The 57,671-nt window shown below is 43.9% G+C and carries 56 protein-coding genes (1 of these 56 only partly in view); 49 read left to right on the top strand and 7 right to left on the bottom strand.

What is annotated here, in order from left to right:
* Window positions 1–105 precede the first annotated feature (105 nt).
* Together CRO04_RS15120 and CRO04_RS15125 are read left to right on the top strand one after the other, a co-directional pair.
* On the top strand, window positions 106–768 hold the full coding sequence (locus CRO04_RS15120) for an AAA family ATPase (protein ID WP_097005097.1): 663 nt from the start codon (window positions 106–108) through the stop codon (window positions 766–768).
* A complete protein-coding gene (locus CRO04_RS15125; RefSeq protein WP_097005098.1) occupies window positions 765–1,634 on the top strand; it encodes an aminotransferase class IV in 870 nt (289 codons plus the stop codon). Before CRO04_RS15120 ends, CRO04_RS15125 begins: the two co-directional genes overlap by 4 nt.
* 34 nt (window positions 1,635–1,668) lie before the next feature.
* On the opposite strand, the gene CRO04_RS15130 is transcribed toward CRO04_RS15125, so the two are convergent.
* Window positions 1,669–2,874, bottom strand: a complete 1,206-nt coding sequence (locus CRO04_RS15130) for an FprA family A-type flavoprotein (RefSeq protein ID WP_097005099.1) — start codon at window positions 2,872–2,874, stop codon at window positions 1,669–1,671.
* Between the two features lie 188 nt (window positions 2,875–3,062).
* Here CRO04_RS15130 and CRO04_RS15135 point away from each other — a divergent pair, with 188 nt between their 5' ends.
* From CRO04_RS15135 to CRO04_RS15230, 20 genes are all read left to right on the top strand, one after another.
* Window positions 3,063–3,461 carry a helix-turn-helix domain-containing protein gene (locus CRO04_RS15135; protein WP_097005100.1) on the top strand — a complete coding sequence of 133 codons (399 nt, stop codon included), beginning with the start codon at window positions 3,063–3,065 and terminating at the stop codon, window positions 3,459–3,461.
* Window positions 3,458–4,048, top strand: coding sequence for an ATP-dependent Clp protease proteolytic subunit (locus CRO04_RS15140; RefSeq protein WP_097005101.1), 591 nt, complete (start codon window positions 3,458–3,460; stop codon window positions 4,046–4,048). The genes CRO04_RS15135 and CRO04_RS15140 overlap by 4 nt, the downstream gene beginning before the upstream one ends.
* Window positions 4,049–4,137: 89 nt before the next feature.
* The gene (locus CRO04_RS15145; RefSeq protein ID WP_097005102.1) at window positions 4,138–4,596 is read left to right on the top strand and encodes a DUF523 domain-containing protein; all 459 of its coding nucleotides are present in this window, start codon (window positions 4,138–4,140) and stop codon (window positions 4,594–4,596) included.
* A gap of 23 nt (window positions 4,597–4,619) precedes the next feature.
* Complete coding sequence (locus CRO04_RS15150; protein ID WP_097005103.1) at window positions 4,620–5,213, top strand: HD domain-containing protein; 594 nt, start codon at window positions 4,620–4,622, stop codon at window positions 5,211–5,213.
* A 209-nt stretch (window positions 5,214–5,422) separates the two neighbouring features.
* Complete coding sequence (locus tag CRO04_RS15155; protein WP_166432582.1) at window positions 5,423–5,965, top strand: arginase family protein; 543 nt, start codon at window positions 5,423–5,425, stop codon at window positions 5,963–5,965.
* Between the two features lie 111 nt (window positions 5,966–6,076).
* Window positions 6,077–7,396, top strand: a complete 1,320-nt coding sequence (locus CRO04_RS15160; protein WP_097005105.1) for an aspartate kinase — start codon at window positions 6,077–6,079, stop codon at window positions 7,394–7,396.
* A 147-nt stretch (window positions 7,397–7,543) separates the two neighbouring features.
* Window positions 7,544–8,665 (top strand): aldo/keto reductase, encoded by a 1,122-nt coding sequence (locus CRO04_RS15165; protein ID WP_097005106.1) that lies wholly within the window; start codon window positions 7,544–7,546, stop codon window positions 8,663–8,665.
* A 26-nt stretch (window positions 8,666–8,691) separates the two neighbouring features.
* A complete protein-coding gene (gene pap / locus CRO04_RS15170) occupies window positions 8,692–10,191 on the top strand; it encodes a polyphosphate:AMP phosphotransferase (RefSeq protein ID WP_097005107.1) in 1,500 nt (499 codons plus the stop codon).
* Window positions 10,192–10,257: 66 nt separating this feature from the next.
* Window positions 10,258–11,511: an NAD(P)/FAD-dependent oxidoreductase gene (locus tag CRO04_RS15175; RefSeq protein ID WP_097005108.1), complete on the top strand. Its 1,254-nt coding sequence runs from the start codon at window positions 10,258–10,260 to the stop codon at window positions 11,509–11,511.
* Window positions 11,511–12,194, top strand: coding sequence for a (d)CMP kinase (cmk, locus tag CRO04_RS15180; protein WP_097005200.1), 684 nt, complete (start codon window positions 11,511–11,513; stop codon window positions 12,192–12,194). Before CRO04_RS15175 ends, cmk begins: the two co-directional genes overlap by 1 nt.
* A 3-nt stretch (window positions 12,195–12,197) precedes the next feature.
* A complete protein-coding gene (gene ispH / locus CRO04_RS15185; protein ID WP_097005109.1) occupies window positions 12,198–13,049 on the top strand; it encodes a 4-hydroxy-3-methylbut-2-enyl diphosphate reductase in 852 nt (283 codons plus the stop codon).
* On the top strand, window positions 13,030–14,130 hold the full coding sequence (gene rpsA / locus CRO04_RS15190; protein ID WP_097005110.1) for a 30S ribosomal protein S1: 1,101 nt from the start codon (window positions 13,030–13,032) through the stop codon (window positions 14,128–14,130). Before ispH ends, rpsA begins: the two co-directional genes overlap by 20 nt.
* A gap of 89 nt (window positions 14,131–14,219) precedes the next feature.
* Window positions 14,220–16,277 (top strand): M13 family metallopeptidase, encoded by a 2,058-nt coding sequence (locus CRO04_RS15195; RefSeq protein WP_097005111.1) that lies wholly within the window; start codon window positions 14,220–14,222, stop codon window positions 16,275–16,277.
* Window positions 16,278–16,439: 162 nt separating this feature from the next.
* Complete coding sequence (locus CRO04_RS15200; protein ID WP_097005112.1) at window positions 16,440–16,655, top strand: FeoA family protein; 216 nt, start codon at window positions 16,440–16,442, stop codon at window positions 16,653–16,655.
* A gap of 16 nt (window positions 16,656–16,671) precedes the next feature.
* On the top strand, window positions 16,672–16,890 hold the full coding sequence (locus tag CRO04_RS15205) for a FeoA family protein (RefSeq protein WP_097005113.1): 219 nt from the start codon (window positions 16,672–16,674) through the stop codon (window positions 16,888–16,890).
* A 73-nt stretch (window positions 16,891–16,963) separates the two neighbouring features.
* Window positions 16,964–19,156 carry a ferrous iron transport protein B gene (gene feoB / locus CRO04_RS15210; RefSeq protein ID WP_097005114.1) on the top strand — a complete coding sequence of 731 codons (2,193 nt, stop codon included), beginning with the start codon at window positions 16,964–16,966 and terminating at the stop codon, window positions 19,154–19,156.
* A 52-nt stretch (window positions 19,157–19,208) separates the two neighbouring features.
* Window positions 19,209–19,346 carry a FeoB-associated Cys-rich membrane protein gene (locus CRO04_RS15215; RefSeq protein ID WP_097005115.1) on the top strand — a complete coding sequence of 46 codons (138 nt, stop codon included), beginning with the start codon at window positions 19,209–19,211 and terminating at the stop codon, window positions 19,344–19,346.
* A gap of 54 nt (window positions 19,347–19,400) precedes the next feature.
* A complete protein-coding gene (locus CRO04_RS15220; protein ID WP_097005116.1) occupies window positions 19,401–19,892 on the top strand; it encodes a transcriptional repressor in 492 nt (163 codons plus the stop codon).
* Window positions 19,893–19,937: 45 nt separating this feature from the next.
* Window positions 19,938–20,552 (top strand): HD-GYP domain-containing protein, encoded by a 615-nt coding sequence (locus CRO04_RS15225; protein ID WP_097005117.1) that lies wholly within the window; start codon window positions 19,938–19,940, stop codon window positions 20,550–20,552.
* Between the two features lie 115 nt (window positions 20,553–20,667).
* Entirely contained in the window at window positions 20,668–22,077 is a 1,410-nt protein-coding gene (locus CRO04_RS15230) for a L,D-transpeptidase family protein (protein ID WP_097005118.1), read from the top strand.
* A 62-nt stretch (window positions 22,078–22,139) separates the two neighbouring features.
* On the opposite strand, the gene CRO04_RS15235 is transcribed toward CRO04_RS15230, so the two are convergent.
* Window positions 22,140–22,640 carry a hypothetical protein gene (locus CRO04_RS15235; protein ID WP_097005119.1) on the bottom strand — a complete coding sequence of 167 codons (501 nt, stop codon included), beginning with the start codon at window positions 22,638–22,640 and terminating at the stop codon, window positions 22,140–22,142.
* A 191-nt stretch (window positions 22,641–22,831) separates the two neighbouring features.
* Between CRO04_RS15235 and CRO04_RS15240 the strand changes: the two genes are divergently transcribed.
* From CRO04_RS15240 to bioB, 18 genes are all read left to right on the top strand, one after another.
* On the top strand, window positions 22,832–24,583 hold the full coding sequence (locus CRO04_RS15240; RefSeq protein ID WP_097005120.1) for a L,D-transpeptidase family protein: 1,752 nt from the start codon (window positions 22,832–22,834) through the stop codon (window positions 24,581–24,583).
* 12 nt (window positions 24,584–24,595) lie between these two features.
* Window positions 24,596–24,871, top strand: coding sequence for a GNAT family acetyltransferase (locus tag CRO04_RS15245; protein ID WP_097005121.1), 276 nt, complete (start codon window positions 24,596–24,598; stop codon window positions 24,869–24,871).
* A gap of 110 nt (window positions 24,872–24,981) precedes the next feature.
* Entirely contained in the window at window positions 24,982–25,740 is a 759-nt protein-coding gene (locus CRO04_RS15250; protein ID WP_097005201.1) for a nucleoside phosphorylase, read from the top strand.
* A 1-nt stretch (window position 25,741) separates the two neighbouring features.
* Window positions 25,742–26,344, top strand: coding sequence for an ECF transporter S component (locus CRO04_RS15255; RefSeq protein WP_097005202.1), 603 nt, complete (start codon window positions 25,742–25,744; stop codon window positions 26,342–26,344).
* 16 nt (window positions 26,345–26,360) lie between these two features.
* A complete protein-coding gene (locus tag CRO04_RS15260; RefSeq protein ID WP_097005122.1) occupies window positions 26,361–27,137 on the top strand; it encodes an energy-coupling factor transporter transmembrane component T family protein in 777 nt (258 codons plus the stop codon).
* Window positions 27,124–28,803: an ABC transporter ATP-binding protein gene (locus tag CRO04_RS15265; protein WP_097005123.1), complete on the top strand. Its 1,680-nt coding sequence runs from the start codon at window positions 27,124–27,126 to the stop codon at window positions 28,801–28,803. Before CRO04_RS15260 ends, CRO04_RS15265 begins: the two co-directional genes overlap by 14 nt.
* A gap of 17 nt (window positions 28,804–28,820) precedes the next feature.
* Window positions 28,821–29,339, top strand: a complete 519-nt coding sequence (locus CRO04_RS15270) for a transcription repressor NadR (RefSeq protein ID WP_278321373.1) — start codon at window positions 28,821–28,823, stop codon at window positions 29,337–29,339.
* 84 nt (window positions 29,340–29,423) lie between these two features.
* Entirely contained in the window at window positions 29,424–31,097 is a 1,674-nt protein-coding gene (locus tag CRO04_RS15275; RefSeq protein ID WP_097005125.1) for a glutamine--tRNA ligase/YqeY domain fusion protein, read from the top strand.
* 83 nt (window positions 31,098–31,180) lie between these two features.
* A complete protein-coding gene (locus CRO04_RS15280) occupies window positions 31,181–32,623 on the top strand; it encodes a PLP-dependent aminotransferase family protein (RefSeq protein WP_097005126.1) in 1,443 nt (480 codons plus the stop codon).
* Window positions 32,620–33,483, top strand: a complete 864-nt coding sequence (locus tag CRO04_RS15285; RefSeq protein WP_097005127.1) for a hypothetical protein — start codon at window positions 32,620–32,622, stop codon at window positions 33,481–33,483. The genes CRO04_RS15280 and CRO04_RS15285 overlap by 4 nt, the downstream gene beginning before the upstream one ends.
* Window positions 33,480–34,469, top strand: coding sequence for an AraC family transcriptional regulator (locus tag CRO04_RS15290; RefSeq protein WP_097005128.1), 990 nt, complete (start codon window positions 33,480–33,482; stop codon window positions 34,467–34,469). Before CRO04_RS15285 ends, CRO04_RS15290 begins: the two co-directional genes overlap by 4 nt.
* Before the next feature lie 178 nt (window positions 34,470–34,647).
* Complete coding sequence (locus CRO04_RS15295; RefSeq protein WP_097005129.1) at window positions 34,648–34,881, top strand: hypothetical protein; 234 nt, start codon at window positions 34,648–34,650, stop codon at window positions 34,879–34,881.
* Window positions 34,882–35,816: 935 nt separating this feature from the next.
* Window positions 35,817–37,247 carry a rhamnulokinase gene (rhaB, locus tag CRO04_RS15300; protein ID WP_097005130.1) on the top strand — a complete coding sequence of 477 codons (1,431 nt, stop codon included), beginning with the start codon at window positions 35,817–35,819 and terminating at the stop codon, window positions 37,245–37,247.
* Between the two features lie 26 nt (window positions 37,248–37,273).
* Window positions 37,274–37,588 carry an L-rhamnose mutarotase gene (gene rhaM, locus CRO04_RS15305; RefSeq protein WP_097005131.1) on the top strand — a complete coding sequence of 105 codons (315 nt, stop codon included), beginning with the start codon at window positions 37,274–37,276 and terminating at the stop codon, window positions 37,586–37,588.
* 22 nt (window positions 37,589–37,610) lie between these two features.
* The gene (locus tag CRO04_RS15310; protein WP_097005132.1) at window positions 37,611–38,861 is read left to right on the top strand and encodes an L-rhamnose isomerase; all 1,251 of its coding nucleotides are present in this window, start codon (window positions 37,611–37,613) and stop codon (window positions 38,859–38,861) included.
* 12 nt (window positions 38,862–38,873) lie between these two features.
* Complete coding sequence (gene rhaD / locus CRO04_RS15315; RefSeq protein WP_097005133.1) at window positions 38,874–39,701, top strand: rhamnulose-1-phosphate aldolase; 828 nt, start codon at window positions 38,874–38,876, stop codon at window positions 39,699–39,701.
* 114 nt (window positions 39,702–39,815) lie between these two features.
* Window positions 39,816–40,358 (top strand): biotin transporter BioY, encoded by a 543-nt coding sequence (locus tag CRO04_RS15320; protein ID WP_097005134.1) that lies wholly within the window; start codon window positions 39,816–39,818, stop codon window positions 40,356–40,358.
* A gap of 24 nt (window positions 40,359–40,382) precedes the next feature.
* Entirely contained in the window at window positions 40,383–41,339 is a 957-nt protein-coding gene (bioB, locus tag CRO04_RS15325) for a biotin synthase BioB (RefSeq protein ID WP_242974512.1), read from the top strand.
* 72 nt (window positions 41,340–41,411) lie between these two features.
* Here the strand turns inward: bioB and CRO04_RS15330 are convergent, their stop codons facing one another.
* Window positions 41,412–41,948 carry a hypothetical protein gene (locus CRO04_RS15330; protein WP_242974514.1) on the bottom strand — a complete coding sequence of 179 codons (537 nt, stop codon included), beginning with the start codon at window positions 41,946–41,948 and terminating at the stop codon, window positions 41,412–41,414.
* A 265-nt stretch (window positions 41,949–42,213) separates the two neighbouring features.
* Here CRO04_RS15330 and CRO04_RS15335 point away from each other — a divergent pair, with 265 nt between their 5' ends.
* From CRO04_RS15335 to guaB, 7 genes are all read left to right on the top strand, one after another.
* Window positions 42,214–42,504 (top strand): co-chaperone GroES, encoded by a 291-nt coding sequence (locus CRO04_RS15335; RefSeq protein ID WP_097005136.1) that lies wholly within the window; start codon window positions 42,214–42,216, stop codon window positions 42,502–42,504.
* A gap of 86 nt (window positions 42,505–42,590) precedes the next feature.
* Complete coding sequence (gene groL, locus CRO04_RS15340; RefSeq protein ID WP_097005137.1) at window positions 42,591–44,210, top strand: chaperonin GroEL; 1,620 nt, start codon at window positions 42,591–42,593, stop codon at window positions 44,208–44,210.
* A gap of 51 nt (window positions 44,211–44,261) precedes the next feature.
* Entirely contained in the window at window positions 44,262–44,771 is a 510-nt protein-coding gene (locus CRO04_RS15345) for a DUF6106 family protein (RefSeq protein WP_097005138.1), read from the top strand.
* A 312-nt stretch (window positions 44,772–45,083) separates the two neighbouring features.
* Window positions 45,084–45,797 carry a trehalose operon repressor gene (gene treR, locus CRO04_RS15350; protein ID WP_097005139.1) on the top strand — a complete coding sequence of 238 codons (714 nt, stop codon included), beginning with the start codon at window positions 45,084–45,086 and terminating at the stop codon, window positions 45,795–45,797.
* Window positions 45,798–45,935: 138 nt separating this feature from the next.
* A complete protein-coding gene (treP, locus tag CRO04_RS15355; RefSeq protein ID WP_097005140.1) occupies window positions 45,936–47,345 on the top strand; it encodes a PTS system trehalose-specific EIIBC component in 1,410 nt (469 codons plus the stop codon).
* On the top strand, window positions 47,346–48,998 hold the full coding sequence (treC, locus tag CRO04_RS15360) for an alpha,alpha-phosphotrehalase (protein WP_097005141.1): 1,653 nt from the start codon (window positions 47,346–47,348) through the stop codon (window positions 48,996–48,998).
* 385 nt (window positions 48,999–49,383) lie between these two features.
* The gene (guaB, locus tag CRO04_RS15365; protein WP_097005142.1) at window positions 49,384–50,838 is read left to right on the top strand and encodes an IMP dehydrogenase; all 1,455 of its coding nucleotides are present in this window, start codon (window positions 49,384–49,386) and stop codon (window positions 50,836–50,838) included.
* Window positions 50,839–50,879: 41 nt separating this feature from the next.
* Here guaB and CRO04_RS15370 read toward each other — a convergent pair whose 3' ends face one another.
* Window positions 50,880–52,289 carry a spore germination protein gene (locus CRO04_RS15370; RefSeq protein ID WP_097005143.1) on the bottom strand — a complete coding sequence of 470 codons (1,410 nt, stop codon included), beginning with the start codon at window positions 52,287–52,289 and terminating at the stop codon, window positions 50,880–50,882.
* A 421-nt stretch (window positions 52,290–52,710) separates the two neighbouring features.
* Between CRO04_RS15370 and CRO04_RS15375 the strand changes: the two genes are divergently transcribed.
* Window positions 52,711–53,583, top strand: coding sequence for a YitT family protein (locus tag CRO04_RS15375; protein WP_097005144.1), 873 nt, complete (start codon window positions 52,711–52,713; stop codon window positions 53,581–53,583).
* A gap of 3 nt (window positions 53,584–53,586) precedes the next feature.
* On the opposite strand, the gene CRO04_RS15380 is transcribed toward CRO04_RS15375, so the two are convergent.
* The 3 genes from CRO04_RS15380 to CRO04_RS15390 form a co-directional block, all read right to left on the bottom strand.
* On the bottom strand, window positions 53,587–54,504 hold the full coding sequence (locus CRO04_RS15380; RefSeq protein ID WP_097005145.1) for a calcium/sodium antiporter: 918 nt from the start codon (window positions 54,502–54,504) through the stop codon (window positions 53,587–53,589).
* A 361-nt stretch (window positions 54,505–54,865) separates the two neighbouring features.
* Window positions 54,866–56,248, bottom strand: a complete 1,383-nt coding sequence (locus CRO04_RS15385; protein WP_097005146.1) for an MATE family efflux transporter — start codon at window positions 56,246–56,248, stop codon at window positions 54,866–54,868.
* A 75-nt stretch (window positions 56,249–56,323) separates the two neighbouring features.
* A complete protein-coding gene (locus tag CRO04_RS15390; protein WP_097005147.1) occupies window positions 56,324–56,764 on the bottom strand; it encodes a hypothetical protein in 441 nt (146 codons plus the stop codon).
* A 138-nt stretch (window positions 56,765–56,902) separates the two neighbouring features.
* Between CRO04_RS15390 and addB the strand changes: the two genes are divergently transcribed.
* Window positions 56,903–57,671 carry the 5' end (the start) of a helicase-exonuclease AddAB subunit AddB gene (gene addB / locus CRO04_RS15395; RefSeq protein ID WP_097005148.1) on the top strand. 2,699 nt of this gene lie beyond the right edge of the window, so only the first 769 of its 3,468 coding nucleotides appear in the window; the start codon lies at window positions 56,903–56,905; its stop codon lies beyond the right edge, outside the window.

Consider the following 57,671-nt stretch of genomic DNA (forward strand, 5'->3'; position numbering starts at 1 on the left):
CAATATATCAAATGAGAGAACGATGGAGTCTCAACTGCGCAGAAGGCGGTTGCGGCTCCTTTTGCATTCTCTGGCAGATGAAACAAGAGACAAGGAGGAAGATATATGAATGATAAAAGTAAATTTTTTGCAATTGCCATAACCCGTACCTGCGGAAGCGGCGGCGGAAGCTATATAGGAAAAAAGCTGGCGAAAGATTATGGAATTGATTATTACGATAAAAAAATTCTCAAGCTGGCCACAGAGGATGGGGGAGTGAACAGAACCATATTTGAGGAAACAGATGAAAAAATGAAAAAGACAGTGTTGTATCAGGCCTTTAAAAAGGTATATAATGGAGAGATCATCCCTGCAGAGAGCGGAAATTTCTTATTAGACCAGAGTTTATTCAATTATCAGGCAAAGGTGTTAAAAGAGCTGCTTACCCGGGAATCGTATGTATGTGTGGGAAGAGCGGCTGATTTTGTATTAAAGGAGGAACCCAATGTAGTGTCTGTTTATCTGGATGCTTCCTATGAGTTCAGGGTAAAGCATGAAATGGAGAGACAGGGGATTTCGGATGTGGAAGCAAAGCATTACATTGACCAGCTGGACCGGTACCGCAATGCCTATTATCTGTATCATACCGGAAAACAGTGGAAAAACCCCCGGAATTTTGACCTGTGCCTGAATACGGAACGTCTGGGATTTAATAACTGCACAGATCTGATTGAAGAATATATCAGGATGAAATTTGGCATTCGCCCGGAAAAAAAGGAGAGGTTATGAAAGAGCTTGCTTATTATGACGGAACAATAGCAGCGCCGGAGGAACTGATGGTTCCTTTTAATGACAGAGTGCATTTTTTTGGCGACGGAGTTTATGATGCAACGGTGGGAGGCAATCACCGCATTTATTTGCTGGAAGACCATTTAGACCGTTTTTACTCCAGTGCAAACGCTCTGGACATACGGATTCCAATGGAAAAGAAGGAGCTTGGAGATCTTTTGACGGATCTTCTTAATCAGGTGGAAGGGGAGACTCATTTTGTCTATTGGCAGATCACAAGAGGTGCAGCGCCCAGAAACCATGTATATGACAGTCAGATGACCGGAAAACTCTGGGTTATGATCCGCCCCAGCAAACTGCGGGACCCGGATGTACCCATCCGTCTGATTACGGCAGAGGATACCCGGTTTCTTCACTGCAACATCAAAACCTTAAATCTTCTGCCATCCGTCATGGCTTCCCAGAAGGCTGATAAGCTGGGTGCCCAGGAAACGGTATTTCACAGGGGGGAGATAGTGACAGAGTGCGCCCACAGCAATGTATCCATACTAAAGGACGGAACCTTCTATTCCCACCCAAACGACCAGTATATTCTGCGTGGAATTTCCAAGACACATATGATTAAAGCCTGTTATCGCCTGGGAATCCAGGTTATAGAGCGCCCATTTACTCTTGAAGAGCTTAAGACAGCTGATGAGGTTCTGGTGACGTCCTCCTCTAATTTCTGTCTGCATGCAAATGAAATTGACGGGGTGCCTGTTGGAGGAAAAGATCCGCTGCGGTTAAAGCAGATACAGAATGAGGTGGTAGAAGAGTATTTAAGATATACAGGGAAGAAAAGCATGTTTGATAATATAGGAAGTTAAAAGTAAATCCCCCGGAGAACCGGGGGATTCTTGTTTATTCTGACATGGAATCTGCGATGGTATCAGCCAAAGCTGCGATTTCTGACAACTGATCCTCTTTCACAGAAGATTTTACAGTAATGGTCTGATCCAGAATTGTCATATTTTTCATGCCGGAGATGATTTCGGTCATCTTCTTGCCTGCCATAACGCCCCAGGTGCCATTCTCAATCAGAGCAACGGTACGGTTTTGTACGTTGTGAGACTTCATGTCCAGAAGCAGATGTTCCATGTTGCTGAAGATGCCTGCATTGTAGGTTGCAGAAGCAAATACCAGATGGCTGCAGCGGAACGCCTCTGAGATAATGTAGGATGGGTGTGTTACGGATACGTCGTACATAACGATATTACGGATTCCACGTTCTGCAAGACGGCATGCCAGGATGTTGGCAGCATTCTCCGTGTTGCCATATATGGAACCGTATGCAATCATGACTGCTTTCTCTTCCGGTTTGTAGCTGCTCCAGGTGCAGTACTTGTCCATGTACCAGCAGATATCTAAACGCCATACCGGTCCGTGAAGAGGGCAGAGAAGCTGGATATCCAGATCTTCCACTTTCTTTAATAATGCCTGGGTGTTGATGCCGTATTTGCCCACGATGTTGGAATAGTATCTTCTGGATTCATCAAGCCATTCCCGCTCAAAATTCAGTTCGTCAGCAAAGAGATTGCCGTTCATGGCACCAAAGGTGCCGAAGGCATCTGCTGAAAATAACATCTTATCTGTGGAATCATAGCTAACCATTACTTCCGGCCAGTGAACCATGGGAGCCAGGTAGAATGTAAAATTATGCCTTCCGGTTGAGATGGTATCCCCTTCCTTTACAATAACAGCTCTGTCATCCACTCCGAATTCATAAAACTGATTGATGATGGGGACCGTCTTCGCATTGCATACGACTTTGACGTCCGGATATCTTTCAACCATATCTCCCAGTGTAGCGCAGTGGTCCGGTTCCATGTGATTAACAAAAATATAATCCAGCTTCCGTCCGCCTAAAACTGCTTCCACATTCTCTATAAACTGTCCTGTTATGGCTCTGTCAACCGTATCAAACAGTACGGTTTTCTCATCCAGCAGAACGTAGGAATTATAAGAAATTCCCTTGGGAATGGGATATGCATTTTCAAACAGTGCCAGACGGCGGTCACTTCCGCCAACCCAGAACAGATCGTCGTTAATTTTTTTGATACAGTACATGTTGCAGCCTTCCTTTCTATTGCTCGTTCTAGTATCTTGTATAAAGTATACTATATTTTTAACAAAATGTCATGACCTTTTTCTATAAAAATACTAGGGATTAGGGACTTTTCCCAAACCGCACTTTTTATTAAGACAGGAAAAAAAGAAACCTGTTATAATATGGTTCAAACATGGAGGTGAAATGCATGGATGAAAAGAAAAAAGCAGTTAGTAAAATTATTGATTATGTGGAAGGAAACTTATCTGCACCAGAAAGACTGAAGGTGGAGGAGATTGCCCGTCATGCTGGTTATTCCAGATTTCATATCAACCGGGTGTTTTCGGAAATAACGGGCTGTACCATTCACCGCTATATTAAGGAACGAAGGCTCAGCGAGGCTGCCAGAAAGCTGGTTACGGATGAGGATTCCATTGCAACGATCGCTCAGGATGCGTTATATCAGTCCCAGCAGGCGTTTTCTTATGAATTTAAAAAGGTATATGGATGTACGCCTCTGACATACAGAAAAGCAAGAATTAACAAAGAACTGAGGAGAAAAGCAGTGGTGGTGAATCAATTTGCAGGCTGGAGGTGTGCAGCGTGAATATGGTTCCTTATGTAATTGAGCAGACTGGCCTGGGAGAACGCAGCTATGATCTGTTTTCCCGTCTGTTAAAGGACCGGATCATATTTCTTGGTGAAGAGGTAAACGATGATTCGGCGAAACTGATTATTGCACAGCTGCTGTTCTTAGAATCCCAGGATCCGGGGAAGGATATCTCCTTTTATATAAACAGTCCCGGCGGCTCAATCACCGCAGGCCTGGCGATTTATGACACCATGAAGTACATCCGATGCGATGTAGCCACGATTTGTCTGGGGCTGGCAGCAAGCTTTGGGGCATTTCTCCTGGCAGGAGGAACGAAGGGCAAGCGTTCTGCGCTCCCTAATGCAGAGATTATGATCCATCAGCCCGGTGTATCCGGAGGGATTGGGGGAAAGGCGTCAGATATCTTTATTTTCTCAGATAAACTGCAGAAAGACAAGCGGCGGTTAAACCGGATACTTGGTGAGAATACCGGACACTCCGAAGAAGAGATTGAGAGGGACACAGACAGAGATCATTTTATGTCAGCGAAAGAAGCAAAAGAGTATGGAATTATTGATGCAATTGTAGAAAAAAGAAAATAAAGTCTGCCTGCGGGGTTTAATCTGAAAAAAGGATTGAACCCCTTTCCATTTTTTGCTACAGTAAGACTTATGAAAGGAGGCGAGAAGGAATGAAGAATGAAAAAGAAGCAATATTGGTTAGTGCTTGTCTTTTAGGAGCGGACTGCCGTTATGACGGCAAGAATGGAAGAGATGAAAACGTCCTGGCGCTGCTTGATCAGTACCATCTGATTCCTGTCTGCCCGGAACAGCTGGGAGGTATGGGAACGCCGCGGCCTCCGGCTGAGCGGTATGGTGAAACTGTGATTAACCGGCCGGGTGAGGATGTAACCGCCTTTTTTGTAAAAGGGGCGGAAGAAACCTTAAAGCTTGCTGAAATTTACAAATGTAAAAAAGCAATATTAAAAGAACGCAGCCCCTCCTGCGGTCATGGAATGATTTATGATGGTACGTTTTCCGGGAAAAAGATTCCGGGGAGCGGGGTTACTGCAGCATTACTGGAGAAAAACGGAATTGAAGTGATTGGGGAGAGTAAAATCCAGTCTCTGATATCCGGATCGGACAATTAATCAGGTACAGTAAGGAGAATATCATGAAAACAGAGATAACGAGACAACAGGCATTGCAATTACTCATAAAATATAATCAGGAGCCATTTCATCTTCTTCATGCGCTGACGGTGGAAGGTGCCATGCGTTGGTATGCGAAGGAGCTGGGCTATGAGGAGGAACAAGATTTCTGGGGGCTGGCAGGACTTCTCCACGATGTGGATTTTGAGCAGTATCCTGAGGAACACTGTACAAAAGCGCCGGAACTTTTAAAAGAAATCGGAGCTGAACCGGAGCTGATTCATGCTGTCTGCAGCCATGGGTATGGAATCTGTTCTGAGGTAAAGCCGGAGCATGAGATGGAGAAGGTCCTTTTTGCAGCAGATGAACTGACAGGTTTAATCGGTGCAGCTGCCAGAATGCGTCCTTCCAAAAGCGTGATGGATATGGAAGTGTCCAGCTTAAAGAAGAAATATAAGGACAAAAGGTTTGCGGCAGGCTGTTCCAGAGATATTATAGAGACCGGTGCAAAGGATCTGGGCTGGCCTCTGGAGGAGCTTTTTGAAAAAACCATACTTGCCATGCGCTCCTGCGAGGAAGACGTAAACCAGGAGGTGGAAGCTTTGAAGGGAAAATAAAACCGGTAACAATCTTTAATTTCACAGATGTCTACAAACGGCAGGATTTCTACAGAAAGATTCCTTATGACTGGGTTGACTGTACGGATTTAACGGGTGTCCATGGGTTTTGTGACGGAGCATCCTTAACGGAGATTGAACGCAGGGCCAAAAAAACGGGAGGCAGTTTCCGTTTTCTGGACTGCGGAAATTTCCATTATGTCAGCTATGTGCTGCAAAAGAGCTGCAAAGAGCCGTATGACCTGGTTGTATTTGATCATCATGCAGATCTGCTGACCTCCAGCTTTGGAAGTCTGCTTTCCTGCGGAAACTGGATCCGGCAGTTATTGGAGGAAAATAATTGTTTAAAGCAGGTTATTTTAATTGGTGTGTGTGACGAGCTGGCTTATGCAGTGAAAGAGGAGTTTAAAGACAGGGTGAAGATCTATCCGGAATCCCGAATGTCACAAATGGAATGGGTTTCTGATTTTGCTGGTCAATTGAAGGAACCGGTGTATCTTTCCATTGATAAAGATGTATTTTCTTCCAGTGAACTGACGACTGACTGGGATCAGGGAAGTATGACACTGGCACAGCTTAAGCAGGCGCTGCAAATAATCTGCAGGAAAGAACCATTACTGGCAGTGGATATCTGCGGGGAATATAACAGCATCAGCGGAGGAAACAGACGGATTGAGGAGTTGGATAAACGAAACAGTGCTGCCAATGGAACAATTTTGGAGATGTTTCTGGAAAAGAGAATTTATGCATAATGATGGAAAATTATACATAATAAGCGAAAACCACTTGACAGCTGGTGACAATTAAGATATTATTTCCGTTAAATATGTAGATATTAACCTGTATCAGAGGAGAAAGACGCCATGAAAAAAGTTGTGAAATTCGGAGGAAGCTCTTTAGCCAGCGCCATGCAGTTTGAGAAAGTGGGAAGTATCATACGTGCTGACAAGAGCAGAAAATATGTAGTTCCATCTGCACCAGGAAAGAGAAACGACAAGGATGAAAAGGTAACAGATCTGCTGTATCAGTGCTATGATGCGGCAGCAGCAGGTAAAAGTTATAAAAGCATTCTGGAAAAAATCAAAGAGCGTTATATGGAAATTATCAGCGGACTTTCCCTGGATATGAGTCTGGACGGGGAATTTCAGACCATAGAAAAGAACTTCTTAGAAAAGGCAGGTCGGGATTATGCCGCTTCCAGAGGTGAATATTTAAACGGTCTGATCATGGCGCAGTATCTGGGATTTCCATTTATTGATGCTGCAGAGGTAATCTTTTTCGACGAAGACGGTAATTTTTTAGCAGATCAGACCGACCAGGTTCTTTCCCAGCGTTTAGGCCAGACTGAGACTGCAGTAATCCCCGGATTTTACGGCTCAAAGCAGGATGGCACCATAAAGACTTTTTCAAGAGGCGGCTCCGATGTAACAGGTTCGGTTGTGGCGAGAGCGATTCACGCAGATATGTATGAAAACTGGACCGATGTATCCGGTGTGCTGGTTGCAGATCCGAGAATCATTAAGGACCCGGAAGTGATTGAAACCATTACATACAGAGAATTAAGAGAGCTGGCTTATATGGGCGCCAGCGTACTCCATGAAGATGCGATTTTTCCTGTGAGAAAAGAGGGAATTCCTATCAATATCCGCAATACAAATAAGCCGGAAGATAAGGGAACCTTAATTGTGGAAAGCACCTGCAGACAGCCCCGCTATACCATTACCGGAATTGCAGGAAAGAAAGGCTTTTGTTCTATTAATATTGAGAAAGCCATGATGAATGCGGAGGTTGGTTTTGGGAGAAAGGTTCTGGAGGTGTTCGAAAATTACGGAATCTCCTTTGAGCATATGCCTTCTGGTATTGATACCATGACAGTTTTCGTTCATCAGTCGGAGTTTGAGGAGTATGAGCAGTCTGTCATTGCCGGGATTCACAGAGCGGTAGAGCCGGATTTTGTGGAGATGGAATCCGATCTGGCACTGGTTGCAGTAGTTGGCAGAGGCATGAAGGCGACCAGAGGGACTGCGGGAAGAATTTTCTCTGCTCTCGCTCATTCCAGAGTGAATGTTAAGATGATTGATCAGGGCTCCAGTGAGTTAAACATCATTATCGGCGTGAAAAACAGCGATTTTGAGGAAGCCATTAAAGCGATTTATGATATTTTTATAACCACTGAGGTTTAACAACCTTAAGAAAGGCAGGCATTGTGAGCCTGCCTTTTTTGTGTGTAAAATCGTAAAAAAAACTATGGGACAGAAAACAAATATGATACAATAAAAAGGAAAGTAACTATTGGTTCAATTGCAAATCTTATCATGCGGAGGAAAAATATGCAATATCGTGATTTTGGAAAGACAGGATTAAAGGTTTCAGCACTCGGGTTCGGAGCCATGCGGCTTCCTCTTACCGGAGAAAATCAGGTAGATGAGAAGCGGGCGGTAGCGATGATCCGCCATGCCATTGATCAGGGGGTTAACTATGTTGACACCGCTTATCCCTATCATGAGGGAGAAAGCGAGAGGATAGTAGGAGAAGCGCTGCAGGATGGATACAGGGAAAAAACCTATCTTGCAACGAAATGTCCGGTATGGAAGCTTGAAAAGGAAGAAGATTTTGAAGAAGTTTTAGACGAGCAGTTAAGCAAGTTAAAGACGGATCATGTGGATTTTTATCTGCTTCATGCATTAAGCAGAGACCGGTTTGAAGAAAAGATAAAAAAGTTTAAACTGGTGGAAAAAATGGAAAAAGCCAGAGCAGATGGGAAAATCAAATATATTGGTTTTTCCTTCCATGATTCATATGACGTATTTCAGGATATCATAGATTATTATGATGGATGGGATTTTTGCCAGATTCAGTATAATTATGTGGATCTCACACATCAGGCAGGCTTAAAGGGACTTCGTTATGCTGCTTCAAAAGGTCTTGCAGTAGTAGTTATGGAGCCGCTTTTAGGTGGAAGACTGGCAAATCCCGCACCTCATGTAAAAGAAGCGTTAGGCAATGAGAAATCTAGCGTGGAATATGCTCTTGACTTTATATGGGATCAGCCGGAAGTCAGTCTGCTTTTAAGCGGGATGAGCGATGAAAAACAGCTGGAAGAAAATCTTTTGTTTGCAGACAGAAGCTCTATTGGAATGGTAACGGAAGAAGAACGTGGGATGTACCAGAAGGCCAAGGAAATTTTTGATTCCATGGCGCTGGTTGGCTGCACCGGCTGCCGCTACTGCGTTCCATGTCCATTTGGTCTTGAGATCCCGGAGATCTTCTCCTATTATAATATGACGGCAGCCCATAAAGAGGGAGAAGCAAAAAAAGGTTATGAAGGTCTGAAGATTAAGGCTGACAGCTGCAAGACCTGCCACAGATGTGAAAAGGAATGCCCGCAGATGATAAAGATCAGCCAGGTCATGCCGGAAGTAGCAAAGGTGTTTGAAAAGATACAGGCTTAAGGGAAACCAGTAAGGAGGGGCTGTTTATGCTGGAGAAAATTGATTTATCAAAGAATATTGATAAGGAAACCTACAAAAAGATAAAAAAAGAACAAAGTGAGAAGCTGGGGCAGCTGCAGCGGCAGTGTAAGGAAGCCGGGATCCCTGTTATGATCGTATTTGAGGGTATGGGGGCTTCTGGTAAGGGGACCCAGATCAACCACTTAATACAGGCCCTCGATCCCAGAGGTTTTGATGTCTATGCCAATGATAAATCAACAGAAGAGGAGCGTATGCGTCCCTTCCTCTGGCGATTCTTTACAAAGCTGCCCGCCCATGGAAGAATTGCTGTTTTCGACAGGAGCTGGTACCGCCAGGTTACCATGGAGCGTTTTGCAGGCAAGATTGAAGAAGAGGATCTGCCTGCAGCCTTTCATGATATCCAATCCTTTGAACGGCAGCTAACCGATGACGGTATGGTGATTATCAAGCTGTTTCTCTATATTTCCAGGCAGGAGCAGAAGAAGAGGTTTAAAAAGCTGGACAGCTCAAAGGAAACCAGCTGGAGGGTGTCAAAGGAGGACTGGAAGCGTAATACGGAATATGACCGTTTCATAAATATCTGTGAAGAGATGCTCCAGAACACGGATATGGATTATGCGCCATGGACCATTATTGAGGCTGAAGATAAAGACTTTGCTGCAGCAAAAATCATGTCCTGTGTGGCGGAGTGCCTGGAGGATGCGCTGAATAAAAAGCGTTTAAACGTAGGAACAAAGGATAAGGATGCTCCTGTCCGCTCAGAGAGTTTTCAGCCAGGGGTGCTTTCCGGTGTGGATTTAACAAAGTCCGTCACAAAGGAAGAATATAAGAAAGAAATCGATCGTCTGCAAAAGAAGCTGGAATTTCTTCACAGCCAGATTTACCGTATGCGGATCCCTGTGGTGCTGGGGTTTGAAGGCTGGGATGCGGCAGGAAAAGGCGGAGCCATCAGACGGCTTACCAGCCATCTGGATCCGAGAGGCTATAAGGTCTATCCTACAGCTGCTCCCAATGATATCGAGCGTGTTCATCACTATCTGTGGCGTTTCTGGATTCATGTGCCAAAGGCAGGGCATATCGCCATTTTTGACCGCACATGGTATGGAAGAGTACTTGTGGAGCGGGTAGAGGGCTTTTGCACAGAGAGCAAGTGGAAGCAGGCTTATCAGGAAATTAATGAAATGGAAAACCATATGGCTAATGCAGGTGCGGTTGTCCTGAAATTCTGGCTCCATATTGACAAAGATGAACAGGAAAGACGCTTTAAGGAGCGGCAGAACAATCCGTTAAAGCAGTGGAAAATAACGGAAGAGGACTGGAGAAACAGAGAAAAATGGGATCAGTATGAATCAGCTGTCAATGAGATGCTTATCCGTACCTCTACCACCTATGCTCCCTGGGTTGTAGTGGAAGGAAACTGCAAGTATTATGCAAGAGTCAAGGTTTTAAAAACTGTAGTGGAAGCGCTGGAAGATAAGATAAAAGAAGTGAATAATCGTACCTGAACACTTGTGTTTTCCTCTCTTTTCGTGTAAAGTAGGAGGAAGTGAACGAAGGCAGGAGGAAAGGGCATGAATACGGTTTTAATCGTGGGCGGGGGCGCTGCAGGGATGCTGGCTGGTATAGCAGCAGCCATGAAGGGCAGTACCGTCCACATTTTTGAGAAAAATGAAAAGCTGGGGAAAAAAATATATATAACGGGAAAAGGGCGGTGTAATGTGACCAATGCCTGTGATACTCAGGATCTGTTTGGTAACGTTGTGACTAATTCCAAATTCTTATACAGCAGCTTTTACGGATTTACCAATTTCGATATGATGGAGCTTTTGGAAACCCTTGGCTGCCCGTTAAAAACGGAACGTGGAAACCGGGTCTTTCCTGCATCGGACAAGGCCTCTGATGTAATAAAAGCATTAAATAACAGGCTCACGGAGCTTGGAGTTACGATTCATTACAGAAATAAAACGGAAAAACTTCTGATGGATCAGGGGACTGTGAAAGGGATTGTTGTCAGCAGCAGCTCAGGGAAGAAGTCTTTCTATGGAGATCGTGTTATTATCGCCTGCGGAGGCTGTTCCTATCAGGCCACCGGTTCTACAGGAGATGGTTATGAACTGGCAAAAGAAGCCGGTCACACCATGACTTCCTTATCTCCGGCGCTGGTTCCTTTTGTGGTGGAGGAACCTGTGATTAAAGAGCTTCAGGGACTTTCTCTGCGTAACGTGGAAGCCACAGTTATGAAAGGCAGCAAGGTCATTTACAGAGAATTCGGAGAGATGCTTTTTACACATTACGGAGTCTCCGGACCGGTTCTCTTAAGCGCCAGCAGTTATGCAGCAAAGGAACTGAGGAAGGGGCCTCTTACTCTTTCCATTGACTTAAAGCCTGCCCTGACGGAGGAACAGCTGGATGCCAGAATTTTAAGAGATTTTGAAACATCCATGAATAAGCAGTTTAAGAATTCCCTGGGCGGTTTATATCCGGCAAAAATGATCCCTGTCATCATTGATCTCAGCGGAATTTATCCGGATAAGAAGGTCAATGAGATTACAAGGGAAGAACGGCAGTCGCTGATTCGTGTAACCAAAGCATTTACCATGACGCTGACTGCATTGAGGGGCTACAATGAGGCGATTATCACCCAGGGAGGTGTTTCCGTTAAAGAAATAAACCCTTCCACACTGGAATCCAAACTGGTTCCCGGCCTGTATTTTGCAGGGGAGGTTCTGGATCTTGACGCAGTCACAGGAGGATTCAACCTCCAGATTGCCTGGTCTACCGGCTGGGCGGCTGGCAGTGCGGCAGGAGAGGAGAGTAACGAATGATGACAAACGTTTATAATATCGCAATCGACGGACCGGCCGGGGCAGGAAAGAGTACCATAGCCAGGGCTGCGGCTAAAAAGCTTAATTTTGTATACGTGGATACAGGGGCGATGTACCGTGCCATGGCCCTGCATTTTTTTAGGAACGGGATATCTGCTTCTGATGAAGCGGCTATTTCCCTGGCTGCCGGCACTGCCAATGTAACACTGTCCTATGAAAACGGAGTACAGCAGGTGATTTTAAACGGAGAGAATGTATCAGGTCTGATCCGTTCAGAAGAGGTGGGAACCATGGCTTCCGCTGTTTCCGTGCATTTATCGGTGAGAGAAAAACTGGTGGAGCTGCAGAAGGAGCTTGCGTCGCGGGAGAATGTAATCATGGATGGCAGAGACATCGGAACCTGTGTGCTTCCGGATGCGGATCTTAAAATCTATTTAACCGCCAGCAGCCAGGTCCGGGCAAAAAGAAGATATTCAGAGCTGAAGGAAAAAGGGCAGGATTGCAGCCTGGAAGAAATAGAACAGGATATTATCAGGCGGGATTACCAGGATATGAACCGGGAACATTCCCCGTTAAAACAGGCAGAGGATGCGGTACTTGTGGACTCCTCTGATATGACTGCCGAAGAAGTAATAGACCGTATTATTATGCTGTTTAAAGATAAACTGAAAGAGAGGAGCTGATGTATGGAAGTTATTGTGGCAAAATCCGCCGGATTCTGTTTCGGAGTCAAGCGTGCCGTTGACCAGGTCTACGAGCAGCTGAAACGAAACGACAAGCCGATTTATACGTATGGTCCGATCATTCACAACGAAGAGGTTGTAAGGGATTTAGAGGAAAAAGGCGTAAAAGTTATTGAAAATGAAGAGGAATTGAAAAAGATTCACGATGCTGTTGTGGTAATCCGGTCCCATGGGGCAGGAAAGCGCATTTATGATATCATGGAAGAAAATGGCATTGAAATTATCGATGCCACCTGTCCGTATGTAAGGAAGATTCACAGGATTGCCGAAGAGCAGAATAAAGAGGGCAGGCGCCTGATCATAATCGGGAATGAATCACACCCGGAAGTCGAAGGTATTAAAGGCTGGGGAAATGACAATACTTTAGTGGTGGAAACACCCGAACAAGTGGAAACATTGCCGCTCACCCAGGGAGAGAGGCTGTGTATTGTATCACAGACGACATTTAATTACAAGAAATTTCAAGATTTAGTTGAAAAAATTTCTGAAACGCGGTATGATATACTTGTTTTAAATACGATTTGCAATGCAACACAGGAAAGACAGGTGGAAGCAAAGCGGATAGCTTCAGAAGTGGATGCCATGATAGTTATTGGCGGAAAAAGCAGTTCCAATACCCAGAAGCTGTACGAGATATGCCGAAGGGAATGTAAGAATACTTACTATATCCAGACACTAGGTGATTTAGATCCTGATTGTGTAAATTCTGTGCGCAGCGTAGGTATTACAGCCGGGGCTTCAACCCCGAATCATATTATCGAGGAGGTTCATACTAATGTCAGAGTTAAGTTTTGAACAAATGTTAGAGGAATCATTGAAAACCATACGTACAGGAGAGATCGTCACTGGTAAAGTCATCGACGTAAAAGAAGATGAAATCGTCTTGAATATAGGGTACAAGTCTGACGGCATCATCCCGCGTAGCGAGTACACGGATGATCAGAATTTAAATCTTACAACCGTTGTACAGGTTGGTGAAGAGATGGAAGCGAAAGTCACTAAGGTGAATGACGGTGAAGGTCAGGTTGCTTTATCCTATAAGCGATTAGCAGCAGACAGAGGCAATAAAAGACTGGAAGAAGCATTTGAGAACCACGAAGTACTTACCGCAAAAGTTGCACAGGTACTTGACGGTGGTTTAAGTGTGGTTGTAGAGGGCGCAAGAGTCTTCATTCCTGCAAGCCTGGTATCCGATACTTATGAGAAGGATTTAACCAAGTATGCAGACAAAGAGATTGAATTTATCATTACAGAGTTCAATCCTAAGAGAAGAAGAATTATCGGTGACAGAAAGCAGATTATGGTTGCTAAGAGAGCCGAACTTCAGAAAGAATTATTTGAAAAGATCCATGCAGGCGATGTGGTAGAAGGTACCATCAAGAATGTAACTGATTTCGGTGCATTTATTGATCTTGGCGGAGCCGATGGTTTACTTCATATCTCAGAGATGAGCTGGGGCAGAGTAGAAAGCCCGAAGAAAGCATTCAAGGCTGGTGAGAAAGTTAAAGTCTTAATCAAAGACATCAATGGCGATAAGATTGCCCTCAGTTTAAAATTCCCGGAGACAAACCCATGGAGAGATGCAGCTGAAAAGTATGCTGTGGGTAATGTAGTGAATGGAAGAGTTGCACGTATGACTGATTTCGGTGCATTTGTCGAGCTGGAGCCAGGAGTGGATGCACTGCTTCACGTTTCTCAGATTTCCAGAGAGCATGTGGAGAAACCTTCCGATGTTCTGGCTATTGGACAGGAGATCGAAGCAAAGGTTGTTGATTTTAACGAGGAAGACAAGAAGATCAGCTTAAGCATCAAAGCACTTCAGAATCAGGACGAAGCAGCTGCAGAAGATGCACCTGTATATTCTGACGAAGTTTAAGTATAATAAGAATGAGCAGATGGGAAGTGGAGAAATCCGCTTCCTTTTTTCGTATAAAAATTTCAATAAGGTAAAGAGAGGATGATTCCATGAAAAAGGGTTTTTTCAGAATACTGGCGGCAATAATAGCTTTGGTTTTGATGTTTACCGGCTGTGCAAGAAAAGCAGATCCTCCGCCAAAGGAACAGCCGACCGAAGCAAGACCCGTCAGCGGTCAGGGAAAAGCCTCTGCAGGGGAAGCACAGAATGTGCGGCTGGAAGACGATTATTATGATTATATCAATGGACAGATGCTGGCCAAAATCCAGATTCCCGGTGATGCCAGCGGCTGGAGTCAGTTTTATATGCTGGACAGGGAGGAATATGATCTGTTAGATCAAGTCCTTCAGGAATCTGTCAGAAACAGAAAAAATGAGGCGGAAGGATCATTGGGGCAAAAAATCGCCGACCTCTATCTGACCGGTATGGATATGGAGGGAAGACGGACCGCTGGGTTTGGCGGACTTGCTGTTTATATGGATGGGATCAAGCGTGCTTCGACAATAGAGGATTATCTGGAACAGGCAGGGAAAATCTATGATGATCTGGGCGTTGGAAGTATTATTCTGCCTCAATGGTCTGAAGACATGAGCAATTCCGCCCGCTATGCTCTGTATTTCGACGGTGCAGATCTTGGACCCGGAAAAGAGACTTTAGAGGATACCGGTCAGGAAGAGCTGATGAGCCATTATCGGAATTATATCTCTCAGATCATGGAATTTACGGGAATGAAGAAAGAAGATGCGGATAAGTCTGCAACTGATATTTTAAAGCTGCAGAGGGATCTGGCGGGGAGTGCACTTTTGCTCAGTAAACAGGGAGATCCCAATATCATTTATAATCCTTATTCCAGAGAAGAACTAAAGAAGATGTTTCCTGATGGAACAATGGAAACCTTTTTAAAGGCTGCAGGGCTGGACAAACCGGATACGTACATCGTGGTTCAGGAAGACCAGATGAAAAAAATCAGCGGATATTTAAATGAAGAATCTCTCCCGCTCTTAAAACAGTATACCATATTCTGCCTGGTGAATGATTTTGCCCCAAGTCTGACTCCTGAAATCAGAGACAGCTATCTGGAATGGAACAATTTAAGAAAGGGAATTAAAGAGAGAAAAACAGATGAAAAGCTGGCCAGTGAACTGACTCAGAACATACTGGGATTTGAATTTGGCAGGCTTTATGTTGATAAATGCTTTTCCAAGTCAGATAAAAAAGACATTGAGTCCATGATCCGCCTGATTCTCACCTCCTATAAAAAGCAGATTGAAAATCTGACCTGGATGAGTGATGAGACAAAGGTATCTGCAATAAGAAAACTGGAGCATATGAATCTTAAAGTAGGATATCCGGACAAATGGCCCGATGATTATAAGGAGGCCAGTGTGGTATCCCCTGAAGACGGGGGGAATTTAATAGACAATGTACTTTCTCTTCAGAAAGCTTTAATTGAGGTTAATAAAAAGAAATTCAGCAAACCTGTGGATAAAGGCGAGTGGGGTATGACTCCCCAGACTGTAAATGCCTATTATAGTCCCACAGCCAATGAGATCGTATTCCCTGCGGCAATTCTCCAACCCCCATTTTATGATTCCAAGGCAGATTTTGCTTCCAATTTAGGCGGAATCGGAATGGTGATGGCCCATGAGGTGAGCCATGCATTTGATTCCTCTGGCTCTTTTTACGATGAAAATGGTAATTATCATGTCTGGTGGACAAAAGAGGACCGGGCGAAATTTGATGAACTGGCCAAACAGGTGGAAGAATACTACAGCGGAATGGATGGATTCGAGGGGAGAAAGGTAAATGGCGCCCAGACCTTAAATGAGAATATTGCTGATCTGGGGTCCATGGCGTGTATTACGGCGATTGCAGGAGAAAAAGACGGTGATTTAAAACTTTTATTCCGCCAGTATGCAACCATCTGGGCTTCTAAGTATACTCCGGAAACGATGATTGACCGTCTGAATACGGATCCCCACTCTCCGGCGAAGGTCAGGGTTAATGGAGTACTTAGTGCCACAGAAGCATTTTATAATACGTATCCGGAAATAAAAGAAGGTGATGCCATGTATGTGGCTCCTGAAAAGAGGGTGAAAATCTGGTAGAAAAATAGCTGTGGCAGTGGAAAAGATGCCGCAGCTTTTTCTGCTTTAAGTGTATATGAAAAAAAATGTCAATAAAAAACTTGACAACAGGCGAGAGTTAGATTATACTAACTGATGAGAAATGGGAATGATTATCAATAATAAAATGAAAGAAGATGATACATGATGCCTTTAACAATGGTGAAAGCAGGAGAGCCCAATGTAATACGTAAAGTTGGCGGAAAAGAAGAGACAAGACGTTTTCTGGAAAACCTGGGTTTTGTTACCGGCGGAGTTGTGACTGTTGTTTCTGAAATCAGCGGAAACATGATTGTGAATGTAAAAGATTCCAGAGTTGCCATAGGAAAAGATATGGCGAATAAGATCATGGTGGGATAGAAAAGGAGAAAAGACGATGACATTAAAGGAAATTCCATGCGGCAAAACTGTAAAGGTTACCAGGTTAAGCGGAGAAGGTCCGGTTAAGCGAAGAATTATGGATATGGGAATCACGAAAGGTGTTGATGTTTTTGTAAGAAAGGTAGCTCCTCTTGGTGATCCGGTTGAAGTAACCGTCAGAGGTTATGAGCTGTCCTTACGAAAAGCAGATGCAGAAATGATCATTGTGGAGTGATTTTTTTTACATATTAGTTAGGTGAGACTAATACCAGATAAATCAATTGCTGACAGGCAGAAAGAGGTAGAGTATGTCAATTAAAATTGCATTAGCAGGTAATCCCAACTGCGGAAAGACGACGTTATTTAATGCACTGACGGGATCAAATCAGTTTGTGGGGAACTGGCCAGGCGTTACCGTTGAGAAAAAAGAAGGAAAACTCAAAGGTCATAAAGATGTGATTATTATGGATCTTCCGGGTATTTATTCTCTCTCTCCTTACACACTGGAAGAAGTGGTGGCGAGAAATTATTTAATCGGAGAGCGGCCTGATGCGATTTTGAATATCGTGGACGGTACCAATATAGAACGAAATTTATACTTATCCACCCAGCTTATGGAGCTTGGAATTCCGGTGATCATGGCAGTCAACATGATGGACATCGTGGAAAAGAACGGGGATAAGATTCATATTAGTAAATTAAGTGAAAAGCTTGGCTGTGAAGTTGTGGAGATCTCCGCACTGAAAGGCACCGGAATTATGAAGGCCGCTGAAAAAGCCGTAGCGCTGGCAAGTCAGAGCAATATCAAGACTCCTGTACATAAATTCGCAGCTGAGGTAGAATCAGTACTGGATTCTATTGAAGAAAAGCTGGGAAATGACATTCCTGAGGAACAGAAGCGTTTCTTTGCAATTAAGCTGTTGGAAAAGGATGAGAAAATCCAGACTCAGATGAAGCGTGTTCCAAATGTGGAGGAAGAGATCACCCGGATTGAACGGGAGCTTGACGACGATACAGAGAGCATCATTACAAATGAACGCTATGTTTATATTTCTTCAATCATTGGTCAGTGCTATACAAAAGGTAAAAGGAACAATATGACTATCTCGGATAAAATTGACCGGGTGGTAACTAACCGGTTCCTGGCTCTGCCAATCTTTGCAGCTGTGATGTTTCTTGTTTACTATGTTTCTGTTACAACTGTTGGTACATGGGCAACAGACTGGACCAACGACAATCTCTTTGGTGACGGCTTCAGCTTTTTCGGCATTGATGTTCCCGGTATACCGGTAGTTATAGAAGGTGTCTTAACGGCAGTTGGCTGCGCAGACTGGCTTCAGGGTCTGATTATTAACGGAATTGTAGCTGGTGTAGGAGCCGTATTAGGCTTTGTGCCCCAGATGCTGGTACTCTTTATCTTCCTTGCTTTCCTGGAAAGCTGCGGCTATATGGCCCGTGTAGCATTTATTATGGACCGTATCTTCCGTAAATTTGGTCTTTCCGGTAAATCTTTTATTCCAATGCTGATCGGCAGCGGATGCGGCGTGCCTGGAATCATGGCTTCCCGTACCATTGAAAATGACCGTGATCGTAAGATGACAATCATGACAACAACTTTTATTCCCTGCGGTGCCAAGCTTCCTATTATCGCACTGATCGCAGGAGCACTTTTCGGCGGAGCAGCCTGGGTTGCACCAAGCGCATATTTTGTGGGAATTGCAGCTATTATCTGTTCCGGTATCATATTAAAGAAAACCAGAATGTTTTCCGGGGATCCGGCACCTTTTGTTATGGAACTTCCGGCTTATCATATGCCGACAGCAGGTAATGTATTAAGAAGTATGTGGGAACGGGGCTGGTCCTTTATTAAGAAAGCTGGAACCATCATTTTGTTATCCACCATCGCTGTATGGTTCACCTCCTATTTCGGCTGGGTAGACGGTCAGTTTAAAATGCTGGAAGCGATGGAGCTTGACCACAGCATTCTGGCAAAGCTGGGAAGTGCAATCAGCTGGCTCTTTATTCCTCTTGGCTGGGGTGACTGGAAGTCTGCAGTGGCAGCGATCACCGGACTGGTAGCAAAAGAAAATGTAGTTGGAACTCTGGGTATTCTCTATGGCTTTGCAGAAGTTGCAGAGGACGGTACTGAGATCTGGGGGACTCTCGCCGGAAGTATGACAGCAGTTGCTGCCTATTCCTTCCTGGTATTCAATCTTCTCTGCGCTCCATGCTTTGCAGCGATGGGTGCGATTAAACGGGAGATGAACAGCGCCAGATGGTTCTGGTTTGCTGTGGGATACCAGACACTTCTGGCATATGTGGTAGCGCTTTGCGTATACCAGGTAGGAACCTTAATCACAACCGGATCCTTTGGATTCTTTACAGCAGTGGCATTTGCATTGATTGCAGCTTTCTTTTATCTGCTTGTCAGACCTGAAAAAGAAGCAGGAAGAGCAAGCGCAACATTTACAAGTGCTGCCGGTACCCCAATAAACCGGTAATCATAAACGAGCCTGCATAGACAATGCAGGCTCAATATATAGGAGGTATGATATGGGAACATTAGCAGTAGCAGCAGTTGTCATCGGAGTGGTGGCATTGATCATAAGAAGCATGATTCGGGATAAGAAAAACGGAAAATCCATTCAGTGCGGCGGGCAGTGCAAAGACTGCGGAGGACATTGCCATTAACAGATGGATCTTTAATATTCCTGCAATCTTATACTTATTAATGGAGGTGGCAAAATGGAAATGCACACAAATATTACGGAAAAGAGAAGAGCTCCTGATTCCAGAAGTTATCAAAGAAACAAGATGCAGAAGGAGCTTATTATTGAAAGACTGAAGGGAAAAGGATGCAGAATTACAAAGCAGCGCCTGACACTTTTGGATATCATTCTGGAGCATGAGTGCTCCAGCTGTAAGGAAATCTATTACAAAGCGACAAGAGTTGACGAGAGTATCGGTGCAGCTACCGTTTATCGTATGGTGAATATCTTAGAGGAAATCGGAGCTATCAGCAGAAAAAACATGTATAAGATCGCTTATTCCGACAGCTGCTCCATGGAGGATGCCTGTACGGTTGTTCTGGATGATGAGACCACCTATCACCTTTCTGCAAAAAACTGGAATTCTGTTGTCCGGGCTGGATTATCAGCCTGCGGATATCTGGACAATCAGAAAATCTCTTCCATTTCTATAAAACCTTGTGAATGTGAAAATGCCGGTTGCTACTAATTTGAAGTTAGTATGAACTAACCAATAAAGCGGGTATAAAAGAGCATGAAAAATGAATCAGTATTTGAGTTATACAATAATAGAATTGATTATCATGAAATCATTGAATGCATCGTCAGTGCGTTAGACGCCAAAGATCCTTATACTGCGGGGCATTCTCAAAGGGTCAGCGATATGGCGCTGGCCCTTTCCGGGTTTTTAAGACTTGAGAGAGAAGAAACAGAACGAATTCACATTGCGGCTCATCTTCATGATATCGGCAAGATCGGAGTTCCTGACGCAGTATTAAACAAGCCCGGCAGGCTTTCTCCTGATGAATGGACAGCTATAAAAAAGCACCCTCAGACCGGGGCCCAGATTCTAAGCAAGTCCCGTCATCTAAATGAATTAAAAGACATTGTTCTTCATCACCATGAACGGTATGACGGAAAGGGTTATCCCTACGGACTGAAGGGGGAGGAGATTCCTCTTGGTGCAAGAATTATTTCAGTCTGTGATTCAATCGATGCCATGACTTCTGACCGTGGGTATCGGGAGGCGTATTCTTTGAAGTATTGCTATGAGGAAATAAAGCGTAATCTGGGCATTATGTACGACCCTGAAATAGGCACCCTGGCATTGGAACATTGGAAGGAATTAACGGAATATATAAGAATCTGATAAAACCGCCGGACAAATCATTGTGAAATTTGATGCTTGTTATTCTGGTAAAATCGTGCTAACCTAGGAAGAAGTGGAATATTTATCCATAATAATCAGCAAAGGATTTGAATGAATGATCAGGAAACAGAGTCATGCAGGTACCATAGGAATTATAGCATTTCTGACAGCTGTTTTTATGCTGACAGGAACTATAGCTGCACTGGCAGATGATGCTTCTAAGTTTGTGCCCGGAACGAAAATTAACGGAGTTTTGGTGGGTGGAATGACTGTAGAGGAGGCGAAGGTACAGATAGAAGGTTTTTATGGAAGAGAGTATCAGCTTACCATAATGGAAAAGGGAGGTGTTTCTGAATTCATTAAGGGATCGGATATCCAGTATCGGGTAGAGATTACGGATGGACTTCAGAATATACTGGTCCAGCAGAATAAAGACGGACGGATCGCCGGTCCGGATATTGACAACAGCAGTACACTTAAAAGTACGGTTACTTTTCAGGAGGATAAACTGAAGGAACGGCTGGATTCTCTTGCCTGTGTAAGCAGCAAGGATATTGTAGTGACAAAGGATGCAACAGTTTCACAGTGGCAGGAGGGACAGCCTTTCACTATCATTCCGGAGATCCGGGGGAACAGCGTGAACAGAAAGAAACTGGAGGATGCAGTACGTGCGGCATTGGTAAAGGAGACCCGGCAGATCAGTCTGGAGGAAACGGGGTGTTACGATACTGTAACCGTAACGTCCCAGGATCCTGATCTGGCAGCCAGATGTGCAGCCCTGAATCAGATCAGAGAGATGAAAGTTACCTATCTGTTTGGGAATCAGTCTGAAGTGCTGTCTGGAGACCGGCTTTGTACCTGGATAGAAGGCGTGGACCAGGCTGGAATTCATATAAGCCCGTCAAAGGCGGCAGAATACATTCAGTATCTGGCCCAAAAGTATGATACAGCAGGAAAAGCCCGTCCGTTTAAAGCTGCTGACGGCAGGGAACTGGCTGTTTCCGGGGCATATGGCTGGCGGATCAATCAGGAAGCAGAGATCCAGGCTCTTACTGCCATTGTACAAAGCGGAAAGAGTCAGGAGAGAACTCCCCAGTACAGCTTAGCCGCAGCTGACCGAAATGTAGACTGGGGGAATACCTATGTGGAAGCGGATATGGCAGCCCAGCATGTTTATATGTATCAGAATGGAACTGTGGTATGGGATTCGCCCTGCGTAACGGGCAATGTAGCAAAGAAGCTCACCACTCCGGAAGGTATTTATACCCTTACTTATAAGCAGACAGACCGTATACTGCGGGGGGAGAAGAAGCCGGATGGAACCTATGAATATGAAAGTCATGTGGATTACTGGATGCCATTTAACGGAGGGATCGGTTTTCATGATGCCAGCTGGAGAAGCAAATTTGGAGGAACCATTTACCAGACCCGCGGCAGTCATGGCTGCATCAACCTTCCGCCTCAGAAGGCAAAGGCTCTTTACCAGCTGATTTACAACGGAATACCGGTTATTTGCCATTATTAATAAAAAGCTGTCTTATTGCCAATTTTAAATAGGCGGATAAGACGGCTTTTTTCATGCATTTATTATTCTGGGGAACAAAATACAATAATCTTTTCAGGTGTAATTTCAGCAGGCGTGTTGACAGATGCAGACGCGTACAAAAAAAAGAGATAGTGTCCTCCCGGATTGTAAAGATAATACTGTCCGTTTGTCATAAGAATCTCAGTGCTTCCGTCTGCAGGAATGTTCAGCCTGATTGTCTGCTCTGAATTTAATAAGTCATCATCAAAGTAATCCAGCGCGGCCATATTGCCGTCTCTGTTTGGTGCCAGAACAACGGCCTGATATTGGGGCGGATAGATTAAGGGGACGGGAACACTGGTGTCGTATACTCCGATTACCGGTTCACCAGGACGGAAGGTATGCTGTTCCAGTACAAAGGTCTGAAGGCTTACGACAAAATCAATCTGTCCCTGGCTTTGGGTGGTGACAGATAAAAGCACGGAGCAGCTTTGACCGGTAACTGAGGTTTGAAAGGGGGTGACGGAATTGACAACTCCGTATACAGATAAATAATTAGCCATGGTTTGGTTCTTTCCAACTGTTCTTATCCATATCATATGAAGGGCGGGAAGTCAATATGAATTTTGTGGATATATGAGGTGGAATCGTAATAAAAAAGTCAAGAAATATACCATAAATGTTTAGACATATTTCGAGGTTTTACGATATAATAATACATGAATAAAAAGGCTAGTTAAGAGGTAGGAAATAAATGGATAAGCAAAAACCCCACAGCAGGAAGAAAAAGTCATTGGGAATCGGGGGGCTGGCCGTAATAGTAGGCGGGTCCGTTGCCGTAGTCGCATTAATTGCTGCGCTTACATATTTACAGATCGGCAGACAGTATAAAGAGGTGTTTTTCCCCAACACCATTATCAATGGTATGGATGTATCCAAAAAGTCCATTGATGAGGTTAAGAAGATGGTATCGGCCGGAATTGACGGATATCAGCTGAGAATTAAGGAGCGGGGTGACAATACCGAGATTATAAAAGGCAGCGAGATCGGTATGGAGGCGGTATTTGACGGAAGTGTGGAAAAGCTTTTGGAAGAGCAGAAACCACTTCAATGGGGGAAGCATATCAGGAATTTTCAAACTTTTGATATCGGGACTCTGGTTGAATATAATCAGGATCAGTTTGATAAGGCTGTATCGAAGCTGTCCTGTTTTCTGGAAGATAATATAAGGGAACCCAAAAACGCGGGAATTTCCCAGTACGAATCAGGGAAAGGATATCATATTGAAGCAGCAGATGAGGGGAATCGCCCGGACCCGGAGAAGGTCCGGACTCTGATATCATCTGCCATCATGGAATTAAAGCCTGAAGTTTCCCTGGAGGAAGGCGATGCATATGTAAAACCTCAGGTTACGTCAGACGATCCGGATCTGGTCAGTCAGGTACAGGCCTTAAACCGATTTGTCAATGTTAAAGTTACATATAAGTTCGGAGATAAAAAAGAGATATTAAATGGAGATACCATATCCAAATGGGTTGGAATCGGAGAAGACGGCAAGGCGTATGTAGGCAGTTCTGAGGTAACGGCATATGTAAAGGACCTGGCTTCCAGATACGATACTGTCTCAAGAGCCAAGGTCCTTAACACATCCTATGGAAAGACTGTAAAGATAACCGGAGGAAGCTATGGCTGGAAGATCGACCAGAGTGCGGAAGCAGATGCACTGGCAGAGATTATTCGTTCAGGAGAAAGCCAGGAGCGGGTGCCGGTATTCAAACAGAAAGCTGCCAGCTTCGGGGAGAATGATTATGGGAATACCTACGTGGAAGTAAATTTGACGGCCCAGCATTTATATTTCTATAAAGATGGGAAACTGGTCGTTGACACTGATTTTGTATCAGGAAATGAATCAAAGGGCTGGTCAACACCAGCCGGCGTTTATTCCCTTACATATAAGCAGAAGGATGCGACTTTAAAAGGAGAGGATTACAGAACTCCGGTGGCTTACTGGATGCCCTTTAACGGCAATATCGGGTTTCACGATGCAACATGGAGAAAGCAGTTTGGAGGAAGCATTTTCAAGACCAGTGGTTCTCATGGCTGCGTAAACCTTCCGCCGGCAATGGCAAAGACTCTTTTTGAGAATATTCCGGCTAAAGTCCCGGTACTCTGTTATCATTTACCTGGAACAGAATCAAAGACAACTTCCAGTGGAACAGTTAAGAACCAAAACCCAGATACTACACCGACAACAGGAACCACGACGACGGCAGCACCCACGACCACAGCGTCTACGACGGCAGCACCGACCACAGCAGCACCGACCACAGCAGCACCGACGACGGCAGCGCCGACCACAGCAGCACCGACGACTGCAGCACCGACGACAGAAGCCACAACTCCAGCTCCCAAGGATGGACCTGGGGGAGATAATCCGCAGGAGGAGGCTGGCCCAGGAGTTTCCCAGTCCACAGGTAAGAAAAAGAAAGGTCCGGGTATGAAATAAGGAGATTAATAAATGCTTAATAAAGAAAACTTTGTACCTATTCAGTTTTTTAAAAAAGAGGCTTACACCGGAAGTATGAACGGAATGCGGTACCGGATCAAGAAGGAAGACGAAGGTCTTGAAGCTGCCGTATATCCACAGCCATACTGTTACGAAGCAACTCCTGATGAAAAAAAGATCAAAGCAGTTTTTCCCTTTTCAGAGGAAGGAAGGGAGCAGGCGATTAATTGGATTAATGAGCAGTTTATAGAGAAACAGGATCTTTGGGCTGCAGCGGGCCGAAAATAAAAAACCGCGGATTAAGTTTACAAAGAAGCTGTCTTGTCACCTGACAATTGGTTGACAAGGCAGCTTCTTTGTGTTAAATTCAGGAATAGAAAAGGAAGGAGATGGCAGCTTTGGATAAAATTATGCCTCATATCAGGCTCTCAGGTGATAAAGCAGCTCCCTATGCTCTGCTTCCGGGAGATCCGGCCCGATTAGACCGGATTGCGGTGCATCTTACAGATGTGGAGGAGCTTGCTTACAACAGGGAATACCGAAGTATAAAAGGTTTTTATCATGGAGTGCCTGTGATGGCGGTTTCTACCGGAATAGGTGGTGCATCCGCTGCAATTGCTGTGGAGGAGCTTTCCAGAATCGGAGTTGGTGCAATGATACGGATTGGCAGCTGCGGAGCCCTTAAAAAAGGAATTGGTCTGGGAGATTTAATCCTGGTAAACGGTGCTGTAAGAGATGATGGGGCGTCGTCTTCCTACGTGGATACCAAGTACCCTGCAATTCCGGATACGGCTCTTCTAATTGCCTGCATGGAGAGCGCAAAAGTACTGGGTGCAAAAACTCATGTAGGCATTGCCAGGAGTCATGACAGTTTCTATATTGATCAGGAAGAGGAAATCTGCGCTTACTGGGCTTCAAAAGGCGTGATTGGATCTGACATGGAAACGGCAGCAGTATTTGTAACGGGGGGCCTGCGTGGCGTTAAGACAGCTTCCATACTGAATACGGTGGTAGAATATCAGGAGGAACTGGCAGAACAGATAAACAGCTATAATAGCGGTGAATCTGCCATGATGAGAGGGGAACAAATGGAGATATTAACTGCGCTGGAGGCATTTGTCCGAATGGATCAATTAAAAAATGAATGGAGAATATGAGATGAAGCATTTGTTTAAAACCAGGCTGCATGCAGCTGCTTTTGTACTAATACCGGCATGTATCGGAATCAACTATTTAGGAAAACTTTTTGCCTCTGTTTTAAAACTCCCCCTTTGGCTGGATTCCATCGGTACCTGTATCGGAGGGGTACTTGGAGGTCCCATAATCGGAGCTGTCTGCGGAGCGGCTAACAATTTGATTTTCGGCTTTACTACCGGTGACTCCATCACTCTGGTCTATGCTCTTACCAGTCTGGGAATTGGAGCAGCAGTGGGAATCATGGCAAGACTTGGACATATGGAAAAGCTTTTGGGAGCGATTCTGACAGCAGTAGCTGCAGGACTTACGGCAGTTATTATCTCCACTCCTTTAAATGTTATATTCTGGGGCGGTGCAACCGGCAATGTTTGGGGAGATCTTGTGTTTGCCTGGTCACAGTCGGCTGGTCTGCCTGTATTTTTCGGTTCATTTCTGGATGAACTGGTTGTGGATGTGCCGGACAAACTGATTACAGTCCTCATTGTTTTTGCCATAGTGAAAGGACTGCCTAAAAAACTCACCTCTCTTTACGATGTGAATGATGAGGTAGAAAGTCTGGATTAAGAAAGGGTTGATTTTTATGAAAAGCATCAGTCTCTACATAGATAAAGACAGTTTTTTAACCAGACTTCACCCATTTGCTAAACTGGTTTATATACTGGCAGCAATCAGCGTGCCTCTGATTGGAGGCGCGCTGTGGATGTACGGGCTGTTTCTGGTGTTCAGTCTGGGCCTTTTGATCAGCGGAGGAATCCTTAAAAAGGTTTTTCCGCTGATTGCATTTTCATTTACCATTCTTATTACAATTTTTCTCATCCACGGTTTGTTTAATAAGGAAAATATAACATTTCTGTTTCGGATCGGAGGTCTGACCTTTTACCGGGAAGGTCTTCTTTATGCATGCAGGATCGGTCTGAATATTTTAAATATGCTGCTTGCTTTTGCATCCTTTGTTCTCACAACCAGACCGGCGGATCTGGTTGATGATCTGGAACAGGCAGGTTTTTCACCCAGATTCGGATATATGATCACCTCTGTCTTTCAGATTATCCCTCAGATGATGGGAACCATGAACACTATTTTAGATGCACAAAGAAGCCGGGGAATGGAAACCGAGGGAAGTTTATTTACCAGGGCCAGGGCATTTATACCTCTGATCGCCCCAGTAGTCAGCAGTTCTCTCATTAATACCAGGGAACGGGCTATTGCTCTTGAGGTAAGGGGATTTGGTTCAAAGAATAAAAAAACATTTTTAAAAGAGCACCGGCTTTCCGGAGGTGACAAAATGTTTATGTTCCTCATGGCTCTGTTAATTGCGGCTTCGGCTGTTTGGAGGATCCTACATGTCATTTATTGAAGTGAAAGGTTTAAAATATAAGTATCCACACACCAGTAAACTGGTTCTTAACGGAATTAATTTTGAAGCGGATAAGGGACAGTTTATAGGAATCATAGGGGAAAATCAGGCAGGGAAAAGCACTTTGTGTCAGGCATTTGCCGGGCTGGTTCCTACCATGTTCCGGGGAGCATATGGAGGAAAGGTACTCATTGGCGGAGTGGAAGCATCAAAGGTACCAATTGCAGTTCTTTGTCAGAAAGTGGGCCTTGTGTTTCAGAATCCATTTAATCAGCTTTCCGGTGCAAAGGATACGGTTTTTGAGGAAATTGCCTTTGGTCTTCAGAATCTGGGGATTCCAAGGGAAGAGATCGGCAAAAGAGTGGAAAAAGCATTAATGCTATTGGATATAAACAAATATAAGGAAAGAAATCCATTTGATTTATCCGGAGGGCAGATTCAAAGAGTGGCTATTGCCAGTATTCTTGCCATGGAACCTGAGGTTCTGGTTCTGGACGAGCCTACATCCCAGCTGGATCCTCAGGGCAGTGAGTCAGTGTTTCAAGTGATTGAAAAGCTGGCAAAGACTGGAATCACTATCATTATGGTGGAACAGAAGATGGAAAAGCTGGCTGCCTATTGTGATAAGATCTTACTGCTTCATCAGGGAACACAGGTGGCTTATGATGTTCCGGAGCGTATTTTCTCCAGAGACGATTTGAAAAAGCTGGGAGTAAAGCCTCCCATATACACCCAGGTTTCCAAACTACTCTTAGTGAACAGGAAAGAAGGGGAGGAGTTTATCTACCCGGTAACTCTGAAACAGATAGAAAAGCAAAAGGATCAATTTCCGTCGATACGGTCAGCAGGAGTAAGGGAAAGAAACAGTGAGAAACAGGATAAGGGTGTATTCTCTATCAGAGATCTGTCTTATTATTATGTACCTGGTGTTCTGGTAATTGATAAACTCACACTTAATCTGGATATGAGACCGACTGCAGTGATTGGGCAGAACGGCGCTGGAAAAACCACTCTGGTTAAGCTGCTGAAGGGGCTGCTAAAACCAAAGGCAGGGACTGTGCTGCTTGAAGGGGAGGATATTTCCGGGCGGACCGTGGCTCAGCTTGCAAAAAAGATAGGATATGTATTTCAAAATCCTGATGACCAGATATTTAAAAATCAGGTTCTGGAAGAGGTGATGGTAGGGCCCTTAAATATCGGTATGACAAGAAAAGAGGGGGAAGCGCGTGCCAGAGAGGCTCTTGAGATGGTAGGTCTTCTCCATGCGGCAAAAGAAAATCCCTATGATCTGGATTTGTCCGAACGAAAGATGGTGGCCATCGCCTCCGTAGTGGCAATGGATCCGAAGGTGCTTATATTAGATGAGCCCACCATAGCGCAGGATGTCAGAGGGCGGGAGGTGCTGGGACAATTAATCCGTACTATGGAAGAAAAAGGGAAATTTGTACTGGCAATTCTTCATGACATGGATTTCGCTGCCCGGTATTTCAGACGCTTTATTGTTATGACGGGGGGGAAGGTGATTGCAGACGGACCGGGAGATCAGGTTTTTTATGAGAAAGACACTCTTATAAAAGCCAGGCTGGAGCCGCCTCACATTACAAGACTTTGTGAACTTCTTGGCTATGAAGGTGCATTTTTGACAACAGAGGACATCAGAAAATAAGGCAGGTGTAATGAGACGTGGATGGCAGCAGAAGAAGAGAGAAAATAATGGAATTGTTAACGGAGGAAGGTAAACCAGTATCAGGCGGGGACTTAGCCCAGAGACTTGGCGTAAGCAGACAGGTGGTTGTTCAGGACATTGCACTTTTGCGTGCGGAAAATAAAAAGATCATGTCAACCAATAAAGGCTACATCCTTCACCAGGAAAAAGAAGAGATGAAACACTCCTGTATAAGGGTTTTTCAGACCAGTCATAAGACGGAGGATACTCTAGATGAACTGTATACCATCGTTGATTATGGCGGAAGGATCAGAAATGTGTTGATAGAGCATCAGTTATATGGACAGATAGAGGTGGATTTAATTATCAATAATCGTCTGGATGCGGCGGAATTTATGCAGCGTATGAAAGATTCCAAAGACCAGCCTTTAAATGTGCTGACAGGAGGCTGCCATTATCATACTGTAGAAGCAGACTCAGAGAAAAATCTGGATTTTATTGAGGAAGAACTAAAAAACAAAGGCTATCTGATATAGGATAAGACGTTTTCCCCCTTTTCGAATCGTTTGAAGTATGATATGATATTGTATTATTGAAGTGACTGATATGGAGGAAGAAAGATGGAAGATAACAAAGAAGAAGTAATTTCTAAAAACTTTATTGAACAGGAGATAGACAAGGATCTTTCAGAAGGCGTTTATAACCATGTGCAGACCAGATTTCCGCCTGAGCCAAATGGTTATCTGCATATTGGACATGCCAAATCCATCCTGTTAAACTATGGCCTGGCAAAAAAGTATGGCGGAAAATTCAACCTCCGTTTTGATGATACAAACCCCACAAAAGAAAAGACAGAATTTGTGGAATCCATTATTGAGGATGTTAAATGGCTGGGTGCAGAATTTGATGACAGGCTTTACTTTGCTTCCAACTACTTCCAGGAGATGTATGATTGTGCGGTTCTTTTAATAAAGAAAGGTAAGGCGTTTGTCTGCGATTTAACTGCCGAAGAGATCCGGGAATACAGAGGGGATTTTAAAACTCCAGGTAAGGAGAGCCCATACAGAAACCGGAGCGTGGAAGAGAATTTAAGGCTGTTTGAAGAGATGAAAGACGGAAAATACAAAGACGGTGAGAAAGTATTAAGAGCCAGAATTGATATGTCATCTCCCAACATCAATATGCGTGACCCGGTTATCTACCGCGTGGCCCGTATGACACATCATAATACCGGAGATAAATGGTGTATCTACCCGATGTATGATTTTGCTCATCCAATCGAGGATGCCATTGAGCATATTACACATTCCATCTGTACCCTGGAATTTGAGGATCACAGACCGTTGTATGACTGGGTGGTAAAGGAATGTGAATTTGAAAATCCGCCCCGTCAGATTGAATTTGCCAAGCTTTATTTAACCAATGTAGTGACTGGAAAGCGTTACATTAAAAAGCTTGTAGAGGATAAGATTGTTGACGGCTGGGAAGACCCCAGACTGGTATCCATCGCAGCGTTAAGAAGAAGAGGGTATACCCCGGAATCCCTGCGTATGTTTGTTGATTTAGTAGGCGTTTCCAAGGCTAACAGCTCTGTGGATTATGCAATGCTTGAATACTGCATCAGGGAAGACTTAAAGCTGAAACGGCCCAGAATGATGGCTGTATTAGATCCCATTAAACTGGTAATTGATAATTATCCGGAAGATACCGTGGAGTACTTAGATGTTGCCAACAACATGGAGAATCCGGAGCTGGGCGGAAGAAAGGTTCCCTTTGGAAAAGAACTTTATATTGAACGGGAAGATTTTATGGAAGAGCCGGTTAAGAAGTATTTCCGTTTATTCCCGGGCAATGAAGTACGTCTCATGAACGCTTATTTTGTGACCTGTACAGGCTGTGAAAAGGACGAGAACGGCAATGTTACCGTTGTTCACTGCACCTATGATCCTGAGACCAAGAGCGGCTCTGGATTTGAGGGAAGAAAGGTGAAAGGAACCATTCACTGGGTAGCTGCTTCAACAGCCGCAGAAGCGGAGTGCCGCCTGTATGAGAACATTGTGGACGAAGAAAAAGGGAAGTTAAACGAAGATGGAAGCTTAAATTTAAATCCCAATTCCCTGACTGTTTTAAAACGCTGTTATGTAGAGCCCAGCTTTGAAGGAGCCAGGGCATATGACAGCTTCCAGTTTGTTAGAAATGGATACTTCTGCGTTGACTGCAAGGACAGTACGCCGGGGCATCTGGTATTCAACCGGATCGTATCCTTAAAGAGTTCCTTTAAAATTGCAAAATAGTACAGCTCAACAAAAATGCCGCATGACCGAAAAAAGAGGGACGTGCGGCATTTTCTATCCGGTAAAGGAGGAATGTTACTTTCATGGAACTGATGATACCTTTAAAGAATCAGCCGGGTCTGCCTTATTACAGTCAGATTTACACTTATATTAAGAATGAAATTGTAAAAGGAAATCTAAGACCGGCTGACCGCCTCCCCTCCACCAGACAGCTGGCGGAGCATTTAAAAGTCAGCAGGAGTACCACTCAGATGGCCTATGAGCAGCTTTTATCAGAAGGATACATTGAGTCGGTTCCCTGCCGGGGGTATTTTGTACTGCAGATAGACGGACTCATTCATACTGGTCAGGAGAACAAAAGCCAGTTTTCTTTTTTTACTGAATCAGAAGAGAAAACGCGCAGAAAGAAGGACTGGAGCGTGGATTTCTCCCCAAGAGGAATTGACCTTTGCAATTTTCCTTTTAACGCATGGAGGAAGATATCTAAGAATACGCTGATCGATGACAACAGAGAGATGTTTGCAGCTGGAGATCCCCAGGGGGAATACTTATTCCGGGAGGCAATACGCTCCTATCTTCATTCAGCCAGAGGAGTCAATTGTGTGCCGGAACAGATCATTGTGGGAGCGGGAAGCGAATATCTGCTGATGCTGCTATCCCAGATTCTGGGGCGGGACAGGATCATTGCCATGGAAAACCCCACTTACAGACAGGCATACCGGGTGTTTGACAGTCTGCAGTATAAGGTGGTTCCGGTGGATATGGACCAGTCCGGAATGGATGTCCGGGTGCTGGAAAAAAGCGGAGCGGATATTGCCTATATTATGCCTTCCCATCAGTATCCCACAGGTATTATTATGCCTGTAAAAAGAAGGCAGGAACTGCTTGCCTGGGCGTATGAGAGGGAAGACAGGTATCTGATTGAAGATGATTACGACAGTGAGTTCCGGTATAAAGGTAAGCCAATTCCAGCCCTGCAGGGTATGGATGACAGGGACCGGGTTATCTACTGCGGAACCTTCTCCAAATCCATCGCTCCTGCCATCCGTGTCAGTTATGTGGTGTTACCCAGACCGCTTTGCCGGATTTATCAGAAACGGATCAGTTTCTATGCTTCCACTGTTTCCAGAATTGACCAGAATATTCTTTATCAGTTTATGTCTGAAGGACATTATGAACGCCATCTAAACCGGATGAGAGCAGTTTACAAAGCCAAGCATGATCTGCTTACTGCAGGTTTAAAGTCCTTTGAAGATCAGTTTACAATTGAAGGAGAACACGCAGGACTTCATCTGCTGCTAACCGACAGGAAGGGAAGAAGTGAGGAAGAACTGGTGGCAAAAGCAGAAGCGAAAAACGTTAAGGTATATGGTCTGTCGGGGTATTTTATTCATAAGGAGCATAATAAATACCCGCCTACCGTAATAATTGGATTCGCTAATCTGACGGAGACACAGATACAGACAGGAATCGCTCTTTTAAAAGAAGCCTGGTCAGTTGACGGCAGTAAGGAGGTGATTTTGTGAAAGAAAATTACAGGATCGGAGTAACCATTGCCCTGGTGTTCGTTCTTATGGTTCTCTTAAGCATTGCGGGAACCATAAGAAACAGTAAGGAAGCAAAGAGTAAGGAGACGAAGCTTTCGCAGGCTGAAGCCCTGGACGCACCCGCACAGAAACGGGCAGTTGTGGAAACAGCGGCTGTGTCAGTTCCTCTGACAGAGGCTGACCGGGAGTTTTTAGAAGGGCTTGCCGGGCGGTTTAAAGAGGGGGATCTGGAAGGTGCAGCAAGACTGGTGGAGGCCAATGGAGAATCCTTTCATGAATTTCCCTGTATGTATTCGGAAGGGGTAATGAAACGTGAGATAACAGATGGAACAGGGCTTGTTTTCTTAAAGCCGGCAGTTGTATTTTATGGGGATTTTAAAAATGGAGTACCAGAGGGAAAAGTTAGCGCGATATCGGTGCTTCAGCTAGAGGAAGGGAAACGATATGACTATTCTTATGGAAACTGGAAGAACGCAACGATGAACGGCAGCGGAGAATGCGGTTACCGCTATTATGATGGTGTAAAAGAGGATATTACTGTGAAGACCTCAAAAAGCGGAATGTTTCAGGATGATATCATGCAGGGAGACGTCACGTATTCCAGTACCAACAGGCAGGGAGAGACGGCTGTCTGGCAGTTTTCGGTTGATAATGGGGTGATCGTAATAAATGGCCGGTGGATCAAAGAAACTGATGAAAATGGTAAGGTGAGTTACAAACTTCTGGCTAACGGCGAAAAGGACCACGCCTATACACTGAGCGAACTTGCCATAGGTGAGGCGAGATGGAAAAACTTAATCCTGTTTACCGGTAAAAAACGAGGAGGCATTGAGCAGTGAATCAGGAGATAATCGATCGTCTGGCAGTCATTACCGATGAGGAACGGGAAATTATAAACGGCCGGACGGAAATTGACCGGAAACGTTATACTGAGGGAAGGGAACTGGTGATTGACAGTAAAAAAATGCTGGAACATGGGAAGATGATACGTATCAGACCTCATACCAGGTTTGTACATTTTCCAAGACATAAGCACAATTATATAGAAGTAATTTATATGTGTCAGGGAGAAACCACACACCGCATTGACGGGGAAGAGGTGGTTTTAAAGACAGGGGAGCTATTGTTTTTAAACCAGCATGCAGCACAGGAAATCCTTCCGGCTGGTGAGAGAGATATTGCAGTTAACTTTATCATTCTTCCTGAGTTTTTTGATACGGCATTTCAGATGATGGGGGAGGAGAAAAACCTTTTAAGAGATTTTCTGGTGGGCAGTTTGTGCTTTGATCCACGATATGCAAGTTACCTGCATTTTCAGGTGGCAGATGTTCTTCCTGTGCAGAACTTAGTGGAAAATATGGTCTGGACTCTGCTTAATGACCAGCCTAATAAAAGAAGTATCAATCAGGTTACCATGGGGCTTTTGTTTCTCCAGCTGATGCATTTTACGGACAAGATCAGTCATACCACAGAAAGCTTTGACCAGAAACTGACGTTCCAGGTTTTAAAGTTTATTGATGAAAACTATAAGGATGGGGAACTGACGGAACTTGCGGTCAGATTAAACTACAACATATACTGGCTGAGCAGGGCGGTAAAACGTCTGACGGGACGGACTTTTAAGGAACTGATTCAGATTAAACGGCTCAATCAGGCATCATTTCTTCTGCTTAATACAAGACTTTCCATTACGGATATATCAATTGCGGTAGGTTATGATAATACAAGCTATTTTCATCGTATTTTTCGCAATTACTATGGCATGTCTCCAAAAGAATACAGGGATAAGAATCTGACGGTGTCATTTTCAGATGGAAAGAGATAGGAATTTTGGATTCTTTTCCGTTTCAATTTTAAAACTTTTATCAGAGCATTAAAAGTGAAGAAAAGAAAATAAAGTTTATGAATTAAAAAGTTATATTTCTGTAATAATAAAATCATTTTCTGCATATACTTGGTTATATATGGTAATAAAAAAAACATTTGTAAAGGAGAGGACCAATATGCCAAGAGGAGTCAGAAAAACAGCACTGGAAAAACTTCAGGAAGAGTTAAAGGAAGTGCAGGAATCCATTCAGCAATATAAGGATAGTCTCGTTACATTAGATGAAAAGGAAAAAGAAATACAGGATAAAATAAAGCTGGAACAGTTTAAGGAAGTATCCACAATACTGGACGAGCATGAGATGTCTATTATGGATTTAAAAGAATTACTTATTGCTTCCAAAACTGATTAAGGATTGTATCAATAGTTGGCAGGGAAATGCCAATGAATCCAGTTATTCAGTTTATTGCTCGTTGTCTTTATTTATGTAAAATGGTGTCAAAATAATTATCAAGCGTCATGGTATACTGAAATTCAGTATTTCCGTGGCGTTTTGCATTGTTGTTGATTATTAAGATTTATCTTTATCTGGGCATATGTGAACATTACCACAAAAGTGGCAGCAAACCATCAGAGAACACCGGGAAAAGTAATTGCACATTGAAATGGGATATGTTACCATAATGACATGGAACAATCGTGTCACTGCAAGGGCGTTGACCTTCTATCTTTACATAGATAGGAGGTGGTGCGGATGAAGTATGACTTTAAAGACCTTATGGCCTTTGGTACATTCATTTTAGCATTGCTTACCTTTATTTTTTATAATTGTAAGTAGGATTTTCTGTAAAGTCCTGGAAACAGGCATAGAAAACCACCCTTGTAAACTTGGCCGTTGAAAGGGTGGATTTTCTATCTTTTTCATGGTCAACCCCTTGTAGAGGGGCGGTTGTTCCTTTTGTAATTCTAATATAGCATATCTGCAATTTAGAATCAAGAGGTCTGTTGCTATTTTCCTGTTCTCTTCATTCTCGAGTTTCAGCTATTGCCCGATACGTACAGTACAATTTTATGATTCATACTGGTGTTACAATGCCTATAATGCAAATAAGGACGCAGTTTTAATTAAACGGCGACCTTATTTTTTATTTAAATATCCGATATGATAAAGGAAGAAACACCCTGCGGGTATCCCTTTATGCCCAGAGAGCGTGGGCAATAATAATGAAACACCCTGCGGGTATCCCTTTATGCCCAGAGAGCGTGGGCGAGAATAATGAAACACCCTGCGGGTATCCCTTTATGCCCAAAGGGCGTGGGCGAGAACAAGGAAAGGAGTGTGGTGTGATGGAAAACTATTATCTTGCGGTAGACATTGGCGCCTCCAGCGGCCGTCATATAATTGGAACGGTAAAGGAAGGCAGGATTGTTCTGGAGGAGATTTATCGTTTTGAAAATGGCATGAAGCAGGAAAAGGGACATTTATCCTGGGATGCAGAATCCTTGTTTGCGGAAATAAAAGAAGGACTGAAGCAGTGCACAAAACTGGGGAAGATACCGGTCAGTATGGGAATTGATACCTGGGCAGTGGATTTTGTTCTTCTTGATGAGAAAGACCGCATACTTGGAAGGGCAGCAGGATACCGGGATGACAGAACATCAGGAATGGATGAAGCAGTATATAAAATTATTTCCCAGAATGATTTATATAAACGAACCGGAATCCAGAAACAGATTTTTAATACAATTTATCAGCTTATGGCAGTTAAGGAGAAGGAACCGGAGCTGATGGAGAGAGCCAAAACTTTTCTAATGATTCCCGACTATTTTAACTTTCTTTTAACAGGAGTAAAAAAACAGGAATATACCAATGCTACCACCACCCAGCTGGTCAGCCCTGTGACAGAGAACTGGGATTATGAACTGATCCGTATGCTTTCCTATCCGGAAAAGCTGTTTGTTCCTCTGTCCATGCCTGGAACCAGAGTTGGGCAGTTTACAGATGAAATTGCAAAAGAGGTAGGATTTTCCTGCACGGTTGTGTTACCGGCTACTCATGATACCGGTTCTGCAGTTATGGCTGTTCCTAAAGTTCCGGAAAAGGAAGATTCTCAGGAGGATATTCTCTATATCAGTTCAGGTACATGGTCTTTGATGGGAACCGAACTTCTGGCTGCGGACTGTTCGAAAGAAAGCATGAAGGCCAATTTTACCAACGAAGGCGGATACGATTACCGTTACCGGTATTTAAAGAATATCATGGGGCTTTGGATGATTCAGTCGGTGAAGAAAGAACTTGCCGGGAGGGGTGAAACCTATTCCTTTGGAGAGTTGTGTGAACTGGCATCAAAGGAGACGATTCCCTCTCTGGTTGACTGCAATGACAGCAGTTTTCTGGCACCGGAAAGTATGATAGATGCAGTTGCAGATTTTTGCAGAAGCAAAGACATGCCTGTTCCTGAAAGTGCCGGAGAGATTGCTGCTGTGATTTATAACAGTCTTGCAGTATGCTATAAAGAAACGGCAGCAGAACTGGAATCCATTACAGGAAAAACATACACAAACCTTCACGTAGTCGGCGGTGGTTCCAATGCAGCCTACTTAAATGAATTGACTGCAAAACAAACGGGTAAGACTGTTTTTGCCGGACCGGGAGAAGCAACAGCAATCGGGAATCTGCTGGCACAGATGATTGCTTATGGGGAATTTAAGGATTTAAAAGAAGCAAGAGAATCCGTTTACCAGTCATTTGCTGTGAAAGAATATAAACCAGAGTGACCGGCTTTGTAAAGGAGAAGAAAACTATGATCAGAAAATCATTTAAGATGTATCTGAATGAAGGAATGGCTGAAGAATATGAAATCCGCCATAATCTGCTTTGGCCGGAAATGAAAGAGATGATTCATGAATACGGCGGCCATAATTATTCCATATTTTTAGATGAAGAAACTAACGTGCTTTATGGGTATATTGAAATAGAGGATGAGGAGAAATGGGCCAGATCCGCAGATACACCGATCAACCGGAAATGGTGGGACTATATGGCGGATATTATGAAAACCAATCCGGATAACAGCCCTGTTTCAGACGGGTTAAAACCGGTATTTCATTTAGACTGAGAAAAGAAAGGGAGATAAAACCATGACAATCAAAGAAAGATATGAAGCGGCAAAGGAAAGCTATAAATCGTTGGGTGTTGATACGGACCAGGCACTTCTTGCACTGAAACAGATTCCTGTTTCCATGCACTGCTGGCAGGGGGATGATGTTACCGGATTTGACGGAGCAGGAGCATTATCAGGCGGAATCCAGACTACCGGGAATTATCCCGGACGGGCACGAGGTCCCAAAGAACTGATGGAGGACATGGACAAGGCGCTTAGCCTGATTCCTGGAAAACACAGAATAAACCTTCATGCAAGCTACGGAATTTTTGAAAAGGGAGAATGGGTTGACCGTGATCAGCTGGAGCCGAAGCATTTTGCAAAATGGGTGGAATTCGCAAAGGAACGGGGGATTGGAATCGATTTTAACCCTACCTTATTCTCACACCCGAAGGCAGAGTCTGCAACCTTATCCAGTGAAGATCCACAGATAAGGGCATTCTGGATCCGCCATGTACAGGCCTGCATCCGCATTTCCCAGTATTTTGCCGAAGAATTAAATACTCCCTGCACCATGAATATCTGGATACCGGATGGGTTTAAGGATATTCCCGCTGACCGCACCTCACCAAGAGCAAGGTTAAAGGATTCCCTTGACCAGATCCTTTCCATGGATTACGATAAGTCTAAGGTATATGTTGCAGTAGAATCCAAGGTATTTGGCATCGGAATGGAAAGCTGTACGGTGGGATCTCATGAATTCTACATGAATTACGCATCAAAGAACGATATTCTCTGTCTCCTGGACAGCGGACATTATCATCCGACAGAAGTGGTTTCCGATAAGATCTCTTCCATGCTGTTATTTTTTGATAAAGTGGCACTTCATGTAACCAGACCGGTTCGCTGGGACAGTGATCATGTGGTATTGTTTGACGATGAGACGAAAGAGATTGCAAAAGAGATTGTGCGGGGCGGAGCAGACCGCGTCCTTTTGGCTCTGGATTTCTTTGATGCCAGCATTAACCGTTTAAGCGCCTGGGTAGTTGGAATGAGAAACATGCAGAAAGCTCTTTTAAATGCCCTTCTGCTTCCTAATGAGAAACTGGCTGCATTACAGAAATCCCGTAACTTTACAGAGCTTATGATGCTTCAGGAAGAGTTAAAGCTTTACCCCATGGGCGATGTATGGAATTATTTCTGTGAGTTAAACGGAGTACCTGCAAAAGAAGACTGGTTTCCTCAGATAACTGCTTATGAAAAAGAAGTACTGGCAAACCGTAAATAGAGGAGAAAAAACATGAAGATATTAGATGCAGAATTTGTAAAAGGCTTTATCCGTATGTGTGACGATGGTTTTAAGCAGAACTGGCATGAGAGAAACGGAGGAAATTTAAGCTACCGTATCAAGCCGGAAGAAGTGGAGTCTGTAAAAGAAGAATTAAACAGTAATACTCCCTGGCAGCCAATCGGAACTACAGTAAAGGATCTGGCAGGAGAATATTTTATGGTAACAGGAAGCGGAAAATATTTTCGTAATGTAATATTGGATCCAGCTGCCAACACCTGTATCATAGAGCTTGACGAAGCTGGAGAAAATTACAGAATCTGCTGGGGACTGGTAAACGGCGGACGCCCCACAAGTGAGCTGCCCTCCCATTTAATGAATCATGAAGTGAAGAAGAATGCAACCGGCGGACTTCATCGTGTGATTTACCATGCACATCCGGCCAATGTCATTGCATTAACGTTTGTACTCCCCTTAGAGGATGGTGTGTTTACACGTGAATTGTGGGAGATGGCTACGGAATGTCCGGTGGTTTTCCCTGGCGGAGTAGGAGTTGTCGGCTGGATGGTACCAGGCGGACGTGATATTGCAGTTGCAACCAGTGAACTGATGAAAAAATATGACGTTGCAGTATGGGCTCATCATGGACTCTTTGCTTCCGGTGAAGACTTTGACTTAACCTTCGGGTTAATGCATACGGTTGAAAAATCTGCGGAGATTCTGGTAAAGGTTTTATCTATCCGTCCGGATAAGCTGCAGACAATCACTCCGGATAATTTCAGAGATCTTGCGAGAGATTTTAAAGTTACTCTGCCGGAAGAATTTCTTTACGAAAAATAGGAACGTTTCATATCGTAAAACTAATTGTTAACCACATTGAAAAGAAAGGTTGACAATACTGAAATCCCTTTGTATAATGATGAAAAATAACATCATAATACAGGGGGATTTTTCATGAAACAATTAAAAACAAAAGAGTTAACATTATGTGCATTATTCGCAGCCCTTACCGCTATTCTGTCTCAGATATCCATACCCATCGGACCTGTTCCTGTTAATCTGGCTCATATCTCCACCTTTTTAGCTGCCGGTTTGCTGGGATCAGGACTGGGTGCGCTCAGTCAGCTTATTTTCGTACTGCTGGGAGCGGCGGGGCTTCCGGTTTTTTCCGGATTTCATAGCGGACTGGCCTGGATTGCCGGTCCGACAGGAGGCTATATTATCGGCTATATCGTATCTGCTTACCTGACCGGCTGGATCCTGGAGCGATTTGGAAAACGGACCGTTCAGTCATTGGTGGTATCCATATTGTCGGGTTTTCTGGTTACCTACGTATTTGGTACCATTTGGTTTACCTTTATTACCCATACCTCGTTCTCTGCTGCACTTGGACTTTGTGTGATTCCGTTTCTTCCCGGGGATTTATTAAAGACATGCCTCGTCGTTGTTTTAGTGCGCCGGTTATATTCGTTGGTTCAGAGAATGCGGCAGTGGTAAGTCATGATAAAAAGGAGGTCTGCGATGACGGATACATATAATAATCTTTCAAAAGAGGATGCACGCTCCATTCTCCTCATGCCGGATGAAGAACTGCCAAAGCTTCTTGAAGCAGCATACATGCTGAGAAAAAAGCATAAAGGGAACATGGTGGATATTCATCTTCTGACCAATGCCCGCAGCGGAAACTGTTCCCAGAACTGTGCCTATTGCGCCCAGTCCGGTCAGTCTAAGGCAGATATTGATACGTATCAGATGATTAATTATGACAAGCTTGTAAAAGACGGTTACCTGGTAAAAGACAAGAAACTGGCACGCCACTGCATTGGTCTGAGCGGAATCCGTTTTTCTGATGAAGAGATTCATGCATTTGCAGAAGAGATCAGAAGACTTAAAAAGGAGACAGACACTCCTGTCTGCTGTTCCATTGGTTTCCTCACCAGAGAGCAGGCACAAGTCTTAAAGGAAGCGGGTGTGGACAGAATCAACCACAACTTGAATACAGGCAGAAATTATTATCCCAACATCTGTACAACCCATACCTATGAGCAGCGGATCGCTAATATTAAGATGCTCAAAGAGATGGGATTTGAACTGTGCTGCGGCGGAATCGTAGGACTTGGAGAGAGTCCGGAAGATGTAGTGGACATGTTGTTTGAGATTCAGGCGATAAGTCCAAAAGCAGTTCCGGTTAATTTCCTGATCCCCATTAAAGGTACAGCACTGGAGAATCAGAGTACTTCTGTTCTTACTTCTGAGTACTGTTTAAAAGTTCTTTGCCTTGCCAGACTTTTAAACCCTAAATCAGATATCCGGTGTGCAGCGGGAAGGGAACTGTATCTAAAAGGAAAGGAGAAATGGATGTTTTATGCTGTTGATTCTGTATTTGCCTCCGGTTATCTTACCGCAGGCGGAGAGAGCATAGACAGCACTATAAAAATGATTCAGGAAGCCGGGTTTGAATATTGTATTGAATCTTAATGAAATAAAAAAAGGAGTATATTCCCGGGTCGTTCTCAAGATATACTCCTTTGCCTGCATAATGCAGAAAATTTATTGCAATTCTTCCTCCACAATTGTAGTGGTATCATCAGAAGATCCAGTGGTGGTTTCAGGTGCAGCATCGCAAGCTGGTTGTCCTGATTCAGAAGCGGAATAATCCAGACCGCCGTCTTCTGTGATGTCAGAATCTTCTTCGGTATTTTCCTTTTCCATTGTAGAATCAAACATATCCTTGGCTGTATCAGCCACTGCAGAAGCTGCTTCCCTGGCTGTATCACTAACGATAGAAGCTGCATCCTTCATCATGTTTTTCGCCGCATTCGCTGCGTCTTTTGCTGCGTCTGCAATATCAGAGGCTGCTGTCTTCAGTTCATCTTTATTCGCGTGCAGGGAAACGTAGCTGCGGTTCATCGTACTGTCAATTTTGGAAATGTCATCATTCCCGTCATCTTCGAAATCATGGAAGTTTTCTTCCAGCTCCTTGTGGAAGGATTTGTATTTTGTAAAATAAGAGATGCCGGCGGCAACAGCACCGGCGATAGTGGCAAGTGCCACGAATTTCCCAAAACCATTACCTCTTTTTGCCATTTCAAACACTCCTTTCATTCTCCTACCTATTGTAATACGATCCCAGCAAAAAATAAAGGTATATAATAAGAAAATTTCTATAAACTATGTAAGTAACGGCGCAATCCGTTTAATTATGGTAAATTTGTAAAAAAAATATAAAGTTAGCACTCAACTATTGACAGTGCTAATAATGAGTGATATAACATATTATGTGAATAAAAAATAACTTCTTTCTAAAGGCCATAAGAAAGAAATAATAAGAAAGTTATGAGGAGGAATTGCAATGAAATTAGTACCATTATTTGACAAAGTTGTGTTAAAACCGTTGGTTGCAGAGGAGACAACAAAGTCCGGTATTGTTCTGCCGGGTCAGGCAAAAGAAAAGCCGCAGCAGGCGGAAGTCATCGCAGTAGGACCTGGTGGTCTTGTAGACGGTAAGGAAGTTTCCATGCAGGTTAAGACAGGCGATAAAGTAATCTTCTCCAAATATTCAGGAACAGAGATTGAAACCGGAGAAGACGATGAGAAGTATGTGATTGTTAAGCAGAGTGATATTCTGGCAGTAATTGAATAAGTAACGTATAACAGCGGATTTTGATAAAAAGGTGTGATTTCCTTATATAAGATCACAAAATAAAGATTAAACTGGAGGAATGAATCATGGCAAAGCAGATTAAATATGGCGTAGAAGCCAGAAAAGCACTTGAATCAGGAGTGAATCAGTTAGCAGATACCGTTCGTGTAACATTAGGTCCGAAAGGAAGAAACGTTGTACTTGATAAATCATTTGGAGCACCGTTAATTACCAACGATGGTGTTACCATTGCAAAAGAGATCGAACTGGAAGATGCTTTTGAGAATATGGGCGCACAGCTGGTTAAAGAAGTTGCAACTAAGACTAATGATGTTGCTGGTGACGGTACCACAACTGCAACTGTACTGGCTCAGGCTATGATTAATGAAGGTATGAAGAACCTGGCAGCCGGAGCGAACCCCATTGTTTTAAGAAAGGGTATGAAGAAGGCAACAGAGGCTGCTGTTGAAGCCATCGCAAAGATGAGCGAGCCGATTAAAGGAAAAGCATCCATCGCAAGAGTTGCAGCAATCTCTGCAGCAGATGATGAAGTGGGCGAAATGGTGGCCGACGCTATGGAGAAGGTATCCAACAACGGCGTTATCACCATTGAAGAGTCCAAGACCATGAAGACCGAGCTGGACCTTGTAGAAGGTATGCAGTTTGACAGAGGATATGTTTCCGCTTACATGTGCACTGATATGGAGAAGATGGAAGCAAACCTTGACGATCCATATATTCTTATCACTGACAAGAAGATTTCCAGCATTCAGGAGATTCTTCCAATATTAGAGCAGGTTGTTCAGTCCGGTGCAAGACTTCTTATTATCGCAGAAGATATTGAAGGCGAAGCATTAACAACTCTCATTGTTAACAAATTAAGAGGAACCTTTAACGTAGTTGGCGTGAAAGCTCCTGGCTATGGCGACAGAAGAAAAGAGATGTTACAGGATATCGCAGTTTTAACTGGCGGTACTGTAATTTCTGAAGAACTGGGCTATGAATTAAAGAGCGCGACTCTTGATCAGTTAGGCCGTGCGAAATCAGTGAAGATCCAGAAAGAGAATACGGTTATTGTTGACGGTTCTGGTGACAAAGCTGCTATTGATGCAAGAATCGGTCAGATTAAGAGCCAGATCGAAGAAACTACTTCTGATTTCGATAAAGAAAAATTACAGGAAAGACTTGCTAAATTATCCGGAGGCGTAGCAGTAATCCGTGTAGGTGCTGCAACTGAGACTGAGATGAAGGAAGCTAAGCTTCGTATGGAAGATGCGTTATCTGCAGCCAGAGCAGCAGTAGAGGAAGGCGTGATTGCAGGCGGTGGTTCTGCTTATATCCACGCAATTACTGAAATTGAAGGACTTGTAAGCAAACTGGAAGGTGATGAGAAGACAGGCGGAAAGATTATCTTAAAAGCTCTGGAATCTCCGTTATACCACATTGTTGCCAATGCAGGTCTGGAAGGCAGCGTTATCATCAATAAAGTAAAAGAATCAAAAGTAGGCACAGGCTTTGATGCATACAAAGAAGCTTACGTTGACATGGTTGATGCCGGTATCTTAGATCCCACTAAGGTGACAAGAAGTGCACTTCAGAATGCTACCAGTGTTGCATCTACCTTATTGACAACTGAGTCCGTAGTTGCTAATATTAAGGAAAAGACTCCTGCAGTTCCGGCTCCGGGCGGAATGGATATGATGTAAGATTATACAGAAGAGACATCCTGCGGGTATGAGAAAGGATCCAGTATTATTATGAATGAAATGTATGCAGAATGGCTTGTAAAGAGGAAGTCTCCGGCTTATACCATGTTACTGAAAATCGTGATGGGGATATTATGTGTGATCGCATTCTTCTTATCCATCTCTCCGGTTTTCGGGATATTTGGTGTGATCATATTGTTCGCTGCCGGAGCCGCTACCTACGTTGTATTCCGCAACAGTGAGGTGGAATATGAGTATCTGTTTGTGACAAATACATTGTCCATAGACAGAATTTACGGCAAAAGCAAGCGTAAGAAAGCCTGGGAAGGATCGATGGAGGAAATCCAGATTGTAGCACCCACCGGTTCTACAGAAGCAAAAGATCACGAAACAGGCAACATGAAAGTACTGGATTTTTCTTCCCGTATCCCGGGAGCTAAAACTTATACACTGATCAGCCACTCCGGTTCAGAGAGGACTAAAATCATTTTTGAACCAAATGACAAACTGCTTCACTGTATGAAGATGACAGCTCCGCGTAAAGTAGTTACTCAATTATAATAACAGGAATCAGACGGTTTTCTTCAGACCGCCTGATTCTTTTTTTACTTGCACCTCTGAATATCTATCAGAAGTGGGGCATAGATGACATTTTTTAATCCCTCTATCCCATTTCCCGAGTTTCCAACCGTCTTAGAATATGGAAGGTAACGAAATCGCCGCCGTAAGAATCAATCCTGAAAGTAGCGATGACTGGTCGGCTAAGTTTAGGACTATTTGTTTTATTTGACTGACATATACGTATATGTTACAATAAAATCAAACTTATCAGAAATATAAAAATAAACCCGATAAAATGGAGGTTAAAGTATTATGGAAAGTAAATACAGGCATCTTTATAAGCTGCTTCTGGATAAGATTGACAGGCGGGAATATGAGCCGGGAGATAAGCTTCCGGCGGAGGGAGAGCTGATGGAGACTTACGGTGCTTCCAGGGATACGGTGCGAAAGGCTCTGGAACTTCTGGTTCAGGACGGTTATATCCAAAAAGCCAGAGGAAAGGCAGCGGAGGTCCTGGACAAGAACAAGTTCAATTTTCCTGTGTCGGAAATTGCAAGCTTTAAGGAAATCTACCGTTATTCTGCTTCCAGACCAAAAACCATTGTGGAAAATTTAGAAATCGTTAAGGGAGATACAAAGCTGATGGCGGCCCTGCAGATCGGACCGGACGACGAGGCTTTTGTGCTGGAGAGGGTCAGGGAGATCGAGGGCGAGAAGATCATAATTGACAAGGATTATTTTACACGGAGGGTGGTTGAAAATCTGCCTCTTAGGGCAGCACAGGATTCTGTTTACGAATATCTGGAAAAGGAACTTGGGCTTAAAATCGGATTTGCCATGAAGGAAATTACGATCCACATGGCTACAGATGAGGATTACCGTCTGCTGGATATGGGAAGCTACAACATGACCGTGGTGGTGAAGAGTTATACTTACCTGGAGGATTCCACACTGTTTCAGTTCACCGAATCCCGTCACAGGCCGGATAAGTTCAAATTCGTAGATTTCGCCCGGAGGAAGCTGTAAGAAGAGCCTCTGTCCGATGGCAGGGAGAAAGTATTTTTCATATATGTTGACAAAGGTATACGTACATGTTATAGTGAGAATACAATTATAACATATAAGTTGCAACCAATTTAAAACATATTGAAAAGGAGTATGGATATGGGGAAATATGAAAATGATTCCAGGCAGCTTTTGGACCTCGTCGGAGGAAAGGAAAATATAGGGGCCGTAACCCACTGTATGACCAGAATGCGTTTTGTGCTGTCAGATCCATCAAAGGCTGATGCTGTAAAGATTGAAGCACTGAAAAGTGTCAAGGGCACATTCACACAGGCTGGACAGTTTCAGGTCATTATTGGAAACGACGTACAGACTTTTTACAATGAATTTGCAGCGATTTCAGGAATTGAAGGCGTATCAAAGGACGAAGTGAAAAAGGAAGCAAAGGGCAACATGAACGCGCTGCAGAGAATAGTAGCAGATATAGCGGAAATATTTGCTCCCCTGATTCCGGCCATTATCGTAGGTGGTCTGATCCTGGGCTTTCGCAATGTAATCGGTGAAATTAAATTCATGAATGACGGGACAGAGACTCTGGTGGCCGTTTCCCAGTTCTGGTCCGGCGTATACAGCTTCCTCTGGCTCTTAGGCGAGGCTATCTTCCATTTCCTTCCGGTGGGTATCACATGGTCTGTGACGAGAAAGATGGGAACCACCCAGATCCTGGGAATTGTACTCGGTCTGACCTTGGTATCTCCCCAGCTTTTGAACGCCTATGCCATGGCGCCGGGTGTAGAAATTCCGGTTTGGGATTTCGGCTTTGTAAAAATGAGGATGATCGGTTATCAGGCTCAGGTCATTCCGGCAATATTAGCAGGGTTTGTGCTGGTTTATCTGGAGAGGTTCTTTAAGAAGATCACTCCTCAGGCAGTTTCCATGATTGTTGTTCCTTTCTGTTCTCTGCTTCTGGCAGTCATCGCCGCCCACGCGGTGGTAGGACCCATCGGCTGGGCCATTGGCTCCGCCATATCAAAAGTGGTTTATGCAGGGCTTACTTCCAGCTTCCGCTGGCTGTTTGCCACCTTATTCGGCTTCGTATATGCGCCCCTTGTCATCACGGGACTTCACCACATGACAAATGCCATAGATCTCCAGCTCATGGCGGAGTTTGGCGGAACCATGCTGTGGCCAATGATTGCTTTATCCAACATTGCGCAGGGCTCTGCAGTACTTGGCATGATCTATTTACAGAAAAAAGATGAGGAGTCAAAGCAGATTTCCATTCCAGCCTGCATCTCCTGCTATTTGGGGGTGACAGAACCGGCCATGTTCGGCGTGAACTTAAAGAGAGGCTTTCCCTTCCTTTCCGCTATGATCGGTTCCGCCATTGCTGCAACCGTATCCGTTGGAATGAACGTTATGGCTAATTCAATCGGAGTTGGCGGCATTCCAGGAATCCTGTCCATACAGCCTCAGTATATGGGGATTTTCGCCCTTTGCATGCTGATTGCCATTGCTGTACCCTTTGGACTGACTGTCACTGTCGGTAAAAAGAAAGGAATCCGGTAAATGCAGAATTTTAAGAAATCATGTGTGTATCAGATTTATCCCAAATCGTTTATGGATACAGACGGAAACGGGACCGGGGATTTAAAGGGAATTATCGAAAAGCTGGATTATTTAAAACTGCTGGGTGTGGATTACCTCTGGCTGACTCCATTTTTCTTATCACCTCAAAATGATAACGGCTATGATATCGAAGATTACTGCCGGATTGATCCTTTATTCGGAACCATGGAGGATTTGGAACGGTTAATCTCCAAAGCAAAAGACCGGGGTATGAGTCTCATGCTTGATATGGTATTCAATCATACTTCTACGAGACATGAGTGGTTTTTGAGGGCTCTTGCCGGCGAGAAGAAATATCAGGATTACTATTTCTTTAAGGATGGCACGGAGGGAAATCCGCCGACTAACTGGCAGTCCAAGTTTGGCGGAAATGCATGGGAATACGTGGAAGAGCTGGGAAAGTATTATCTGCACTTATTTGATGTCACCCAGGCGGATTTAAACTGGGAGAACCAAAGCGTGCGGGAAGAAATAAAAAATGTCCTCCGTTTCTGGAAAGAGAAGGGAATCAGGGGCTTCCGGTTCGATGTTATCAATCTGGTTTCCAAGCCAACTGTCTTTGAAGACGACGAAGAGGGAGATGGCCGCCGTTTTTACACGGACGGTCCACGTATTCATGAGTTTCTAAGGGAACTTGTAGAGGATACAGGGCTTGATGCAGAGGATGTGATCACAGTAGGGGAGATGTCTTCCACCACCATTGACCATTGCATTCATTATACAAACCCGGAAGAAAAGCAGCTGAAGATGTGCTTTAATTTCCATCACCTGAAAGTGGATTATAAGAACGGGGATAAATGGTCCTTAATGCCCTATGACTTTGGGCGGCTGAAAAAGATCTTTCACACATGGCAGGAGGGCATTGCCGGGGGAAACGGGTGGAATGCAGTGTTCTGGTGCAACCACGATCAGCCAAGAGCGGTATCCCGGTTCGGCGACGACGGAATCTTTAGGAAGCAGTCAGCCAAGATGCTGGCTACGGTGATTCACGGGATGAGGGGAACGCCCTTTATCTACCAGGGAGAGGAGATCGGCATGACAAATGCCAATTTTACGGATATTTCCCAGTACCGGGATGTCGAGAGCCTGCACTATTTTGATATTTTAAAGGAACAGGGGCACAAGGAAGAGGATATCTACCGGATACTTAAAGAACGGTCCAGGGATAATGGCAGGACCCCCATGCAGTGGGACGGAGAGGAAAATGGTGGATTTACTTCCGGAACGCCATGGCTGATTGTCAACGAAAACTGCAGAGAAATCAATGTGAAAGAGAGCCTTGCCGATCCTGATTCCATCTTTGCTTATTATCAGAAGCTGGTGGAAATGAGAAAGCAGTATGATGTTATCAGTGATGGGAGCTATGAACCGGTTATTGTGGATAATCAGGGAATCATGTCCTATAAAAGGGTCTTAAATGAAGAAAAGCTGCTGGTATTTGCCAACTTTACCGGGCAGGAGCAGATGGTGAAGCAAAAAGAGGTCCTGGATGATTGGGAGGTACTGCTATCTAATTATGAAAGTGTAAAAATCTTCGGGAATAAGTTGACGCTTAAGCCCTTTGGAGCGGTTATGCTGTACCAAAGAGGCTGATCCCGTGGACGCCGGTTCTGGGTCCGGAGCTGGAATTTGATGGCTCCGGACTCTATCTTCTGGTGATTCATTTAGACGTAGTAATGCAGGTAAGATCGAACGGAATTCATTTCTAATCAGCAGAAGTGAATTTTTGTCGGTCTTTTATTTGTGCCAGAACCCAGGTCACAGTTGGGGGTTTCAAAGTCTTCTTCCTGCCTATGGATTTTGGTTTATGCTGTTAAGTAATTATTTATTAGAATTGTTCATTATAATGTCCACAGAGCACGGAAAAAAACGGAAAAATGTCCGTTGACAACCAAAGCAAAGTTTGCTAAACTATTTAACTAATAAGCAAAAATGTTTATTTTAAAAAGTATAAAATTAAGCGAAGGAGAGGAAAATAATGGGTACAATTATTGGCGAAGGCATTACATTTGATGATGTGCTGTTAGTTCCAGCTTATTCAGACGTAATACCCAATCAGGTTGATTTATCGACCAACCTTACAAAAACCATCAAGCTGAACATTCCACTTATGAGTGCAGGAATGGACACCGTAACCGAACACCGCATGGCGATTGCCATGGCAAGACAGGGTGGCATCGGCATTATTCACAAGAACATGTCGATTGAAGAGCAGGCAGAAGAGGTTGATAAGGTTAAGAGGTCAGAAAACGGCGTCATAACGGACCCATTCTATCTTTCCCCGGAACATACATTAAAAGATGCGGATGAACTGATGGCGAAGTTCCGTATCTCCGGTGTACCCATTACAGAGGGAAAAAAATTAGTCGGAATTATCACCAACCGTGATTTAAAGTTTGAAGAGGACTTTAGCAGGAAGATTAAAGAGTGCATGACTACTGAGAATCTGGTGACAGCAAGAGAAGGAATCACTCTTATGGAAGCAAAAAAGATTCTTGCTAAAGCAAGAGTGGAAAAGCTTCCGATAGTGGACGGAGAATTTAACTTAAAGGGTCTGATCACCATCAAGGATATTGAGAAGCAGATCAAATATCCGTTATCAGCAAAGGATGGACAGGGCAGACTTCTATGCGGAGCTGCAGTTGGTATTACTGCAAACGTCCTTGACCGTGTGAAAGCCCTTGTAGAAGCAAAAGTGGATGTAGTAGTTCTTGACTCCGCTCATGGGCACTCTGAGAATGTAATCCGCTGTGTCAGAATGATTAAGGAAAACTATCCCAATCTGTCTGTAATTGCCGGAAACGTAGCTACAGGTGATGCCACAAAGGCTCTGATTGAAGCTGGTGTTGATGCAGTGAAGGTTGGAATCGGACCTGGTTCCATCTGTACCACCCGTGTGGTTGCAGGAATTGGTGTGCCTCAGATCACAGCTGTTATGGATTGCTACAGCGTTGCTAAAGAATCAGGTGTTCCAATTATTGCAGACGGAGGCATCAAATACTCAGGGGATTTAACAAAGGCGATTGCAGCAGGCGGAAGCGTCTGTATGATGGGAAGCATGTTTGCAGGCTGTGATGAAAGTCCCGGAACCTTCGAACTGTATCAGGGAAGAAAATATAAGGTATACAGAGGCATGGGCTCCATCGCTGCCATGGAGAACGGAAGTAAAGACCGTTATTTCCAGTCAGATGCGAAAAAGCTGGTTCCGGAAGGCGTGGAAGGCCGTGTAGCGTATAAGGGCATGGTGGAAGATACCGTATTCCAGATGCTGGGTGGTCTCCGCTCCGGTATGGGATACTGCGGGGCAAAGGATATAAAAACTCTTCAGGAAACCGGGAAATTTGTTAAAATAACAGCTGCTTCCTTAAAAGAAAGTCATCCCCATGACATTCATATTACGAAAGAAGCACCAAACTACAGCATAGACGAATAATGAAAAGCAGACGGATCTGGTTCCGTCTGCTTTTAACATCCTTATTTTTCTCTGTGGGGTAGCCGGCCCCGAAAAAATCTTTTCTTCAATTCTGAAACATGAAACGGTATGAGAGGATAGATGTAACTCTTGCCTGCGATGGTCTTATTAAATACAATGGCGCACAGGGACAGGATAAAGCCGATGACAAAGCCCCATACATTGAAAAAGGCGGTTAAAACCAAAAGGATCATACGGATGAACTTAAATGCGTAGCCCAGCTCGAAGCTGGACTGAGAATAATTAGCCACAGTGACAAAGGCCATGTATAACATGGTTTCACTGTTAAACCAGCCGGATTTCACGGAATATTCTCCCATGACAATACCGGCGATCACACTTAAGGGTGTAGTCAGCATGCTGGGAGTATTGACAGCCGCCAGACGCAGACCATCGATGGCAAATTCCAGAATGAGAAGCTGGAAGATCAGAGGGACCTGTGGTTCTTCTGATAAACGGATAAAACGAAGCCAGTTCGGTATCATCTCAGGGTTCTGCATGAACAGCAGCCACAGTGGGGTTAAATATAAAGTCAGGATAGAAATTATCATACGTGACAGCCGCAGATAGGTTCCGGTGACAGGAGGAAAATAATAATCGTCGGCTTCCTCAATAATATCAAACACGGAAGAAGGCAGTATCATGGCAGAAGGAGAGTTATCTACCAATATAATGATATTTCCTTCCAGCAGGGAGGCTGCTGCAGTATCAGGACGTTCGGAATATTTAAATTTCGGAAAAGGGTTGAACCATTTATGAGGATAAATGCATTCTGCAAGGCTTTCCTGGTTCATGGTAAGGGCATCAACTTTCAGTTTCATGATCCGCTCTTTTATCATGGTAAGTAGGTTTTCGTCCACCCGTCCTTTGAAATAGCAGATGGCAATGTCTGTATGCGAACTTTCTCCTGCATTCATGATTTCCATCGTAAGTTTGGGATCCCGGATTCTTCTCCGGATCAAAGCGGTGTTAAAGGTGAGTGTTTCAACAAATCCGTCTCTGGAACCACGTAATACCTTGTCTTTTTCCGGTTCCGATACGCTTCTTGCCGGATAACTTCTGCAGTCGAGGGTAAAGCATTTTTCGTATCCATCAATAAACAGGCAGGAGATTCCTGCCAGAAGTTGTTTTATCATTGTTTCAGAATCTGTTAACAGACCGACCTGGCTGTAAGGCAGATTCTTTTTTGAGAATTCATGGGCATTGGCAGGAAGGTCATCTGCCGTGATGGAGGAAAAATCTTCCATTAATTTCTGCCATACTTCACTTTTTGTAAAGCCTTCCACATAGTAAAGACACGCTTCTTTGCCCGCTATATGGAAGGTACGGTAAACCAGATCAAAGTTCCCGTCTATATCCAGTTTCTTGTTTAGATAATTCATATTATCTGATAGATTTCTTGTAAATTCCATGGTAGTGATCTCCTTGCATTGGTAATAGCAGCAATCTGGCAATAAGAAAAGTATGTGCATTTTTGTGAAAAATATGTTTTATTAAATCTGCATGGGTAACAAGGGCATTTTATATAATTTTTATTGGAAAATATGGAGGTATTTTGGGTCGATTTCTGTTGATTTTTGGCATAATACACTAAAAATATTGACTTATGAGCGAAAAGATGGTATTATCGACCATGTGAGAAGCACAAGGGGTGCCTTGCGTGCGGTATTTTGGCATGGGGATGTCAAAATGCAAAACTACATAGTGTGACGGTTTTAGATCGTGACGGAGGATTGCCTTCTGTGGGGGAAGGGCAGTCCTCTAATTTTTTTTAAAAGGTTGATAGGGATTAAGATCTTACATATAATAGGAGAAGTGATAAGGAGGAATTCTATGTGGAAATATTTAAGGAGAGATAAGCGGGTCCGAAATGTCATGACTGCAGTGGCAGTGATTGGATCAGCATTATTACAGACTTATGTCATACAGGCTTTTATTAAACCTGCTGGATTATTATCAGGAGGATTTACAGGAGTAGCTATTTTAATAGATCGTGTAACATCGTTATTTGGATTTAATATTTCAACCTCTCTGGGTATGGTGTTATTAAATCTTCCTGTTGCATGGGCATGCAGCAAGAGCATCAGCAGACGATTTACGTTCTTCTCCCTGTTACAGGTACTGTTATCCAGTGCCTTTTTAAGAATCTTTCATTTTGCGCCTATATTTGAAGACAGTATCTTAAATGTGATCTATGGCGGCGTACTTTACGGATTTGCGATTGTTCTTGCACTCAGGGGGAATGCCTCTACAGGCGGCACAGATTTTATCGCTCTTTATGTTTCCAATAAAACAGGCAATTCCATCTGGACTGAGGTGTTTGTGGGAAATGTAATTCTGCTTAGTGTGTTTGGGGCTATATTTGGCTGGGATTATGCCGGATATTCCATTTTATTTCAGTTTGTGGGAACGAAGGTGGTATCCACCTTCCATCACCGGTATGAACGTGTTACACTTCAGATTACAACCGCAAAGGGACCGGAGCTTGCAGGAAAATATGTGAAGGATTTCCGCCATGGCATTTCCTGCGTGGACGCGGTGGGCGGCTACAGCAGGAAGAAGATGTATCTTCTTCATACCGTAGTCTCTTCCTATGAAGTGGCTGATATCATCACACTGTTTCATGAAGTCGATGATCAGGTGATCGTAAATATGTTTAAAACCCAGCAGTTTTATGGGAAATTTTACCGCGCTCCAATGGAGTGATTCTTACCGCATCATAATATAGATCATATACAGACCATATAGTAAAATCATAAATATACATTCCAGCCGGTTTAACTCCTGCCTGCTTTTGCACCACATCCAGACGATCAGGCTTGTACCAATCAGAAAAGCGGTATCAAAAAGGGATAAGGGGTTGATTTTGATCGGGCTGATGGCAGAAGAAGCTCCTAACACCAGAAGAATATTAAAAATATTGGATCCAATGACATTGCCAAGAGCCAGCCCGTTTTCCCCTTTTCTGGAGGCAACAATGGAGGTTACAAGTTCCGGCAGTGAGGTTCCCATAGCTACTATGGTAAGCCCGATCAGAGTCTCGCTCAGACCAAAGGAAGCGGCGATTTTACTGGCATTTTCCACAACCAGATTACCGCCCCAGACGATGGCGGCAAGTCCTCCCACAATAAAGATGGCAGACAGCCAGAGAGGAAGGGGGGTGTCACCTTCTTCTTGTGCAGGTGTCCGGTTAATAATTGCGTCACGTATGGTAAGACCGACGAAAACGGAAAACAGACAGATAAGTATGATCCCATCCATTCTTGAAATGTCAAGATTAAAAAACATCATCAGAAATAAAATTGCGGTGATACCTACGCTGGCACCGTAATCCCAGCGAAGCCGGACGCCGAATGGACGGATTGCACCACAGGCACCAAGGACAACTAAAAGATTAAAAATATTGGAACCAATTACATTTCCGATTGCGATATCATTGCTTCCCGACAGTGCGGCAGTGGTACTGACTGCCAGTTCAGGAGCACTGGTGCCAAAGGCGACGATGGTAAGACCGATGATGATACTGGGAACTCTCAATGTCCTTGCGATGGATGAACTGGCTTCTACAAAATAATCAGCTCCTTTGATCAGCAGTACAAAACCTAAAATTAACCATAAGTACATCATATTGTTTCCTCTTTCTTTTTTGAATTAACAGCAGCTGTTCCTGAAACAAAAAGCGAGACTTTCATTGCATGCAGTATGCAACAAAAGTCTCGCTTATTATATGCGTACCGGTTTCCTGCCTGAAATCAGGCGGAAACGTGACTGACGTATACGCAAAACACTCTAAGGCGTAAGCTACTCCCTTTTATTGTTTATAAGTATAAAAAACTTCTTTGGAATTGTCAAGAGATTAAATGGAAAGAGAAAAAATAATGCTCACCCTGTGGATATGGAAATCCTATGAGAGATCGGATAAGGGGCGTATTGAGAGAAGAAAACCTGCCAGGGCATTGTAAACCGCGGCAGGTGTCTCATCACGCGCTTAATAGAAGGCCGTTCTTCCCGGCCTTTTTAACTTGCTGAACCAGTGAAAGTAAATCAAAAACAGTATAGAGGTGACGGTCCAGGTCAGGGGATAGCAAAATACTACGGTTTCAATAGCCGGATGAATCGGTACTGCAGTACAAATCCATACAATTCTCAGGACGCAGACTCCAAGACTGGTAAGGATCATTGGAATCCAGCAATCACCGGTTCCCCGAAGGGCACCTGAATAAATCTCCACACAGACATAAGTGAAAAAGGTAGGAACCAGGTAACGCAGGATCTGTGTACCTTTGGCAATCACTGCCTGATCTGTTGTAAAGAGGAGGAATACCAGGCTTCCGAATGTATATAGCAGGAAGCTGAGTACAATGGATGAAAGAAAGCATATGCCAAGGCATACCCGGATTCCCCTGTAAACCCGGTCTGATTTCTTCGCACCGTAATTTTGTCCCACAAATGTTGTGATGGAGATTCCGAATGCGCTGATCATCATCCAGAACAGTGTGTCAATCTTGCCGTAGGCTGTCCAGGCAGCTACTGTATCGGTTCCCAGTGCGTTCACACTTGACTGAATAATAATATTTGACGAAGTGTACATAACAGACTGTAGTCCTGCAGGAAATCCGATCCGGATAATCCGAATCAGCATATCCTGGTCTATTTTTAGAGAAGAAAGCATCAGCCGGTAAGCCTGTCTGGTGCGAATTAAAACGATCAGAACCAGAATGGCGCAAAGAAGCTGGGAGAGTATGGTGGCAATTGCCGCACCCATGACACCCAAATCCCAGAAAACCACGAAGATGATATCTAATATGATATTGGTAAAGCAGCTGGCAATCAGAAAATAAAGGGGGCGCCTGGAATCCCCGATTGCCCTTAAAATCCCTGCTCCCATATTGTAAATCAGATTCGGTATCACCCCGACAAAATAGATCCGCATATATAGGACACCATAGGGAAGTATGTCAGCCGGAGTATCCATGGCTTCTAAGGCAAAGGGAGCCAGAATAATTCCGATTATCATTATAAAAAAGCCGCAGACAGCAGAAAAAGACATGGCTGTATGTACCGCCCGGCTCAGCTGCTTTTTCTGTCCGGCCCCGAAAAACTGGGATATGATGACTCCTGCGCCGGAGGAAAGCCCTATGAAGAACCCGATAAATAGATTTATGATAGTTCCGGTAGGACCTCCTACGGCAGCCAGTGCTTCTTTCCCTACAAATCTGCCTACAATAACGGCATCGGCGGTATTATAAAGCTGCTGAAAAAATGTTCCAAATAAAATTGGAAAGAAAAACAGAAGAAGCTGCTTCCATATCACTCCCTCTGTAATCTGATTCGACGTCCCTTCGTCTTTATTTCTCGTATTCTTTTTCATAAAAATTCCTCGTTTATGTAATTATGTAATCGTTTTTCATTATACCGTCTGGATTAAAAAAAGACAATCCCTGTCTTAGTCGGTTTTCTGAGCTTTTGTAAGTGCCTGATCCACTGCTTTTAACAGTACGCCACAGGTGTAGCGGGACTCAGACGGATAGGAAATGTTTTTGGTAGACTGGTTCTTTACAATCTGCGGAGATAAATTATCCATGGCGGGCTGCATAAGGGGATACATTGTGGTAACCGCCTCGCTTAAAGGTACCAGTGTAACGGAAGTGATTTTCTTAGAATCTACTGTGACCTCAACATTGATATCCTGGCTATTCAGCGTAATGGCAGAGGAATATACACCCGGTACATAGAGCACAGGATCGCCGGAAGTGGGTACAGTATCCTTTTTCGGGCGGAACATGACTAAAAACAGGGTTATGAGGAGGATTCCAAGGCCAACGAAGATCGCAGTATAAATGATCTCTTTCATTCGTAAAACAACAATTTTTGTTTTTGAGCTCATAAGACAGAAGCCCTCCGTACAGTTTTGTTATAATGTATGAAGGGGTTGGGGGATTTCATTCCTAAGATTTCATTGTTGTAACAGGAAATCTGTGCTAAGATAATAGACAAACATGTGTTTTGGGAAAGGAAGAAAAGTATGTCCCTTCAATTTATATTGGGCGGATCCGGTTCCGGCAAAACCCGCCGCCTCTATACGGAACTGATCCGGCAGTCTGCGAAAGAACCGGATACCCAGTTTTTTGCCATTGTACCGGAACAGTTTACCATGCAGACACAGAAGGAGATTGTCTCCCTGCATCCGAACTACGGTGTAATGAATATTGATATAGTCAGCTTTAAGCGTCTTGCCTACCGGATCTTTGAGGAGCTTGCAATTATAAATCCCCAGATTCTTGATGATATGGGGAAATCCATGGTGCTTAGAAAGGTATCCGCAGACAAGAAAAAAAATCTGGTTTTTTATAAAGAGCATTTATCAAAGGCAGGATTTATCTCCCAGTTAAAGTCCATGCTCTCAGAGCTGTACCAGTACGGAATTACTCCTCAGATGCTGACGGAGAAGATTCCGGACAGTATAAGTCCTGTGCTGGCTCAGAAACTGTCGGATATTACTGTCGTTTACGAGGGATTTAAGGAATATATTGAAGGTAAATTTATCACTTCAGAGGAGATTTTAGGTGTGCTCTGCAACCAGTTACCCAGGTCTGAACTGATCAAAAACAGTGTCATCGCATTGGATGGATATACCGGATTTACTCCGGTTCAGTATCGGATTTTAGAACTGTTTTTCCGTTACAGCAAGAAGGTTGTAATAACCGTGACCATGGACCCTGCGGAGAATATGAGCAGAAAAACCGGGGTCCAGGAACTGTTTTATATGAGCCGCCAGATGATTAAGAAACTGA

The organism is Lacrimispora amygdalina, assembly GCF_900205965.1.
In the GTDB taxonomy this organism is placed as follows: domain Bacteria; phylum Bacillota; class Clostridia; order Lachnospirales; family Lachnospiraceae; genus Lacrimispora; species Lacrimispora amygdalina_A.

Bases quoted from the DNA above. Each gene is read 5' to 3' on its own strand.
- CRO04_RS15120 (WP_097005097.1), top strand. From the start codon at position 106: ATGAATGATAAAAGTAAATTTTTTGCAATTGCCATAACCCGTACCTGC.
- CRO04_RS15125 (WP_097005098.1), top strand. From the start codon at position 765: ATGAAAGAGCTTGCTTATTATGACGGAACAATAGCAGCGCCGGAGGAA.
- CRO04_RS15130 (WP_097005099.1), bottom strand. From the start codon at position 2,874: ATGTACTGTATCAAAAAAATTAACGACGATCTGTTCTGGGTTGGCGGA.
- CRO04_RS15135 (WP_097005100.1), top strand. From the start codon at position 3,063: ATGGATGAAAAGAAAAAAGCAGTTAGTAAAATTATTGATTATGTGGAA.
- CRO04_RS15145 (WP_097005102.1), top strand. From the start codon at position 4,138: ATGAAGAATGAAAAAGAAGCAATATTGGTTAGTGCTTGTCTTTTAGGA.
- CRO04_RS15150 (WP_097005103.1), top strand. From the start codon at position 4,620: ATGAAAACAGAGATAACGAGACAACAGGCATTGCAATTACTCATAAAA.
- CRO04_RS15160 (WP_097005105.1), top strand. From the start codon at position 6,077: ATGAAAAAAGTTGTGAAATTCGGAGGAAGCTCTTTAGCCAGCGCCATG.
- CRO04_RS15165 (WP_097005106.1), top strand. From the start codon at position 7,544: ATGCAATATCGTGATTTTGGAAAGACAGGATTAAAGGTTTCAGCACTC.
- pap (WP_097005107.1), top strand. From the start codon at position 8,692: ATGCTGGAGAAAATTGATTTATCAAAGAATATTGATAAGGAAACCTAC.
- CRO04_RS15175 (WP_097005108.1), top strand. From the start codon at position 10,258: ATGAATACGGTTTTAATCGTGGGCGGGGGCGCTGCAGGGATGCTGGCT.
- cmk (WP_097005200.1), top strand. From the start codon at position 11,511: ATGACAAACGTTTATAATATCGCAATCGACGGACCGGCCGGGGCAGGA.
- ispH (WP_097005109.1), top strand. From the start codon at position 12,198: ATGGAAGTTATTGTGGCAAAATCCGCCGGATTCTGTTTCGGAGTCAAG.
- rpsA (WP_097005110.1), top strand. From the start codon at position 13,030: ATGTCAGAGTTAAGTTTTGAACAAATGTTAGAGGAATCATTGAAAACC.
- CRO04_RS15195 (WP_097005111.1), top strand. From the start codon at position 14,220: ATGAAAAAGGGTTTTTTCAGAATACTGGCGGCAATAATAGCTTTGGTT.
- CRO04_RS15200 (WP_097005112.1), top strand. From the start codon at position 16,440: ATGATGCCTTTAACAATGGTGAAAGCAGGAGAGCCCAATGTAATACGT.
- CRO04_RS15205 (WP_097005113.1), top strand. From the start codon at position 16,672: ATGACATTAAAGGAAATTCCATGCGGCAAAACTGTAAAGGTTACCAGG.
- feoB (WP_097005114.1), top strand. From the start codon at position 16,964: ATGTCAATTAAAATTGCATTAGCAGGTAATCCCAACTGCGGAAAGACG.
- CRO04_RS15215 (WP_097005115.1), top strand. From the start codon at position 19,209: ATGGGAACATTAGCAGTAGCAGCAGTTGTCATCGGAGTGGTGGCATTG.
- CRO04_RS15220 (WP_097005116.1), top strand. From the start codon at position 19,401: ATGGAAATGCACACAAATATTACGGAAAAGAGAAGAGCTCCTGATTCC.
- CRO04_RS15225 (WP_097005117.1), top strand. From the start codon at position 19,938: ATGAAAAATGAATCAGTATTTGAGTTATACAATAATAGAATTGATTAT.
- CRO04_RS15230 (WP_097005118.1), top strand. From the start codon at position 20,668: ATGATCAGGAAACAGAGTCATGCAGGTACCATAGGAATTATAGCATTT.
- CRO04_RS15235 (WP_097005119.1), bottom strand. From the start codon at position 22,640: ATGGCTAATTATTTATCTGTATACGGAGTTGTCAATTCCGTCACCCCC.
- CRO04_RS15240 (WP_097005120.1), top strand. From the start codon at position 22,832: ATGGATAAGCAAAAACCCCACAGCAGGAAGAAAAAGTCATTGGGAATC.
- CRO04_RS15245 (WP_097005121.1), top strand. From the start codon at position 24,596: ATGCTTAATAAAGAAAACTTTGTACCTATTCAGTTTTTTAAAAAAGAG.
- CRO04_RS15255 (WP_097005202.1), top strand. From the start codon at position 25,742: ATGAAGCATTTGTTTAAAACCAGGCTGCATGCAGCTGCTTTTGTACTA.
- CRO04_RS15260 (WP_097005122.1), top strand. From the start codon at position 26,361: ATGAAAAGCATCAGTCTCTACATAGATAAAGACAGTTTTTTAACCAGA.
- CRO04_RS15265 (WP_097005123.1), top strand. From the start codon at position 27,124: ATGTCATTTATTGAAGTGAAAGGTTTAAAATATAAGTATCCACACACC.
- CRO04_RS15275 (WP_097005125.1), top strand. From the start codon at position 29,424: ATGGAAGATAACAAAGAAGAAGTAATTTCTAAAAACTTTATTGAACAG.
- CRO04_RS15280 (WP_097005126.1), top strand. From the start codon at position 31,181: ATGGAACTGATGATACCTTTAAAGAATCAGCCGGGTCTGCCTTATTAC.
- CRO04_RS15295 (WP_097005129.1), top strand. From the start codon at position 34,648: ATGCCAAGAGGAGTCAGAAAAACAGCACTGGAAAAACTTCAGGAAGAG.
- rhaB (WP_097005130.1), top strand. From the start codon at position 35,817: ATGGAAAACTATTATCTTGCGGTAGACATTGGCGCCTCCAGCGGCCGT.
- rhaM (WP_097005131.1), top strand. From the start codon at position 37,274: ATGATCAGAAAATCATTTAAGATGTATCTGAATGAAGGAATGGCTGAA.
- CRO04_RS15310 (WP_097005132.1), top strand. From the start codon at position 37,611: ATGACAATCAAAGAAAGATATGAAGCGGCAAAGGAAAGCTATAAATCG.
- rhaD (WP_097005133.1), top strand. From the start codon at position 38,874: ATGAAGATATTAGATGCAGAATTTGTAAAAGGCTTTATCCGTATGTGT.
- CRO04_RS15320 (WP_097005134.1), top strand. From the start codon at position 39,816: ATGAAACAATTAAAAACAAAAGAGTTAACATTATGTGCATTATTCGCA.
- bioB (WP_242974512.1), top strand. From the start codon at position 40,383: ATGACGGATACATATAATAATCTTTCAAAAGAGGATGCACGCTCCATT.
- CRO04_RS15330 (WP_242974514.1), bottom strand. From the start codon at position 41,948: ATGGCAAAAAGAGGTAATGGTTTTGGGAAATTCGTGGCACTTGCCACT.
- CRO04_RS15335 (WP_097005136.1), top strand. From the start codon at position 42,214: ATGAAATTAGTACCATTATTTGACAAAGTTGTGTTAAAACCGTTGGTT.
- groL (WP_097005137.1), top strand. From the start codon at position 42,591: ATGGCAAAGCAGATTAAATATGGCGTAGAAGCCAGAAAAGCACTTGAA.
- CRO04_RS15345 (WP_097005138.1), top strand. From the start codon at position 44,262: ATGAATGAAATGTATGCAGAATGGCTTGTAAAGAGGAAGTCTCCGGCT.
- treR (WP_097005139.1), top strand. From the start codon at position 45,084: ATGGAAAGTAAATACAGGCATCTTTATAAGCTGCTTCTGGATAAGATT.
- treP (WP_097005140.1), top strand. From the start codon at position 45,936: ATGGGGAAATATGAAAATGATTCCAGGCAGCTTTTGGACCTCGTCGGA.
- treC (WP_097005141.1), top strand. From the start codon at position 47,346: ATGCAGAATTTTAAGAAATCATGTGTGTATCAGATTTATCCCAAATCG.
- guaB (WP_097005142.1), top strand. From the start codon at position 49,384: ATGGGTACAATTATTGGCGAAGGCATTACATTTGATGATGTGCTGTTA.
- CRO04_RS15370 (WP_097005143.1), bottom strand. From the start codon at position 52,289: ATGGAATTTACAAGAAATCTATCAGATAATATGAATTATCTAAACAAG.
- CRO04_RS15375 (WP_097005144.1), top strand. From the start codon at position 52,711: ATGTGGAAATATTTAAGGAGAGATAAGCGGGTCCGAAATGTCATGACT.
- CRO04_RS15380 (WP_097005145.1), bottom strand. From the start codon at position 54,504: ATGATGTACTTATGGTTAATTTTAGGTTTTGTACTGCTGATCAAAGGA.
- CRO04_RS15385 (WP_097005146.1), bottom strand. From the start codon at position 56,248: ATGAAAAAGAATACGAGAAATAAAGACGAAGGGACGTCGAATCAGATT.
- CRO04_RS15390 (WP_097005147.1), bottom strand. From the start codon at position 56,764: ATGAGCTCAAAAACAAAAATTGTTGTTTTACGAATGAAAGAGATCATT.